At 70.7% G+C, this 52,925-nt stretch carries 50 protein-coding genes and 2 riboswitches; of the genes, 18 read left to right on the forward strand and 32 right to left on the reverse strand.

Annotated features, from left to right (window positions below):
• Window positions 1-131: 131 nt before the first annotated feature.
• Window positions 132-497, reverse strand: coding sequence for an Rv2175c family DNA-binding protein (locus ACIBLA_RS31410; protein ID WP_363244965.1), 366 nt, complete (start codon window positions 495-497; stop codon window positions 132-134).
• 46 nt (window positions 498-543) lie between these two features.
• Window positions 544-1,707 carry an NAD(P)/FAD-dependent oxidoreductase gene (locus ACIBLA_RS31415; protein WP_399200591.1) on the reverse strand — a complete coding sequence of 388 codons (1,164 nt, stop codon included), beginning with the start codon at window positions 1,705-1,707 and terminating at the stop codon, window positions 544-546.
• 163 nt (window positions 1,708-1,870) lie between these two features.
• Window positions 1,871-1,985, forward strand: a riboswitch (TPP riboswitch).
• Between ACIBLA_RS31415 and thiO the strand changes: the two genes are divergently transcribed.
• The 5 genes from thiO (at window position 1,982) to ACIBLA_RS31440 (ending at window position 7,338) form a co-directional block, all read left to right on the forward strand.
• Complete coding sequence (thiO, locus tag ACIBLA_RS31420) at window positions 1,982-3,154, forward strand: glycine oxidase ThiO (RefSeq protein ID WP_363244967.1); 1,173 nt, start codon at window positions 1,982-1,984, stop codon at window positions 3,152-3,154. It overlaps the preceding riboswitch by 4 nt.
• Window positions 3,151-3,399, forward strand: coding sequence for a sulfur carrier protein ThiS (thiS, locus tag ACIBLA_RS31425; protein WP_363244968.1), 249 nt, complete (start codon window positions 3,151-3,153; stop codon window positions 3,397-3,399). Before thiO ends, thiS begins: the two co-directional genes overlap by 4 nt.
• Window positions 3,400-3,404: 5 nt before the next feature.
• Window positions 3,405-4,199 (forward strand): thiazole synthase, encoded by a 795-nt coding sequence (locus tag ACIBLA_RS31430; RefSeq protein ID WP_363244969.1) that lies wholly within the window; start codon window positions 3,405-3,407, stop codon window positions 4,197-4,199.
• A gap of 127 nt (window positions 4,200-4,326) precedes the next feature.
• Complete coding sequence (locus tag ACIBLA_RS31435) at window positions 4,327-6,456, forward strand: PASTA domain-containing protein (protein ID WP_399200574.1); 2,130 nt, start codon at window positions 4,327-4,329, stop codon at window positions 6,454-6,456.
• A 3-nt stretch (window positions 6,457-6,459) separates the two neighbouring features.
• A complete protein-coding gene (locus ACIBLA_RS31440; protein WP_363244971.1) occupies window positions 6,460-7,338 on the forward strand; it encodes a deoxyribonuclease IV in 879 nt (292 codons plus the stop codon).
• Here the strand turns inward: ACIBLA_RS31440 and ACIBLA_RS31445 are convergent.
• Entirely contained in the window at window positions 7,335-7,967 is a 633-nt protein-coding gene (locus tag ACIBLA_RS31445) for a sulfite oxidase-like oxidoreductase (protein WP_363244972.1), read from the reverse strand. The genes ACIBLA_RS31440 and ACIBLA_RS31445 overlap by 4 nt on opposite strands.
• A gap of 163 nt (window positions 7,968-8,130) precedes the next feature.
• On the opposite strand from ACIBLA_RS31445, the gene bfr reads away from it, so the two are divergent.
• Window positions 8,131-8,610 carry a bacterioferritin gene (gene bfr, locus ACIBLA_RS31450; protein WP_363244973.1) on the forward strand — a complete coding sequence of 160 codons (480 nt, stop codon included), beginning with the start codon at window positions 8,131-8,133 and terminating at the stop codon, window positions 8,608-8,610.
• A 22-nt stretch (window positions 8,611-8,632) separates the two neighbouring features.
• Here the strand turns inward: bfr and ACIBLA_RS31455 are convergent, their stop codons facing one another.
• A complete protein-coding gene (locus ACIBLA_RS31455; protein WP_363245014.1) occupies window positions 8,633-8,938 on the reverse strand; it encodes a (2Fe-2S)-binding protein in 306 nt (101 codons plus the stop codon).
• Between the two features lie 156 nt (window positions 8,939-9,094).
• Window positions 9,095-10,450 (reverse strand): class II 3-deoxy-7-phosphoheptulonate synthase, encoded by a 1,356-nt coding sequence (locus ACIBLA_RS31460; RefSeq protein ID WP_363244974.1) that lies wholly within the window; start codon window positions 10,448-10,450, stop codon window positions 9,095-9,097.
• A gap of 108 nt (window positions 10,451-10,558) precedes the next feature.
• Between ACIBLA_RS31460 and ACIBLA_RS31465 the strand changes: the two genes are divergently transcribed.
• Window positions 10,559-10,615 carry a trp operon leader peptide gene (locus tag ACIBLA_RS31465; protein ID WP_363245015.1) on the forward strand — a complete coding sequence of 19 codons (57 nt, stop codon included), beginning with the start codon at window positions 10,559-10,561 and terminating at the stop codon, window positions 10,613-10,615.
• Between the two features lie 128 nt (window positions 10,616-10,743).
• Complete coding sequence (locus tag ACIBLA_RS31470; protein ID WP_399200575.1) at window positions 10,744-12,696, forward strand: anthranilate synthase family protein; 1,953 nt, start codon at window positions 10,744-10,746, stop codon at window positions 12,694-12,696.
• 465 nt (window positions 12,697-13,161) lie between these two features.
• Here the strand turns inward: ACIBLA_RS31470 and ACIBLA_RS31475 are convergent, their stop codons facing one another.
• From ACIBLA_RS31475 to ACIBLA_RS31490, 4 genes are all read right to left on the reverse strand, one after another.
• Window positions 13,162-14,190: a 6-phosphofructokinase gene (locus ACIBLA_RS31475; protein ID WP_363244976.1), complete on the reverse strand. Its 1,029-nt coding sequence runs from the start codon at window positions 14,188-14,190 to the stop codon at window positions 13,162-13,164.
• Between the two features lie 156 nt (window positions 14,191-14,346).
• Entirely contained in the window at window positions 14,347-15,060 is a 714-nt protein-coding gene (locus tag ACIBLA_RS31480) for a response regulator (protein ID WP_399200576.1), read from the reverse strand.
• Window positions 15,057-16,301, reverse strand: coding sequence for a MacS family sensor histidine kinase (gene macS, locus ACIBLA_RS31485; protein ID WP_399200577.1), 1,245 nt, complete (start codon window positions 16,299-16,301; stop codon window positions 15,057-15,059). The genes ACIBLA_RS31480 and macS overlap by 4 nt, the downstream gene beginning before the upstream one ends.
• Window positions 16,302-16,366: 65 nt before the next feature.
• The gene (locus tag ACIBLA_RS31490) at window positions 16,367-17,083 is read right to left on the reverse strand and encodes a lysophospholipid acyltransferase family protein (protein WP_363244978.1); all 717 of its coding nucleotides are present in this window, start codon (window positions 17,081-17,083) and stop codon (window positions 16,367-16,369) included.
• A 145-nt stretch (window positions 17,084-17,228) separates the two neighbouring features.
• Here ACIBLA_RS31490 and ACIBLA_RS31495 point away from each other — a divergent pair, with 145 nt between their 5' ends.
• Both ACIBLA_RS31495 and ACIBLA_RS31500 read left to right on the forward strand, forming a co-directional pair.
• A complete protein-coding gene (locus ACIBLA_RS31495; RefSeq protein WP_363244979.1) occupies window positions 17,229-18,008 on the forward strand; it encodes an alpha/beta fold hydrolase in 780 nt (259 codons plus the stop codon).
• Window positions 17,920-18,693 (forward strand): hypothetical protein, encoded by a 774-nt coding sequence (locus ACIBLA_RS31500; protein ID WP_399200578.1) that lies wholly within the window; start codon window positions 17,920-17,922, stop codon window positions 18,691-18,693. Before ACIBLA_RS31495 ends, ACIBLA_RS31500 begins: the two co-directional genes overlap by 89 nt.
• Window positions 18,694-18,712: 19 nt before the next feature.
• On the opposite strand, the gene ACIBLA_RS31505 is transcribed toward ACIBLA_RS31500, so the two are convergent.
• From ACIBLA_RS31505 to ACIBLA_RS31530, 6 genes are all read right to left on the reverse strand, one after another.
• Window positions 18,713-19,468 (reverse strand): endonuclease/exonuclease/phosphatase family protein, encoded by a 756-nt coding sequence (locus tag ACIBLA_RS31505; RefSeq protein ID WP_363244980.1) that lies wholly within the window; start codon window positions 19,466-19,468, stop codon window positions 18,713-18,715.
• Window positions 19,469-19,585: 117 nt separating this feature from the next.
• A complete protein-coding gene (locus ACIBLA_RS31510; RefSeq protein ID WP_363244981.1) occupies window positions 19,586-20,527 on the reverse strand; it encodes an ROK family glucokinase in 942 nt (313 codons plus the stop codon).
• Window positions 20,528-20,593: 66 nt separating this feature from the next.
• The gene (locus ACIBLA_RS31515) at window positions 20,594-21,070 is read right to left on the reverse strand and encodes a DUF5304 domain-containing protein (RefSeq protein ID WP_363244982.1); all 477 of its coding nucleotides are present in this window, start codon (window positions 21,068-21,070) and stop codon (window positions 20,594-20,596) included.
• An 88-nt stretch (window positions 21,071-21,158) separates the two neighbouring features.
• Window positions 21,159-22,373: an ArsA-related P-loop ATPase gene (locus ACIBLA_RS31520; RefSeq protein WP_363244983.1), complete on the reverse strand. Its 1,215-nt coding sequence runs from the start codon at window positions 22,371-22,373 to the stop codon at window positions 21,159-21,161.
• The gene (locus ACIBLA_RS31525; RefSeq protein ID WP_399200579.1) at window positions 22,373-22,858 is read right to left on the reverse strand and encodes an SRPBCC family protein; all 486 of its coding nucleotides are present in this window, start codon (window positions 22,856-22,858) and stop codon (window positions 22,373-22,375) included. Before ACIBLA_RS31525 ends, ACIBLA_RS31520 begins: the two co-directional genes overlap by 1 nt.
• Window positions 22,859-22,959: 101 nt before the next feature.
• Window positions 22,960-23,817: a metallophosphoesterase gene (locus ACIBLA_RS31530; protein WP_399200580.1), complete on the reverse strand. Its 858-nt coding sequence runs from the start codon at window positions 23,815-23,817 to the stop codon at window positions 22,960-22,962.
• Window positions 23,818-24,049: 232 nt separating this feature from the next.
• On the opposite strand from ACIBLA_RS31530, the gene ACIBLA_RS31535 reads away from it, so the two are divergent.
• Window positions 24,050-25,876, forward strand: a complete 1,827-nt coding sequence (locus ACIBLA_RS31535) for an AMP-dependent synthetase/ligase (RefSeq protein WP_363244986.1) — start codon at window positions 24,050-24,052, stop codon at window positions 25,874-25,876.
• A 138-nt stretch (window positions 25,877-26,014) separates the two neighbouring features.
• Here ACIBLA_RS31535 and ACIBLA_RS31540 read toward each other — a convergent pair whose 3' ends face one another.
• Complete coding sequence (locus ACIBLA_RS31540; RefSeq protein ID WP_363244988.1) at window positions 26,015-27,169, reverse strand: glycosyltransferase family 4 protein; 1,155 nt, start codon at window positions 27,167-27,169, stop codon at window positions 26,015-26,017.
• Between the two features lie 125 nt (window positions 27,170-27,294).
• Between ACIBLA_RS31540 and ACIBLA_RS31545 the strand changes: the two genes are divergently transcribed.
• A complete protein-coding gene (locus ACIBLA_RS31545) occupies window positions 27,295-28,617 on the forward strand; it encodes a glycosyltransferase 87 family protein (RefSeq protein WP_399200583.1) in 1,323 nt (440 codons plus the stop codon).
• 66 nt (window positions 28,618-28,683) lie between these two features.
• Here ACIBLA_RS31545 and ACIBLA_RS31550 read toward each other — a convergent pair whose 3' ends face one another.
• The 5 genes from ACIBLA_RS31550 to ACIBLA_RS31570 form a co-directional block, all read right to left on the reverse strand.
• Window positions 28,684-29,952, reverse strand: a complete 1,269-nt coding sequence (locus tag ACIBLA_RS31550) for a hypothetical protein (RefSeq protein WP_399200584.1) — start codon at window positions 29,950-29,952, stop codon at window positions 28,684-28,686.
• 107 nt (window positions 29,953-30,059) lie between these two features.
• The gene (locus ACIBLA_RS31555) at window positions 30,060-31,088 is read right to left on the reverse strand and encodes an NlpC/P60 family protein (protein WP_363244990.1); all 1,029 of its coding nucleotides are present in this window, start codon (window positions 31,086-31,088) and stop codon (window positions 30,060-30,062) included.
• A gap of 245 nt (window positions 31,089-31,333) precedes the next feature.
• Window positions 31,334-32,359 carry an NlpC/P60 family protein gene (locus ACIBLA_RS31560; RefSeq protein ID WP_399200586.1) on the reverse strand — a complete coding sequence of 342 codons (1,026 nt, stop codon included), beginning with the start codon at window positions 32,357-32,359 and terminating at the stop codon, window positions 31,334-31,336.
• A gap of 338 nt (window positions 32,360-32,697) precedes the next feature.
• The gene (locus tag ACIBLA_RS31565; RefSeq protein ID WP_363244992.1) at window positions 32,698-34,059 is read right to left on the reverse strand and encodes an NYN domain-containing protein; all 1,362 of its coding nucleotides are present in this window, start codon (window positions 34,057-34,059) and stop codon (window positions 32,698-32,700) included.
• A 36-nt stretch (window positions 34,060-34,095) separates the two neighbouring features.
• The gene (locus ACIBLA_RS31570; RefSeq protein ID WP_078077743.1) at window positions 34,096-34,338 is read right to left on the reverse strand and encodes a hypothetical protein; all 243 of its coding nucleotides are present in this window, start codon (window positions 34,336-34,338) and stop codon (window positions 34,096-34,098) included.
• A 143-nt stretch (window positions 34,339-34,481) separates the two neighbouring features.
• Between ACIBLA_RS31570 and ACIBLA_RS31575 the strand changes: the two genes are divergently transcribed.
• On the forward strand, window positions 34,482-35,192 hold the full coding sequence (locus tag ACIBLA_RS31575; RefSeq protein ID WP_363244994.1) for a rhomboid family intramembrane serine protease: 711 nt from the start codon (window positions 34,482-34,484) through the stop codon (window positions 35,190-35,192).
• On the forward strand, window positions 35,189-35,470 hold the full coding sequence (locus tag ACIBLA_RS31580; RefSeq protein WP_363244995.1) for an Lrp/AsnC ligand binding domain-containing protein: 282 nt from the start codon (window positions 35,189-35,191) through the stop codon (window positions 35,468-35,470). The genes ACIBLA_RS31575 and ACIBLA_RS31580 overlap by 4 nt, the downstream gene beginning before the upstream one ends.
• A 42-nt stretch (window positions 35,471-35,512) precedes the next feature.
• Here the strand turns inward: ACIBLA_RS31580 and ACIBLA_RS31585 are convergent, their stop codons facing one another.
• From ACIBLA_RS31585 to ACIBLA_RS31610, 6 genes are all read right to left on the reverse strand, one after another.
• Window positions 35,513-36,880: an aminotransferase class V-fold PLP-dependent enzyme gene (locus tag ACIBLA_RS31585; protein ID WP_399200587.1), complete on the reverse strand. Its 1,368-nt coding sequence runs from the start codon at window positions 36,878-36,880 to the stop codon at window positions 35,513-35,515.
• Window positions 36,881-37,234: 354 nt separating this feature from the next.
• Window positions 37,235-37,352, reverse strand: a riboswitch (SAM riboswitch).
• A gap of 119 nt (window positions 37,353-37,471) precedes the next feature.
• Window positions 37,472-38,539, reverse strand: a complete 1,068-nt coding sequence (gene trpD, locus ACIBLA_RS31590) for an anthranilate phosphoribosyltransferase (RefSeq protein ID WP_363244997.1) — start codon at window positions 38,537-38,539, stop codon at window positions 37,472-37,474.
• 216 nt (window positions 38,540-38,755) lie between these two features.
• A complete protein-coding gene (locus tag ACIBLA_RS31595; protein ID WP_363244998.1) occupies window positions 38,756-40,384 on the reverse strand; it encodes a cytochrome bc complex cytochrome b subunit in 1,629 nt (542 codons plus the stop codon).
• Window positions 40,381-41,433, reverse strand: coding sequence for a Rieske 2Fe-2S domain-containing protein (locus ACIBLA_RS31600; protein WP_363244999.1), 1,053 nt, complete (start codon window positions 41,431-41,433; stop codon window positions 40,381-40,383). The genes ACIBLA_RS31595 and ACIBLA_RS31600 overlap by 4 nt, the downstream gene beginning before the upstream one ends.
• A complete protein-coding gene (locus ACIBLA_RS31605; protein WP_363245001.1) occupies window positions 41,430-42,239 on the reverse strand; it encodes a c-type cytochrome in 810 nt (269 codons plus the stop codon). Before ACIBLA_RS31605 ends, ACIBLA_RS31600 begins: the two co-directional genes overlap by 4 nt.
• Before the next feature lie 75 nt (window positions 42,240-42,314).
• Window positions 42,315-42,935 carry a heme-copper oxidase subunit III gene (locus ACIBLA_RS31610; RefSeq protein WP_031231895.1) on the reverse strand — a complete coding sequence of 207 codons (621 nt, stop codon included), beginning with the start codon at window positions 42,933-42,935 and terminating at the stop codon, window positions 42,315-42,317.
• Between the two features lie 229 nt (window positions 42,936-43,164).
• Between ACIBLA_RS31610 and ACIBLA_RS31615 the strand changes: the two genes are divergently transcribed.
• The gene (locus ACIBLA_RS31615) at window positions 43,165-43,566 is read left to right on the forward strand and encodes a hypothetical protein (RefSeq protein ID WP_363245002.1); all 402 of its coding nucleotides are present in this window, start codon (window positions 43,165-43,167) and stop codon (window positions 43,564-43,566) included.
• A 39-nt stretch (window positions 43,567-43,605) separates the two neighbouring features.
• Here ACIBLA_RS31615 and ACIBLA_RS31620 read toward each other — a convergent pair whose 3' ends face one another.
• The 4 genes from ACIBLA_RS31620 to coxB all read right to left on the reverse strand — a co-directional run bounded on the left by ACIBLA_RS31620 (window position 43,606) and on the right by coxB (window position 48,080).
• Window positions 43,606-44,859, reverse strand: a complete 1,254-nt coding sequence (locus tag ACIBLA_RS31620; protein WP_363245003.1) for an Ig-like domain-containing protein — start codon at window positions 44,857-44,859, stop codon at window positions 43,606-43,608.
• 127 nt (window positions 44,860-44,986) lie between these two features.
• Window positions 44,987-45,385: a cytochrome c oxidase subunit 4 gene (locus ACIBLA_RS31625; protein ID WP_363245004.1), complete on the reverse strand. Its 399-nt coding sequence runs from the start codon at window positions 45,383-45,385 to the stop codon at window positions 44,987-44,989.
• Entirely contained in the window at window positions 45,382-47,121 is a 1,740-nt protein-coding gene (ctaD, locus tag ACIBLA_RS31630) for a cytochrome c oxidase subunit I (protein WP_363245005.1), read from the reverse strand. Before ctaD ends, ACIBLA_RS31625 begins: the two co-directional genes overlap by 4 nt.
• On the reverse strand, window positions 47,118-48,080 hold the full coding sequence (gene coxB / locus ACIBLA_RS31635; RefSeq protein WP_363245006.1) for a cytochrome c oxidase subunit II: 963 nt from the start codon (window positions 48,078-48,080) through the stop codon (window positions 47,118-47,120). Before coxB ends, ctaD begins: the two co-directional genes overlap by 4 nt.
• Before the next feature lie 251 nt (window positions 48,081-48,331).
• Between coxB and ACIBLA_RS31640 the strand changes: the two genes are divergently transcribed.
• Window positions 48,332-49,723: a cysteine desulfurase/sulfurtransferase TusA family protein gene (locus tag ACIBLA_RS31640; RefSeq protein ID WP_399200588.1), complete on the forward strand. Its 1,392-nt coding sequence runs from the start codon at window positions 48,332-48,334 to the stop codon at window positions 49,721-49,723.
• A gap of 90 nt (window positions 49,724-49,813) precedes the next feature.
• Here the strand turns inward: ACIBLA_RS31640 and ACIBLA_RS31645 are convergent, their stop codons facing one another.
• Entirely contained in the window at window positions 49,814-50,788 is a 975-nt protein-coding gene (locus tag ACIBLA_RS31645; protein WP_363245009.1) for a carbohydrate kinase family protein, read from the reverse strand.
• A 131-nt stretch (window positions 50,789-50,919) separates the two neighbouring features.
• On the opposite strand from ACIBLA_RS31645, the gene ACIBLA_RS31650 reads away from it, so the two are divergent.
• Together ACIBLA_RS31650 and ACIBLA_RS31655 are read left to right on the forward strand one after the other, a co-directional pair.
• Window positions 50,920-51,132, forward strand: a complete 213-nt coding sequence (locus ACIBLA_RS31650) for a hypothetical protein (protein WP_363245010.1) — start codon at window positions 50,920-50,922, stop codon at window positions 51,130-51,132.
• An 87-nt stretch (window positions 51,133-51,219) separates the two neighbouring features.
• Window positions 51,220-52,779, forward strand: coding sequence for a hypothetical protein (locus ACIBLA_RS31655; RefSeq protein ID WP_399200589.1), 1,560 nt, complete (start codon window positions 51,220-51,222; stop codon window positions 52,777-52,779).
• Window positions 52,780-52,925 lie beyond the last annotated feature (146 nt).

Here is a 52,925-nt window from a genome sequence, read left to right on the forward strand (position 1 = left end):
CGTGTTGGGGTGGGGCGGGGGGGGGGGGGGGGGGGGGGGGGGGGCCCCGCGCCGCGGGGGGGGGGGGGGGGGGGGGGGGGGGGGGGGGGGCGCGGCCCCCCCCCCCCCCCCCACGGCCGGTGGTGGTGTCGTCAGACGGCGAGCGCCTGCGCGCGGCGCTTCACCTCCGTGCCGCGATTCTCGCTGAGGGCCTGCGCGGGCGTGCCCGGCAGGGACGGGTCGGGAGTGAAGAGCCACTCAAGCATCTCTTCGTCGGTGAAGCTGTCGTCCCTCAGGAGCGTCAAGGTCCCGGCGAGGCCCTTGACGACCTTGGTGCCGTCGATGAAGGCTGCCGGCACCTGAAGCGCGCGGTTCTCACCTCGGCGTACGGCGATCAGCTGGCCTTCCTTCACCAGTTGGCGCACACGCGTCACCTCGATATCGAGCATTTCGGCGATATCGGGCAGGTGAAGCCAGGCAGGGACGAGAGCATCGATCTTTGCGTCAATCTCAGTCACAGGACAAGCCTGCCATCCCGGACTGACAGTCGGAAGCCGAGCCGGGTCAGAGCGCCGTCAGTTTCAGGGGTACGGCGGGGTCGGCGGCACGCTCCGTGTCGATCCGCGTGCCCGCCGCGACGAGCTTGCGGCCCTGCGCCAGATCACGCGGCCTGCCGACGGCGAGCAGCGCCACCAGCGCCCCGTCACGCAGCCACAGCACCGACCATGCGGCGCTCGACGGGTCACCGCGCCACAGCAGGGTGTCGGCCCGCGCGTGGTGCCCCGCGTACTGCACGAAGCGGCCGAACTGCTCGGACCAGAAGTACGGCACCGGGTCGTACGGCTCGTGCGACTCGCCCACGATGTCGGCGGCGACCGTGCGCGGCCCCTGGAGCGCGTTGTCCCAGTGGTGCACCATCAGCCGCTCGCCGTAGCGGGCCGAGGGGAACGAGGCGCAGTCCCCGACCGCGTACACGCAGGGGTGTGATGTGCGCAGCCGGTCGTCGGCCGTGACGGCGCCCTCGGGTCCTGTCTCGATGCCGGAGCCCGCCAGCCAGGCCGTGGCCGGTCTGGCGCCGATGCCCACGACCACCGCGTCCGCCGCCAGCTCACGGCCGTCCGCGAGGACCACCCTGCCGGGCTCGACGGTCGCCACGCGCGCGTGGGTGAGGAGTTCGGCGCCACTCTCCGCGTACCAGTGCGCCATCGGAGTGGCGACCTCGGCGGGCAGGGCACCGGCGAGCGGACGGCCCGCTGCCTCGACGACGGTCACCGCGCAGTCGGCCTCCCTGGCCGCGGTGGTGAACTCGGCGCCGATCCAGCCCGCGCCGACCACGACGACGTGCCGCTTGCGGTCCAGGACGGGGCGCAGCCGCGCGGCGTCGTCCAGGGTGCGCAGCAGATGGACGCCGGGGACGCCTTCCGCGCCCGGCAGCGTGATCGGTTCGGCGCCGGTGGCGAGGACCAGCACGTCGTACGGAACCGGCCCCGACTCCGTGTCCAGTTCCTGGTCCCCGGTGCGTACGCCGGTCACGTCGAGGCCCAGCCGCAGTTCCACGGAGAGCGCTTCGAAGTCCACGTCGAAGGCCGAACTCTCCGCCGTCCCCAGGAGGACGGCCTTGGAGAGCGGGGGCCGGTCGTAGGGCTGGTGCCTCTCGGCGCCGATGAGGATGACCGGGCCCTCGTAGCCCAGTTCGCGCAGTGCCACGGCGGTCTGCACGCCCGCCATACCCGCGCCGACGATGACGGTGCGCCGCTCGTCCGTCTGCTTCCGCTGCTCGTTCACCCGATCACCTTAAGGACCCGGCAGGGCGACGACTCCCTTACAGGGCGCGGGGACAGGGGGTTACGCTGACCTCTGAAGCACTTATCGGCAGTAGCGAACAAGAGACTTCACACCTCGCGGGAGCCCGGACGCACCGGGCTGAGAGGGAGGCTGACGCGGCCTCCGACCGTACGAACCTGATCCGGGTCATGCCGGCGAAGGGAGGAGCTGGACGCCCATGCGGTCATCTCATACAGACGTCTTGGTCGTCGGGGGCGGGATCATCGGTCTCGTCACCGCCTGGCGCGCGGCGCAGCGCGGACTCGCCGTCACCGTCGTCGATCCCGAGCCGGGCGGCGGCGCCGCCCAGGTCGCCGCCGGGATGCTCGCCGCCGTCAGCGAACTCGACCACGGCGAACAGACCCTGCTGGGGCTGAACATCGCCTCCGCGCGGCTCTACCCCGACTTCGTCGCCGAGTTGGAGTCGGCCACCGGCCAGGACACCGGCTACCGCGCCTGCGGCACGCTCGCCGTCGCTCTGGACACCGACGACCGCGCGCGACTGCGTGAACTCCACGCCCTCCAAGGGAGGTCGGGTCTGGAGTCCGAATGGCTCACCGGCCGTGAGTGCCGGCGACTGGAGCCGATGCTCGCTCCGGGAGTACGCGGCGGGCTGCGCGTCGACGGCGACCACCAGATCGACCCGCGCAGGCTCGCCGCCGCCCTCGTGACGGCCTGCGAGCGGGCGGGGGTGGTCTTCCACCGGGCCTGGGCCGAGCGCCTGCGGGTGGTCCGGGACCGGGCCGCCGGGGTCATCGTCGCCGACGGCACGGAACTCGCCGCGGACCAGGTCGTCATCGCCGGCGGCAGCCTCAGCGGGCAGCTCTCGGGCGTGCCGGACGACGTGCTGCCGCCGGTACGCCCCGTCAAGGGCCAGGTCCTGCGGCTGACGGTGCCGCGCCCGTACGCCCCGTTCCTGTCCCGGACGCTGCGCGCCGAGGTCCGCGGCAGCCATGTCTATCTGGTGCCGCGCGAGAACGGCGAGCTGGTCGTGGGCGCTACGAGCGAGGAGCTGGGCTGGGACACGACGGTGACGGCGGGCGGGGTGTACGAGCTGCTGCGCGACGCCCACGAACTCCTCCCCGGCATCACCGAACTCCCGCTCACCGAGACCCGCGCCGGGCTCCGTCCGGCCTCGCCGGACAACGCCCCGCTGCTCGGGCCGACCGCCCTGCCCGGCCTTCATCTGGCGACGGGGCACCACCGCAACGGGGTGCTCCTGACGCCCGTCACCGGCCGGGTGATGGCGACCGTGCTCACGACGGGTGAACTCCCCGACGACGCACTCCCCTTCACGCCCGGCCGCTTCTCGTCCGCCGTCGTCTCCGTAGGTCAGGAGCAGCACGCATGACCGACACCGTGCATTCGTCCGTGAACGAGTCCGCGAAGGGACCCGTGACCGTCTCCGTGAACGGAGAGGCCCGCGTCCTCGCCGGCCGCGTCACCCTTGACGTCCTCGTCGCGACCCTCACCCCCGCCCCGTCAGGCGTCGCCGCCGCCCTCAACGAGACCGTCGTCCCGCGCGGGCGCTGGTCGGCCACCACCCTGGCCGACGGCGACCGCGTCGAAGTCCTCACCGCCGTCCAAGGAGGCTGAGCCCGATGTCCGACGACCGGCTCGTGATCGGCGACACCGTCCTCAACTCCCGGCTCATCATGGGTACGGGCGGCGCGCCCAGCCTCGGCGTACTGGAAAGGGCCCTGACCGCGTCGGGCACCGAACTCACCACCGTCGCCATGCGCCGGCTGGACCCCACCGTGCAGGGCTCGGTCCTGTCCGTGCTCGACCGGCTGGGCATCCGGGTCCTGCCGAACACGGCGGGCTGTTTCACCGCGGGCGAGGCCGTCCTCACCGCCCGCCTCGCCCGCGAGGCCCTGGGCACCGACTGGATCAAACTCGAAGTGGTCGCGGACGAACGGACGTTGCTGCCCGACCCGATCGAACTGCTCGACGCCGCCGAGACGTTGGTGGACGACGGCTTCACCGTCCTGCCGTACACGAACGACGACCCGGTGCTCGCCAGAAAGCTTCAGGACGTCGGCTGCGCGGCGATCATGCCGCTCGGTTCCCCGATCGGGTCCGGTCTGGGCATCCGTAACCCGCACAACTTCCAGCTGATCACCGACCACGCGCGCGTGCCGGTCATCCTGGACGCGGGCGCCGGTACGGCGTCGGACGCCGCGCTCGCCATGGAGCTGGGCTGCGCTGCGGTCATGCTGGCGTCGGCGGTCACGCGCGCCCAGGAGCCCGTCCTGATGGCCGAGGCGATGCGGCACGCGGTCGAGGCGGGCCGGCTGGCCCACCGCGCGGGCCGCATCCCGCGCCGGCACTTCGCGGACGCCTCGTCTCCTACGGAGGGCCTGGCGAAGCTGGACCCGGAACGGCCGGCTTTCTGACGGCGGGGGAGGGCCGACGGCCGATTGCCGCGATGCGGTGTGCGTGCTGTCACAAGACGGCTCCATTGGCGCGTCGGAGCTGACCGGGGGCTGCGGGACTGTCGGTGGCGGCTCGTAGACTCAACGGGTGGATACGACGCTCAAGGACCCTCTGGTCGGGCACGTGCTCGACGGCCGTTACCGCGTCGACGCGCGCATCGCCGTCGGCGGCATGGCCACGGTCTACCGCGCTGTCGACACCCGGCTCGACCGGGTCCTGGCCCTGAAGGTGATGCACCCGGCCCTGGCGACCGACGCCGTCTTCGTGGAGCGCTTCATCCGCGAGGCCAAGTCCGTGGCGCGCCTCGCGCATCCGAACGTGGTGGGGGTCTTCGACCAGGGCGCCGAGGGCGCGTACGTCTACCTGGCGATGGAGTACGTCGAGGGGTGCACGCTGCGGGACGTCCTGCGCGAGCGCGGCGCTCTCCAGCCGCGCGCCGCCCTCGACATCCTGGAGCCGATGCTGGCGGCGCTGGGCGCCGCCCACCGGGCCGGCTTCATCCACCGCGACATCAAGCCGGAGAACGTGCTGATAGGGGACGACGGCCGGGTGAAGGTCGCCGACTTCGGTCTCGTACGGGCCGTCGGCTCCGTCACCAACACCACGGGGACGATCCTCGGCACGGTCTCGTATCTCGCACCGGAGCAGATCGAGTACGGCACCTCCGACACCCGCGTCGACGTGTACGCCTGCGGTGTGGTCCTGCACGAGATGCTGACCGGCACCAAGCCGCACGGCGGCGACACCCCCGCGCAGGTGCTCTACCTCCATCTGAACGAGGACGTGCCCCCGCCGTCCGCCGCGGTGCCCGGCATGGCGATCGAGCTGGACGAGCTGGTCGCGGCGGCCACCGCCCGCAATCCGGAGATCCGTCCCGAGGACGCCGTGGCGCTCCTCGCGCTGACCCGCCGGACGCGCGCGGCGCTCGACGACGCGCAGCTGGACGCGGTGCCGCCGCAGGCCACGACCGACGGTGCGGGAGGCGGCACGGGAGCCGGTGCGGGCGTCGGGCTCGCGTCCGAGCCGTCCCAGGACAGCCACGACGGCGCCACCGGCGGCGGGACCGGACCGCGCTCCCCGGACGCTTCCCTGTCAGCGCACGAGGGCTCCGTGGCCGCGCACGACGGCTCCGACGACCGTACGAGCGTGATCCCGCGCCTCGTCCGCCCCCACGCGGCCTCCGACGGATCCGATACGCCCGACCCGTCGGCCGCCTCCTCGGGAGACGACGGCGTCCGCCGCACCAGCCGCCTCACGATGCCGCCGCCAGGACCGGCCGCTCCACCCGCTCAGCCGCCCGAGCGGCGCCTGGGCGGGCGCGGGGGCTCCGGACCCCGTAGGGGCGTGCTGGCGATCGTGGTGGCCGCTCTGCTGGTGTTCGGTGTGGGTGTCGGCGTCTGGTACATCAACTCCGGGCAGTTCACCCGTGTCCCGTCCCTCCTCGGGCAGACCGAGCAGGCAGCGAAGAAGCGCCTCGGCGACGCCGGCCTGGACGCGAAGGTCCAGGAGGACTTCAGCGAGACGTTCGAGCGCGGCACGGTCATGCGTACCGACCCCGAGCCGCGCTCACGGATACGGGGCAACGGTTCGGTGACCCTCGTCATCTCACGCGGCCCGGAGATCGTGCGGGTCCCCGACCTGACCGGCAAGTCACTGGCCGACGCCAAGGACGCGCTGAAGAAGGTGGGGCTGGCGCCGGGCGTCGTCGCCCGGTCCTTCGACGAGGAGACCGACCAGGGCGACATCATCCGCTCCCAGCCGAAGGCGGGTACGGAGCTGCGGCCCGACGCGGGAGTGGCGCTGGTCGTCAGCAAGGGCAGGCCGGTCCATATGCCCGACGTGACCGGCCAGTCCGAGGAGGAGGCGACCGCCTCACTCGAAGACGCCGGACTCGATGTGAAGATCGCGGCCGAGCGGGTCAACTCCCCTGAGGACGCCGGGTCGGTGGCCGGGCAGTCCGCGAAGGAGGGCGCCAAGCTCGCCCGCGGCGACACCGTCACGCTGACCATCTCCAAGGGCCCACGGATGATCGCCGTCCCGGATGTCACGGGGAAGTCGATAAACGCCGCCAGGACCGAGCTGACCGAGGCGGGCTTCGAGGTGGAGGTCGACCGGAGCTTCCCGTTCCTGGACGACACGGTGTCGAAGCAGTCCGTCGACGGCGGCGAGAAGGCCGCCGAGGGCAGCACCATCACCATCACGACCAAGGGAATCTGAGGCTTGACGCTCCCCGACCGCCCGCGCAATCCCGTCGGCGGCCATGTTCCGGTGGCGGGCGGCCTCGCCCGCGTGGGGCTGGCCTGGGCGCGTGACATCGGCGCCGAGACCGTCCAGGTCTTCGTCGCCAATCCACGCGGCTGGGCGACACCGGCCGGAAATCCGGCGCAGGACGAGCGGTTCCGAACGGAGTGCGCCGCCGAGGGGCTGTCGGCGTACATCCACGCGCCGTATCTGATCAACTTCGGCTCCCACACGCCGGAGACGGCCGAGAGGTCCGTGGACTCGCTCCGGCACAGCCTCCGGCGGGGCCGGGAGATCGGCGCGCCGGGGGTCGTCGTGCACACCGGTTCGGCGACCGGCGGGCGGTCGCGCGAGGTCGCGCTGGCGCAGGTACGGGAGCGGATGCTGCCGCTCCTCGACGAATTGACGCACGACGACGACCCGTATCTGCTGCTGGAGTCGACCGCCGGGCAGGGCTCCTCGCTCTGCTCGCTCGCCGAGGACTTCGGACCGTACTTCGAGGCGCTCGACTCGCACCCCAGGCTCGGTGTCTGCCTCGACACATGCCACATCTTCGCGGCGGGCCATGATCTGGCGGCACCCGGCGGGACGCACCGGACCCTGGACGAGCTGGTGAAGACGGTGGGGCCGGGGAGGCTGAGGCTGATCCACGCCAACGACTCGAAGGACGTGTCGGGCGCCCGTAAGGACCGGCATGTGAATGTCGGCGCGGGCCATATCGGCGAGGCGCCGTTCCGGGCGCTGTTCTCGCATCCGGCGACCGAGGGCGTGCCGCTGGTGATCGAGACCCCCGGCGGCAAAGAGGGGCACGCGGCGGACGTGGCCCTCCTGAAGAAGCTGCGCGAGGAAGCTCCCTAGAGTTCGGGTCCCTCGCCGGGGCCTTCCTGGTATGAGTAACGCTGCTCGCGCCAGGGGTCGCCGACGTTGTGATAGCCGCGTTCCTCCCAGAAGCCGCGGCGGTCGGCGGTCATGTATTCCACGCCCCGGACCCATTTCGGGCCCTTCCACGCGTACAGATGCGGAAGGACGAGCCGCAGTGGAAATCCGTGCTCGGCGGTGAGGAGTTCGCCGCCTTTGTGCGTGGCGAAGATGGACCGTTCCGATGTGAAGTCGTCGAGACGGACATTGGCGCTGTAGCCGTACTCGGCCCAGACCATGACATGAGTCACGCTCGGCGCCGGCGGAGCCAGTTCCAGGAGCGTACGGGCGAGCACTCCGCCCCATTCGGCCCCGAGCATGCTGAATTTTGTCACGCAATGCAGATCGGCGACGACTGTCGAGAACGGCAGCGCCGAGAACTCCTCGTGATTCCAGCACCGCTTGTCTCCGTCGGCCGTCGCACCGAAGACCCGGAACTCCCAGCGGTCCGGCTTGAACTTGGGCACCGGGCCGTAATGGGTGACCGGCCAGCCCCGCTGCAGCCGCTGCCCCGGTGGGAGCCCGGACTGCGCCGACTCCCGCTCTTCCCGGCTTTCCGGCTGCCCCATGCCTTCCATGGTGACAGACGGCGAAGGGTGGTCATGACCAGGTACGGTCCGATTCGGGCAACTACTACTAAGTGGGTCCTTACTGGACGGCTTTCTGGCACGGTGCGAGGATGCGCGCATCCTGGCCAGTCCCCGTGTCCCCCGTGTGGAAGGAGCCTCTGCGATGCAGGGCGACCCCGAGGTCATCGAGTTCCTCAATGAGCAGCTGACCGCCGAATTGACCGCGATCAACCAGTACTTCCTGCATGCCAAAATGCAGGAGAACTTCGGCTGGACGAAGCTTGCGAAGTACACACGGTCCGAATCGTTCGACGAAATGAAGCACGCGGAGACCCTGACCGACCGGATTCTCTTCCTGGAAGGCCTGCCGAATTATCAGCGGCTTTTCCATGTACGGGTCGGCCAGACGGTCACCGAGATGTTCCAGGCCGACCGGCAGATCGAGGCGGAGGCGATCGACCGGCTGCGGCGCGGGGTCGAGGTGATGCGCGCCAAGGGCGACATCACATCGGCGAAGATCTTCGAGTCGATCCTCAAGGACGAGGAGCACCACATCGACTATCTCGACACGCAGCTGGAACTGGTCGAGAAGCTCGGCGAGGCGCTGTACATCGCCCAGGTGATCGAGCAGCCGGACAGCTGACGAGCCCCGGCACGCCGACGCGTCAGGCGGCTTCCAGGCCCGCCCGGGAGGCCACCGCCCGCACGAGGGCCGGCTGAGCCGCCGGTGGCTCAGCGATCGCCGTCTCCACGGCCGCCGCGGTCGGCACTGCCTCGGTCGCCGGCAGCTCGCGGCGCGGACAGCCGCCACGGCCGAGGATCGACTGGATGCTGCGTACGCACGAACCGCAGTCCGTGCCGGCCTTCGAAGCCGACGCCATCTGGCGGGGAGTGCAGGCGCCGGCCTCCGCGTGTTCCCTGACCTGCTTCTCGGTGATGCCGAAGCATGAGCAGACGTACACGCGGTTCACCTCCCGGCGGGATCGTATGGCTGGCACCCTCCGTCTTCCACGGTGAGGCAAACCTAACCTTACCTTCCCTCCGGGGCGCACGACAGTCCCCCCTACGCAGGTGGGGCGCGGATCACATCGCGATCCGCGCCCCACCGTGCGTACTGCCGTGACGAGCTACTGCGCCCGGTACATCTCCGCGACCAGGAAAGCCAGATCGAGCGACTGGCTGCGGTTGAGCCGGGGGTCGCAGGCCGTCTCGTACCGCTGGTGCAGGTCGTCGACAAAGATCTCGTCGCCGCCACCCACGCACTCGGTGACGTCCTCGCCGGTCAGCTCGACATGGATGCCGCCCGGATGCGTACCGAGGGCCTTGTGGACCTCGAAGAAGCCCTTGACCTCGTCGAGCACGTCGTCGAACCGGCGGGTCTTGTGGCCGGACGCCGCCTCGAAGGTGTTGCCGTGCATCGGGTCGGTCACCCACGCCACCGTCGCGCCGGACGCGGTGACCTTCTCGACCAGTTCGGGGAGCTTGTCCCTGACCTTGTCGGCGCCCATCCGGACGATGAAGGTCAGCCGGCCGGGCTCGCGGTCGGGGTCGAGCCGGTCGACGTAGCTGAGCGCGTCGTCGACCGTCGTCGTCGGGCCGAGCTTGATCCCGATCGGGTTGGCGATCTTCGAGGCGAACTCGATGTGCGCGCCGTCCATTTGACGGGTGCGCTCGCCGATCCAGACCATGTGCCCGGAGACGTCGTACAGCTTGCCGGAGCGCGAGTCGACGCGGGTCAGCGCCGACTCGTAGTCGAGGAGCAGCGCCTCGTGCGAGGAGAAGAACTCGACCGTACGGAACTCCGCCGGGTCGGTGCCCGCCGCCTTCATGAAGTTCAGCGCGTTGTCGATCTCGCGGGCGAGCCGTTCGTAACGCTGGCCGGACGGGGACGACTTCACGAAGTCCTGGTTCCAGGCGTGCACCTGGCGCAGGTCCGCGTAGCCGCCGGTGGTGAAGGCGCGCACCAGATTGAGCGTCGCGGCGGACGCGTGGTACATACGCTTCAGGCGCTCGGGGTCCGGGACTCTGGCGGCCTCGGTGAAGGCGAAGCCGTTGACGGAGTCGCCGCGGTAGGTGGGCAGCGTCACACCGTCACGCGTCTCGGTGGGCTTGGAACGCGGCTTCGAGTACTGGCCGGCGATCCTGCCCACCTTCACCACCGGCACCGACGCCGCGTAGGTGAGGACCGCGCCCATCTGGAGCAGGGTCTTGAGCTTGCTGCGGATCTGCTCGGCGGACACACCGTCGAAGGCCTCGGCGCAGTCGCCGCCCTGGAGCAGGAACGCCTCGCCCTTGGCGACGGCGCCCATCCTGGCGCGCAGTTGGTCGCACTCGCCCGCGAAGACGAGCGGCGGATAGCTTTCGAGCTCCGCGACGGCGGCGCGCAGGGCCTCGGCATCGGGATACTCGGGCTGCTGCGCCGCGGGGAGGTCTCGCCAGGTCGCCTGCACGGCGGGTGCTCGGGTGTCAGCGTTCACGGTCACGCGGACAACATTACGGGGTCCCGGGGGCCGGACACGCCGTCTCTCAGTGGTTGAGACGCGCGTCCACGATCGTTTTACGGGCGGGCGATGTCGGTTAGGCTCCGCGGCATGTTCGCGCAGCTGAACCAGGCTTGGTGGTGGACCGCACATCCGGCGGTCCGCTGATTCACGCGCGCAACACCGAATCGCAAGGCCGCCCGAGGGGCGGCCTTCCGTGTTTCCCGGCCTGTCGGCCGACACGGACCGGGAATCGGGGCCGTTCCTCCCTCTCCTCCGGAAGGAACACACTCCACATGCAGCACACGCAGCACACCGAGACCAGCCGACTCCTGGCGAGACTCCTCGACGACGGTTGCCCGCCGTTCGCCCTGCTGCGCCGCCGGACGCCGGGGCGGGACCACCACACCGTGGAACTGCTCATCGGCGAGGTACGGGAAGCGGCCCGGCTGGCCGACGTCCCGGCCGACGACGAGCGCCCCTCACTCGCCCTGGTGCCGTTCCGGCAGATCCGCGAGCGCGGCTTCGAGGCGCACGACGACGGGACCCCGCTGGCTGTGCTGGTCGCCGACGAGGTGTACGAGCTGCCGCTCGCCGACGTCCTGGCGCATCTCCCCGTGCACCGGGTCCATGTCGAGGACGGCGCGTTCGACGTCGACGACGAGCGGTACGCGGAGATCGTCCGGCGTGTCGTCGAGAACGAGATCGGCCGCGGCGAGGGCGCCAACTTCGTCATCCGGCGGACCTTCGAGGGCCGGATCCCCGGCTTCGGGCGCGCCGACGCGCTCGCGCTCTTCCGGCGGCTGCTGGCCGGCGAGCGGGGCGCGTACTGGACGTACGTCGTGCACGCGGCCGGGCGGACGCTGGTCGGCGCCAGCCCCGAGGTGCATGTGCGGATGAGCGGCGGCACCGTCGTGATGAATCCCATCAGCGGCACGTTCCGCTATCCGCCCGAGGGGCCCACCACCGAGGCCCTGCTCGAATTCCTCGGCGACCGCAAGGAGACGGACGAGCTGTCCATGGTCGTCGATGAGGAACTGAAGATGATGTGCACCGTCGGCGACATGGGCGGGGTGGTGATCGGCCCCCGGCTCAAGGAGATGGCCCATCTCGCGCACACGGAGTACGAGTTGCGCGGGCGCAGCTCGCTCGACGTACGCGACGTGCTGCGGGAGACGATGTTCGCGGCGACGGTCACCGGCTCGCCGGTGCAGAACGCGTGCCGCGTCATCGCGCGGTACGAGCCGCTGGGGCGGGACGGTGTCGGGCGCGGCTACTACGCGGGCGCGCTGGCCCTCGTCGGACGGGACGCGGGCGGCGCGCAGACCCTCGACTCCCCCATCCTGATCCGGACGGCCGACATCGACGCCGAGGGCGGGCTGCGGGTGCCGGTCGGGGCGACGCTCGTACGGCACTCCGACCCGGCGGGCGAGGTCGCGGAGACCCACGCCAAAGCGGCGGGCGTCCTGGCGGCGCTGGGCGTGCACGCGGGGCGGCCCGGCGGCGCCTCCGTACGGAAGGCGCTCGCCGACGACCCGCGGGTGCGGGCCGCGCTGGACTCGCGGCGGGCCCAACTGGCGCCGTTCTGGCTGAAGATGCAGGAGCGGTCGGCGTCGCTGACGGGGCACGCGCTGGTCATCGACTGCGAGGACACCTTCACGGCGATGCTCGCGCACCTGTTGCGGTCCGCCGGCCTGGACGTGACCGTACGCCGCTACGACGAACCCGGCCTCGGTAAGGAGGCGGTGCTCGCGCACCGGGGCCCCGTGGTGCTCGGTCCGGGGCCGGGGGATCCGTCGGACACCGGTGATCCCCGGATGCGTACGCTGCGCGCGCTGACCGCAGCGCTGCTGCGCGAGCACCGGGACGGGCTGCTGGGTGTGTGCCTCGGCAACGAGCTGATCGCGGCGGAGCTGGGGCTCAGGACGGCGCGCAAGCGGCTGCCGTACCAGGGCGCGCAGACCCGTATCGAACTCTTCGGCAGGACGGAGACGGTGGGCTTCTACAACAGCTTCACCGCACGCTGCGACGACGCCGGGGCGGCGTCGCTGGCGGCGCGCGGCATCGAGGTGAGCCGGGACAAGGCGGGAGAGGTGCACGGGCTTCGGGGACCGGGCTTCGCCGGGGTGCAGTTCCACCCGGAGTCCGTACTGACGCTGCGCGGCCCGGAACTGCTCACGGACCTCCTCGCCGGCGCGATGCGGGGCAGGGGGGTGGGGCGTCGGCGCGAGGGCATGTCGGAGAAGTAGCGCCCCCCTAAAGGGGGTGGGGGCGGTTGGTTACGGGGCGGCGGAGCGGCACTGTGTACCGTCCGGGGCCTCAGAGATCCGGCGGGCGGTTGTCGTCAGGCGCCGGGTGGGCTGAAAGGCCCGTCCGGCGCCTGAAGACAGAACACGTGCCCGTCCTGGCGCCCACGGCCGGCCGATCAGCGGGTGGCCGGGTCGTGTCCGCGAAGTCGCGTCCGGCTCACGACGTGGATGCACGCGTAGCCCTTCGGGCACGGCAGGGGCCCTCTGCGTCGTCGGTGCTCTCGAAGCGTCCGAGTGCGACCGGGACACCCCCAACGCACCAACGTGTCATCAGCCGCTGCCACGGCGGGCGTGAGCCCCGCGCTCCGGGCGGACGACGCCGCTTCGCGACACGCCCTGCGCCGCCCGCCCCAGAGCCCCGCCCCGCTCACGGCTGCCCGGGGCGCGCCCCGCCGCGACGGACGGTCAGCCGAAGAAGACGCCGACCTCTTTATAAAGCTCCGGCTGGACCGTCTTGAGTTCCGCTATCGCCTGCGAGATCGGGACGCGCACGATGTCCGTGCCGCGCAGGGCCACCATCTTGCCGAAATCGCCGTCCCTCACGGCGTCGATCGCGTGCAGCCCGAATCGCGTGGCCAGCCAGCGGTCGAAGGCGCTCGGTGTGCCGCCGCGCTGGACATGGCCGAGGACCGTCGTCCGCGCCTCCTTCCCCGTGCGCTTCTCGATCTCCTTCGCAAGCCATTCGCCGACGCCCGACAGCCGGACATGGCCGAAGGAGTCCAGCGTCCCGTCCTTGAGAATCACCTCGCCGTCCTTGGGCATCGCTCCCTCGGCGATGACGACGATCGGCGCGTACGAGGCCTTGAAACGCGACGTCACCCAGGCGCAGACCTGGTCGATGTCGAAGCGCTGCTCCGGGATGAGGATGACGTTCGCGCCGCCCGCGAGACCCGAGTGCAGGGCGATCCAGCCCGCGTGGCGCCCCATCACCTCGCAGACGAGGACGCGCATGTGCGACTCGGCGGTGGTGTGGAGGCGGTCGATCGCCTCCGTCGCGATGCCGACCGCCGTGTCGAATCCGAAGGTGTAGTCCGTCGCGGAAAGGTCGTTGTCAATGGTCTTGGGCACGCCCACACAGGGCACGCCGTGCTCGTCGGAGAGCTGGGCCGCCACGCCCAGAGTGTCCTCGCCGCCGATGACTATGAGCGCGTCGACCTCGCTGCTCGCGAGGTTCTCCTTGATCCGGCGGATCCCGTCGGCCGCCTTGAGCGGATTGGTGCGCGAGGATCCGAGGATGGTGCCGCCGCGGGGCAGGATGCCCCGCACGGTGGGGATGTCGAGCGGTACGGTGTCGCCTTCCAGCGGCCCGCGCCAGCCGTCCCGGAAGCCGGTGAACTCGTACCCGTACTCCTGGACGCCTTTGCGCACGATGCCTCGAATGACCGCATTGAGCCCTGGGCAGTCGCCGCCCCCGGTCAATACTCCGACCCGCATGGAAACACTTCCCTTCGCCGTCGGTGACGCACCTGAGCCACGCCTGAGTGACACAGGTCACCCCGGCATGGTGCGCAGGATCATTTCCGTTGCACCAGAGGGCGGCGGGAGGTGGTTGTCGAAGGGCCGCGCGGCGCCGGCGCGGCGGCGGCCGGGTCACACGTCGTCGAGGCCGCGCTCGATCGCGTACCGCACCAGTTCAACGCGGTTGTGGAGCTGGAGCTTGCCGAGGGTGTTCTGTACGTGGTTCTGCACCGTGCGGTGCGAGATGACCAGACGCTCGGCGATCTGCTTGTACGAGAGCCCCTTCGCGACCAGCCGCAGCACCTCGGTCTCCCGCTCGGTCAGCTGCGGCGCCTTCGGCTCGTCGGACGCCGCGGGGGCGGGCTCGGAGGCGAGCCTGCGGTATTCGCCGAGGACCAGGCCCGCGAGTCCGGGTGTGAAGACCGGGTCGCCGACGGCGGTACGCCGTACGGCGTCGGTCAGTTCGGCCGTACTGGCCGACTTCAGCAGATAGCCCGTGGCACCGGACTTCACCGCTTCGAGTACGTCGGCGTGCTCGCCGCTCGCCGAGAGGACCAGGACCCGCAGGCCGGGCTGGGAGCCGACGAGTTCCTTGCAGACCTGGACGCCGGGCATGCCGGGCAGATTGAGGTCGAGAACGATCACGTCGGGGGTGGTGGCCGTCGCGCGGCGCACCGCCTGGGGGCCGTCTCCGGCCGTCGCCACGACGTCGAAGCCAGCCTCGGTCAGGTCGCGGGCGACGGCGTCGCGCCACATGGGGTGGTCGTCCACGACCATCACACGCGTCGCGCCGCCCGCCCCCTCGGCGTCGCTGTCCCGCCGTTTCGTGTCCGTCTGCTCGCTCATCTCTCCGCCTTCCCCCGTGGAACCTTCAACTCGACTTCCGTGCCCTGGCCGGGAACCGAGATCAGCTCGGCCGTCCCGCCCAACTCCCGCAGCCGCCCCCGGATCGACAGCGTGACACCGAGGCGCCCCTCCCCCTCGGCCTGCGCGAGCCGGCCCTCCGGGATGCCGGGGCCGTCGTCCCTGACCGTCACGATCACCTCGTCCGGCGAGTCCTCGACCAGGATCCAGGACCGCGCGCCGTCACCGGCGTGCTTGCGGACATTGTCCAGGGCGGCGTTCACCGCCGAGGTCAGCTCCCTGGCAGCCGCGGGCCGCAGCAGGACGGGGGCGCCCGGCTCGGCGAGCGTCACGGCGGAGCCGGAGAGCGGCGCCAGCAGCGTACGCAGATCCCACAACTCGGCCCCGTCGGCGGCGTTCTCGGCCCCGCCGCCGCCCGGCCCGCCCGCGGGCTCGGTGTCGTCGACCGTACGCACGACCGCCCCCAGCGTGACGTCCTCGGAGACGCGCGTGGTCGGCACGAGACCGCTGGAGACCAGCGTCCGCAGGGCGATCTCCTGCTCCCCGGCCATCCGGCCCAGCTCCGCGGCCTCGCCGCCGAGGGCCGTACCGCGCCGCTGCACCATCGCGAGGACCTGGAGCACGCTGTCGTGGATGTCGCGCGCCAGCCGCTCGCGTTCGCGGGTCGCCGCCTCGATCTCCAGGGCGCGCGCCAGGGTGCGTTCGGAAGCGCGGGCGACCTCCACGATGTAGCCGATCGCGATGGAGGCCACCCACACCAGCAGCACGTTGTGCAGGGTGTCCCGGCTGGGGGTGCCGCGCCCGACCAGATTGGCGACGGCGACCAGCGAGGAGGCGAAGGCCGCCCAGCGCCAGCCGCCCTTGACGGCGAAGGCGAGGACGGCGCCGGCCGTCCATATGGTCGGCAGGGTCGGGCCGTCCACGTACCGCGCCTGCACGTCGACCACCGGGGTGAGCAGGACGCCGACGAGAGCGATGGTGAGGTCGACGCCGAGGAAGCGCTTGGTGCAGCTGACGGCGTTGGCCACCTTGGGCAGCGTCACGACCGTCCAGACGACGAGGAGGGCGAGGTACGCGGCGGCGAGCCAGGGACGCTCGAACTTGTCGCGCCCGAAGGCCGCGATCAGGGTGGCATAGACCATGGTGAGCAGGCGGTACGCGGTGAGCGCCCGCCACAGGGGCTGCTCGACCGACATGCGTACGACCCGTTCACGTCCGGCCATGTGTCCCCCGTCCCCGATTCATCGATGCGTTGCCGCTGCTGTCCTCAGTCGCCGGACGGGCTGGATCAGCCCGCGTTCCCGGTCTTCCCCGCCTTCGCCTCGTCGGCGATCTTGCGCTTGGCCGCCGTCGCGTAGATGTCGACGTACTCCTGGCCGGAGAGCTTCATGATCTCGTACATGACCTCGTCGGTCAGTGAACGCAGGATGAAGCGGTCGCCCTCCATGCCTTGATACCGGCTGAAGTCCAGCGGCTTGCCGATCCTGATCCCCGGCCGCATCAGCTTGGGCATCACTGTGCCCGGCGGCTGGATCTTCTCCGTGTCGATCATGGCGACCGGGATCACGGGCGCGCCGGTGGCGAGCGCCACGCGCGCGAGGCCACCGGGCTTGCCCCGGTAGAGCCTGCCGTCGGGCGACCGGGTGCCCTCGGGGTAGATGCCGAAGAGTTCACCGCGCTCCAGTACCGCTATGCCGCTCTTGATGGCCGCCTCGCCCGCCCCCCGCGCGCCGGAGCGGTCGACCGGGAGCTGGCCGACGCCCTTGAAGAACGCGGCCGTGAGCCGCCCTTTCACACCCGGCGACGTGAAGTACTCCGCCTTGGCGATGAAGGTGACCTTCCGGGTCAGGACCGCGGGGAGGAAGAACGAGTCCGAGAACGAGAGATGGTTGCTCGCGAGGATCGCCGGCCCCTCGTCGGGAATGTTCTCGATGCCCTCCACCCACGGCCGGAACGCAAGCTTCAGCGAGCCTCCGATGGAGAACTTCATCGCGCCGTAGATCAACTCGGGTGCCTCCTGTGTGCTGTCGACCGACCTTAACCCGCGGGGCGTGCGCCGGTTCCGTCCTGGGGCGCCGACGGCTCTGGTCGGTGTCGGTCCGGTCGCGTACGGTGAAGTACCACTTCGAGACTCACGAACAGGAGACCCTGTGCCGGTCCTTCCTGGAGCCGAGCCGTACCGCCACGAGGGCGGAGATGTCGGCGTCCTCCTCTGCCACGGATTCACCGGTTCCCCGCAGTCGCTGCGCCCCTGGGCCGAATATCTGGCCGCCCGCGGCCTCACGGTGTCGCTGCCGCTCCTGCCGGGGCACGGCACGCGCTGGGAGGACATGCAGATCACCGGCTGGCAGGACTGGTACGCGGAGGTGGACCGGGCGCTGCGGGAGCTGGGCGAGCGGTGCGAGCGGGTCTTCGTCTTCGGTCTCTCCATGGGCGGGACGCTGGCGCTGCGGCTCGCCGCCAAGCACGGGCACGCGGTCAGCGGCGTCGCCGTCGTCAACCCGGCGAACAAGGTGCACGGCCTTTCGGCGTACGCCCTGCCGCTCGCCCGGCACCTCGTCCGGACGACGAAGGGCCTGCGCAGCGACATCGCGCTGCCGCGCAGCGAGGAGGTCGGTTACGACCGGGTCCCGCTGCACGCCGCGCACTCGCTGCGGAATTTCTTCCGGCTGGTGGACGGGGAGCTGCCTCAGGTCACCCAGCCGCTGCTGCTGATGCGCAGCCCCCGTGACCATGTCGTGCCCCCGGCCGACTCGGCACGGATCCTCGGCCGGGTCTCGTCGACCGACATCCGGGAGGTCATCCTGGAACACAGCTACCACGTGGCGACGTTGGACAACGATGCGGAGCTCATTTTCGAGGAGAGTCACACGTTCGTCGACCGACTCGCTCCGAGCGTCGGGAAGAAGGGGAGCACAACCGGTGGCTGAGCATGACGCGGACCGCGAGCCGCAGCCGATCGACGAGGACGCCGCGTGGGCGGCGATCGTCGCGGGTTACGGCGAGGAGCCGGCCGATCCGCCGGGTGCCAAGCCCTTCAAGTCGGTCGAGGACCTGGCGCTCCTGGAGAGCGACCGGAACAGCACCGAGCCCGCGCCGCCCAAGGACAAGGGGTCGGGGACCACAAAGGCGGACCTCGGGCCGGTGAACGGACCGGAGGCCGGGTCGGCGGCCGGGCCGGACGCCGACCGGGACCCCGCCGCCACGGACCCCGGCACGGACGCGACGCCGGACGCCAAGCCCGACAAGCCGTCGCTCGGCGGCTCGCTGGGCAGCTCGGTCGTCTTCGCGCCCGGCGTCGGCGGCGGGGGCCCGCGCGACTACTCGGTGGCGGAGCCGAAGGACGACGACCTCGACGACACCGACGAGGGCCATTTCGTACCACCCGAGCCGCCACCGCTGCCGGAGGCCGACGTCACGGCCAAGTTCGCCTGGCTCGCGGTGATCGGCGGCCCGGTGCTCATGCTCCTCGCCGTACTGTTGCAGTGGGAGATGACCTGGTGGCTGACGACCGTCTGTATCGGCGGTTTCCTGGGCGGTTTCGTCACGCTGGTGGCACGGATGCAGCATGACGACGACGAGGAGGACGATCCGGGCCGCGGCGCGGTGGTCTGACGCGCCGGACCGTGGGGGATCAGGACGACGTCGACGCGGGCACGCGCAGGGCGGCCAGCACCGGAAGGTGGTCGGTGGCCGCCCGCAGATCGCTCTCCACGATGCCCGGCAGCCCCAACGGCACTCCGCAGCCCAGGACTTCGACACCCTCGGTCGCGAAGACCGCGTCGATGCGCTGACGCGGATCGCTGGGCGTCGACGTGTACTCGCTCCCCCACGGCTTGACCGCCCAGCCGTCCTGAAGCTCCTTGGCGATCCGCCGGAACGAGCGCCCCTGCGGCCGGTCGTTGAGATCACCCGCCACGATCGCGTGCGGCACCTCCATCGCCCTCACCCGGTCGAGCACCATCCCCGCCTGGGCGAGGCGTTCGTCGGCCCGCAGGCTGAGATGACAGCTGAGCAGCCCGATGCGGGCACCACCGATCCGTACGACGGCCGTGGCGAAGCCGCGCCGGTGCAGTCCCGGTGTGAGCGGAAGCAGTACGTCCTCCGTACGCTCCACGGTGGCGCGCAGCGAGCACAGCAGCAGCGGGCCGGCGGCCGTTCCGCCGCCGCTGAGGACGACGAGATCGGTCCGGGCGGCCAGCCACGCGGCGCGCTTGCGCCAGCGGAAGAAGCGGGGCGCCTCCTGGACGAAGACCAGGTCGGGCTCACAGGCCCCGATCACCCGCGCCAGCGCGTCGCAATCGTCGCGCATGGAGCGGATGTTGTAGCTGAGTACGCGGATCACGGCCGAACCGTCGGGCTCGGTACGGGAGTCGGGCAGCGAAATCATGGAGACGGGTCCACCCTGTCCACTCACCGGAGTCGTCACCGGTCCACGATAGGCCAACGCCCGCCGCTCCCTCGGGGGGCGCGGCGGGCGTGATCGATCCGGATTCCGGCGACCGGATCAGCCCTGACGGGCCAGGTCCGCGGCGCCCACCAGCCCTGCCTTGCCGCCCAGTTGGGCGGCGAGGACCTGGGCGTGCGGACGCCATTCGCCACCGATCAGCCAGCGGCGGAAGGACTTTCGGATCGGTTCGAGGACCAACTCGCCCTCGTCCGACACACCCCCGCCGACGATGAACGCCGACGGGTCGAACAGCGACGCCAGGTCGGCCAGGCCCGCCCCGGCCCAACGGGCCAGCTCCCGGAAGGAGTCGACGGCCACCGGGTCGCCCTCACGGGCCGCGGCGCTGATGTGTTTGCCCTCGATGCCCTCGGGGGTGCCGTCGCCGAGACGCAGCAGGATCTCCGCGTTCTCGGGGGTGGCGTTGGCACGTTGCTTCGCGTACCTGACGAGGGCGCGCCCCGACGCGTACTGCTCCCAGCAGCCCTGACTGCCGCAGCCGCACAGCAACCCGTCGGGCACGACCCGGATATGGCCGAATTCCGCCGCCACACCGAAGCGTCCGCGGCGCAGTTTGTTGCCGATGATGATGCCGCCGCCGAGCCCGGTGCCGAGCGTGATGCAGATGACGTCGTCGTGGCCCTGTCCGGCCCCGAACTTGTACTCGCCCCAGGCCGCCGCGTTCGCGTCGTTCTCCACGACGACCTGCATCCCGACCCGCTGCTCGACCTTGTCCTTGAGCGGTTCGTGACGCCAGTCGATGTTCGGCGCGAACAGGACGGTGGCGCGCTTGTCGTCCACGTAGCCGGCGGCGCCGATGCCGACCGCCTCGATCTCGTGACCCTTGCCGGCGCCGGACACCGCCGCACAGATGGCGTCGATGATCCCTTCGGCGGTCGGCGGGGTGGGCACCTGGTGCGTATCGAGAATCGCGCCCTCTTCGTCGACGACGCCCGCCGCGATCTTCGTGCCGCCGATGTCGACGCCGATGGTGAGTCCCATGTGTCCCTCAGTTTTCGGTCGAGCCCCGCTGGGCCCAACCGTACCCGAGGGCGGGCACCCCGCTGGTCAGTCGAGGTCGATGTGGGTACCGGGGGTGGGACCCTCATCGCGGGGATCCGAAGGGTCGTTGGCCTTTTCGTCCGCCTTCTTCAGGCTGATGTCGGGGGCCTCGGACGTTCCTCGGGTCCAGCGGCGCTCGTCGCCCTCGACCGCGGAGCGGTAGGCGGCGAGCAGTTCGTTTCCGGCCGCCGCGAGGTGGTCGAAGATGTCGGGGTTACGGTCGATGACCGGCTCGACCGCGGACTTGGCCTGATTGATGAACTGCTGGACGGCGCCCTGTGCGGCCATGCCGAGCAGCGGACTCTGGAACGAGGACACCTTGTCGGCGACGGCGTCGACGAACCGGCGCAGCTCCTCGGAGGCCGAGCCGGGCGGTGTCCCGTGGACGGCGCGGCGACGGGCCTTCTCGGCGGCCAGGTCCTCGGCGCAGGCCGTGGCCCAGGCGTCCGGGTCGGCGGCGGGACGCTCGGTGGCATCGCTCATGGGTTACTCCCGCGTCGGGCAAGGCGCCTCGTCCGGGGCGGAGCCGAGGCTGTGTACCTTCGACGGTACCTGAACCCCGCTCGGACATTCAGGGAGTGCGCGGCCAGAGCCCCGGCTCCGGCGTGAATCGGACCTTCAGGACACCGTCCGTGAGCGCGGCGCCGGAGACCGTGCAGCGTCGCAGGGCGGCCGGGAGGGGCACGATGCGGTGGAACGGGCCGACGGTCAGGAGCAGTTCGTCGCCGCGGCGCACCAGGCCGACGTCCGCCTTGACAGCGCCGGGCAGTGGCAGGGCCCACACCAGCAGGCCGTCCTCCTCGCGCCGGTCCTCGACCCACCACGCCTCACGGGACGACTCGGGCTCCGCGCCCGTCCCGTCGGAGAGGTCCGGGCCCAGATCGGTGAGATCGTCCGGTCCACGCGGATCGCGGCCCAGGTGGCGCACCGCGCGCAGCGGCCACGCGGAGCCGTACTCCTCGCTCCACTCGTCCAGGCACTTCTGCTGCTGGGCGGCGAGGGTCGCCAGCCAGGCGTCGGACGAGTCCGTCGGCAGCACCTTGTTCGGTACGAGGGCGTCGACGCGCAGCCCGTACAGGCTGAGCCCGTTCCGGGCCACGCGCAGGGCGTCCCCGGCGGCCGGGCCGGGCTCGGCGACGAGCCGTACGGTCGTGGTACCGGCCTCGATCAGCGCCTGGACGGCGGCCAGTTCCTCGTCCCTGCGGGCGGCGGCGCCGTACAGCCAGCCCGCGGGCATCGGTACGCCGGCGAGCTGCGCCATCATCGGGCGCAGCGCACGCGCGGCCTGCCGCTCCGCGGGCAGGAGGCGGCGCAGGAGGCGGCGCAGCCGCTCGGGCAGGGCGAGCACGGACAGCGCGTCGCGCAGCGGCGGCAGGTCGACGACGAGCAGGTCCCAGTCACCGGCCGAGGCCCGGCGCAGCGCCTGGAGCAGGGCGAACTGTTCACTGCCGGGCAGCTCGGTCAGCTCTTCGCCGTCGAGGGGCCGGGCGCCGAGCATGTCGAGTGCGGTGGCGGCGCGGTCCTGGAGGGCGAGGAATTCGGTGCGGAAGTAGTCGGCGGGGTCGACGCGGGCGGCCCAGAGGCCGGGTGCCACCTCGGCCGGTTCGACGGCGACGGCGGCGGCCCCCGTACCGAGGGCGACACCGGGTCCCGCCGGGTCGGCGGAGAGCAGCAGCGTGCGGCTGCCGCGCCGGGCGGCGGCCAGGGCGGTCGCCGCCGCGACGGTGCTGCGGCCCGCGCCGCCGGGGCCGGTGACCAGGACCGTACGCGGCGTCTTGCCCGTCATCAGGCGGTGGGCGTCTCGGCCGCTCCGGCGGATCCGGCAGAGCCGGGGGCGCTCTCGACGCGCTTCTTCAGACCGGCCAGGGCGCGGTCGATGATGACCTTCTCGGCCTTGCGCTTGATCATGCCGAGCATCGGGATCTTGACGTCGACGGTCAGCCGGTAGGTGACCTCGGTGCGCGCGCCGCCGTCCGTCGGCGCGAGGTGGTACGAGCCGTCGAGCGCCCGCAGCATCTGGGACTTGACCAGCGTCCAGCTGACCTCGTCACCGCCGGTCCAGGTGTACTCGAGGGTGTGGTCGTCCTTGATCGCGCCGGCGTCCAGCACCAGCCTGACCTGCTCGGCACGGCCCTCGGCGTCGGTGGCGAGCACCTCGGCCTCCTTCACCTCGCCGGTCCACTCGGGATAGCGGGCGAAGTCGGCGATCACGCCCATCACGTCGGCGGGTGCCGCCTCGATCGTGATGCTCGACTTGGTGTGTTCCGCCATCGACGTGCTCCTTCAGATGGTGTCTCCCCGGTGGTGCGGGGCGACGGCCACGCATTCCCGGTACCGGCCGTGCAGCGTGCAGGCTATCGCGTGCGCGCCGGTCACCATTCCATGGCCCAGGGCTGTCCGGTGGACGCGAAGTGTCCGACGTTCACGCACTCCGTCGAGCCGACGCGCATCCGGCGGGCGAGCGGCTGGTGGACATGACCGAAGAGCGCGTACCTCGGTCTGGTACGGCGAATGGCGTCCAGCAGCGCACGGCTGCCGCGTTCGAAACGGCGGGCGACGGTGTCGTACGTCAACTCGGGGACCTCGGGCGGGATGTGGGTGCAGAGGACGTCGACCTCGCCGAGCCGCTCGACCTTCGCCGCGTACTCCTCGTCGGAGATCTCGTGCGGGGTGCGCATCGGGGTGCGCAGGCCACCGCCGACGAAGCCGAAGACGCGCCCGCCGATCTCGACCCGCTCGCCGTCGAGGACGGTCGTGCCCGGTCCGGCGTACTCGGGCCAGAGGGCGGGGATGTCGACGTTGCCGTAGGTGGCGTACGTCGGGGTGGGGAGGGCGGTGAACAGTTCGGCGTACTGGCGCCGTACCGCGGATTCGATGGCGGTGTCGCGATCTGTCTCAAGACCGGCCCAGAGGTCGCGGCCCAGGTCACGGGCCTCGTCGAAGCGGCGGGCGGTGCGCAGCTCGACGATGCGGTCGGCGTTCTCCTTGCCGAAGAGGTCGGGGAAGATGCCGCGTGAGTGGTCGGCGTAGTCGAGGAAGAGGACGAGGTCGCCGAGGCAGATCAGGGCGTCGGCGCCGTCGCCGGCGGTGGCGAGGTCGCGGGCGTTGCCGTGCACGTCGCTGACGACGTGGACGCGTGTCCGTGTGCGGCTTTTCCCGCTGCTCTCCGTCGCGTTCCCGCTGTTCCGGCCGTTTCCGCCGTTCTCCGTGTCGTTCCCGCCACCACGCATGCCGCTCACCCTAGATCGCCGCCCTCCTCCTGTGTAGAGGGGTCCGGACCTGCGGTTACTCACACGTCCGCACCGCTGTGGACTACTCTGCGCGAAGGACCGTCAGAAAACGTGTGACGCAGGGAACATCTGGCCGGGGCCCCTATCCGGAACCGTGTACCGGTGGGTAACGTCCGGGCAGTCCTGTCGTGCCTCACCCCCGAGAGCACCTGCCCGACGAGGAGCAGCAGTCTTGCCCGAGTTCAGCCTTCCGGCCCTGTACGAGGTCCCCTCGGACGGCAATCTGACGGATCTCATCGGCCGCAACGCCGCTCAGCATCCCGATGTCGCGGTCGTGAGCCGCAAGGTCGCCGGAGTGTGGACGGACGTCACGGCCGCCCAGTTCCTCGCCGAGGTACGGGCGGTGGCCAAGGGGCTGATCGCGTCCGGCATCCGTCCTGGTGAGCGGATCGCTCTGATGTCGCGGACCCGGTACGAGTGGGTGCTGCTCGACTTCGCGATCTGGAGCGCGGGCGCCGTCACCGTACCGGTGTACGAGACCAGCTCCACCGAGCAGGTGCAGTGGATCCTCGGCGACTCGGGCACCACCGCGATGATCGTGGAGACCGGCGCGCTCGCCGCCGAGGTGAGGTCCGTGTCGGAGGGGCTGCCGCAGCTGCGCCACATCTGGCAGATCGACGGGAGCGGCGACGGCGACACGGGCGACGGCAAGGGCTGCGTGGCGGAACTGACCGCCGCGGGCGCGGACATCACGGAGGCGGAGGTCGACGGGCGCAGCGCGACGGCGAAGGCCGACGATCCGGCGACGATCGTCTACACCTCGGGCACCACCGGCCGCCCCAAGGGCTGTGTGCTGACGCACCGCGCGTTCTTCGCGGAGTGCGGCAACGTAGTGGAGCGCCTGCGACCCCTGTTCCGTACGGGCGAGTGTTCGGTCCTGCTGTTCCTGCCCGCCGCGCATGTCTTCGGGCGGCTGGTCGAGGTGGCCTCGGTGATGGCGCCGATCAAACTCGGCTGCGTACCGGACATCAAGAATCTGACCGAGGAACTGGCCACGTTCCGGCCGACGTTGATCCTCGGTGTACCGCGCGTCTTCGAGAAGGTCTACAACTCGGCGCGTGCCAAGGCGCAGGCGGACGGCAAGGGGAAGATCTTCGACCGCGCGGCGCGGACGGCGATCGAGTACAGCCACGCGCTGGACAGCGAGCGGGGTCCGTCGCTCGGGCTCAAGGTCCGGCACAAGGTCTTCGACGTCCTCGTGTACAGCAAGCTGCGCGCGGTCCTCGGCGGCCGGGGCGAGTACGCGATCTCCGGCGGCGCCCCGCTGGGCGAACGGCTCGGGCACTTCTTCCGCGGCATCGGTTTCACGGTGCTGGAGGGGTACGGCCTGACGGAGACGTGCGCGGCGACGGCGTTCAACCCGTGGGACCGGCAGAAGATCGGTACGGTCGGGCAGCCGCTGCCGGGTTCGGTGGTCCGCATAGCGGACGACGGCGAGGTGCTGCTGCACGGCGAGCACCTGTTCACGGGCTACTGGAACAACGAGGCGGCGACGGCGGAGGCGCTGGCCGACGGCTGGTTCCACACCGGCGACATCGGCACCCTCGACGAGGACGGGTATCTCGCGATCACCGGCCGCAAGAAGGAGATCCTGGTGACGGCGGGCGGCAAGAACGTCGCGCCCGCCGTGCTGGAGGACCGCATCCGCGCGCACGCGCTGGTGGCGGAGTGCATGGTGGTCGGCGACGGGCGTCCGTTCGTGGGCGCGCTGGTGACGATCGACGAGGAGTTCCTGGCCCGCTGGGCGAAGGAGCACGGCAAGCCGCCGGGCTCGACGGCGGCGTCACTGCGCGCCGACCCGGACCTGCTGGCGGCGGTCCAGCAGGCGGTGGACGACGGCAACGCGGCGGTCTCGAAGGCGGAGTCGGTGCGCAAGTTCCGCGTCCTGGAAGCCCAGTTCACGGAGGAGGCGGGCCACATCACGCCGTCGCTGAAACTGAAGCGCGGCGTGGTGGCGAAGGACTTCGCGGACGAGATCGAGTCCCTGTACCGCTCCTGAGCGGGCGCGCGGGGGCTGGGGCCGGGCGGGGCCGACCGGGTCCGGACAAGACCTGCCGCCCGCCAGCAGGCCGGCAGACCCGGCTCGGAGCAGCGCGGGCAGGGGCGGACCCGTGCCCCGAGCCGGGAGGGGCTCCCGCTACAGCAGTGCGCGGAGGCGGTTCGCCAGGAGGTCCCAGCGCCAGCGGTCCTCGACCCACTCGCGGCCCCGCGCGCCCATCCGGTGGCGGAGGTCCGGGTCGTTCAGGAGTGTCACGATGCGGTCCGCCGATTCCTGTGCCGCGAGTGCTGCGGGGCCGCCACGCACCACCCAGCCCGTCTCGCCGTCCAGCACCGCGTCCGGCGCGCCGCCGGAGTCGCCCGCGACCACCGGGAGCCCCGTCGCGGAGGCCTCCAGATAGACGATGCCCAGGCCCTCCACGTCGAGGCCGCCGCGCCGGGTGCGGCAGGGCATCGCGAAGACGTCGCCCGCGCCGTAGTGGGCGGGCAGTTCGGACCAGGGCACGGGGCCGGTGAAGCGTACGGAGTCGGCGACACCGGTCTCGGCGGCCAGCTTTCGCAGCTCCTTGGCGTACGGTCCGCCGCCGACGATCAGCAGCACGGCGTCCGGGACCCGCGCCAGGATCGCCGGCATGGCGAGGATCAGCGTGTCCTGCCCCTTGCGCGGCACCAGCCGGGAGACGCAGACGACGACGGGCCGCTCCGCGAGCCCGAGCCGCTCGCGGACCGCGTCACCGCCCGACTCGGGGTGGAACGTCTTCTCGTCGACGCCGGGCGGCAGTTGGACCATGCGGCCGGCGGCGTCGGGCGTGAGGGCGGCGGCGATGCGCGAGCGCGTGTACTCGCCGAGGTAGGTGATCGTGTCCGTACCCTCGCCGATACGGCGCAGCAGTTGCCGGGACGCGGGCAGCTGCGCCCAGCCCGCCTCGTGGCCGTGCGAGGTGGCGACGATCCGCCGGGCGCCGGCCCGGCGCAGCGCCGGGCCCATCAGCCCGAGCGGGGCCGCGGCGCCGAACCACACGGACTCGCAGCCGTGTTCCCGCAGCAGTCCCACCGCCCGCCGGGTCACTCGCGGCGTCGGCAGCAGCATCGTCGTACGGTCGCGCACGACCGTGAAGGGCTGCTCGGCGTCGAAGGCCGCCGTCGCCTCCGCGCCCTCGGCGCCGCGCTTCCAGGTGGAGGCGTAGACGACGATCCGGTCGGGGTCCAGCCGCAGCGCCATGTTGTGCAGGAACGCCTGGATGCCGCCGGGCCGGGGCGGGAAGTCGTTGGTCACGATCAAGGTCTTGTGCATCGCCGCCGACAGTACCGAACGGCCCTGCCTCACCGTTCCCACGCCCGTCCCCCCGCATGATGGCTCCCGCCAGCACATTTGTACATTTCAGTCAAAACGGGCAGGTAGTCATGACGGTCGAGGACATGGCACACGTCGGAGCGACCGCGCGGGTCGCCGAGGTCGAGAGGAGCCGCGTGCCCGGCGCCCTCGGTCCGATCTCGGTGTGGCTCCTCACCAGGACCGTCCTGATGCTCTGCGTCCTCAGGATCATCGTCACGCCCGGCTCCGACGTCACGCCGGACGTCTCCGTCACCTACCGGGGCTGGTACGAGGTCCTGCGCTCCGGCACGTTCCCCGTGGGCGACGTCACCTGGCAGTACCCGCCCGGCGCCGCGTTCGCGATCCTCTCCCCCGCCCTGCTGCCCTTCCTCGGCTACGCCACCGCGTTCTTCACCCTGTGCCTGCTCTGCGACACGCTGGTCTTCGGCCTGCTGCTGCACACGGGGCGGCGACCGGGGCACTCGACGCGCGGTGTGTGGGTGTGGGTGACGGGGGTCGCGGTGCTCGGGCCCACCGTGTACGCGCGTTACGACCTGATGGTCACCGCCGTGGCCGTCTGTGCCCTCCTCGCGGGCACCCGCAGGCCCCAACTGCTCGGCGCGCTCGCGGGGTTCGGCGCCCTGCTGAAGGTGTGGCCGGTGCTGCTGCTGATCGGTACGCCGCGCGGCCGGGCCACCCGGCTGTCCTGGTCCGCTGCTGCCGCGACGGCGCTCGCGCTGCTCGCCATGGTCTCCGCGGTGCTGCCCGGCGCGCTGGACTTCCTCACCGCGCAGCGCGACCGGGGCACCGAGGTCGAGTCGCTGGGCGCGCTGGTCTTCCATGTGGCCCGGCATCTGGGCTGGGACGGCGCCGTGATGTTCTCCTACGGCTCGGTGGAGTTCCGGGGGCCGTACGTCCCGCTCGTCAGCGCGCTCGCCCTCGTCCTCAGCCTGGCCTCCTTCGGCTGGCTGCTCGTCTGGCGGCTGAAGGCCTCGACGTTCGGCGCGAGCACCCTGTGCGACGCGGCGTTTGTCGCCGTCCTGCTGTTCACCGTCACCAGCCGGGTGATCAGCCCGCAGTACATGATCTGGCTGGTCGGCCTGGCCGCCGTCTGCCTGCTCCTGCGGTCGAGCCCGATGACACTGCCCGCGGTACTGGTGGTGGCCGCCTGCGCGGTCACGGTGCTCGAATTCCCTCTGTTCTTCTCGCACGTGACGGCCAGCGACTGGCAGGGCGTGACCCTGCTCGTCGTACGCAACGGGCTGCTCGTCGCCGCGGCGCTGACCGCGTGCGGCCGGCTGTGGCGCACGACGGTGCCCGGCCCGCGCCCGCGCCCGCGCGCACAGCGGCAGGAGGCGGCGGAGACGGCCGGGAGCGGGGACGCGGGCGCGGGCAAGGAGGAGGAGTACCGGCTGCTGGGCTCCTGACGGCCTGCGCAGGGGCCGTGCGGCGTTCGTACGGGGCCGTGCGAGGTCTCTGGCGCCCCCGTCCCCTCAGCGCAGCCGCTCGCGCACGTAGTCCCGCCACAGCGCGCCGAACTCGTCCGGCGTCACCGACAGCACCTCGTTCATCGCGTCCTCCACGGCCCCCTCGCGCCGCTCGTGCTCCCCCACCGCCCGGTAGAAGTCCGTCAGCTTCCGCTCGCCCCAGCGCTCCGCGATCAGCTCGCACGCCAGGCGCCCGCCCTCGTACGCGCGCGCCAGTTCGTCCGCCTCCGCGTCGAAGGCGAAGTCACCGTCCTCGGGGAGCGCGGCGGGCATCTCGCCCCGGCGCAGCGACCGTTCGAGTTCCGGCGCCGCCTGCCCGCCCGCGCGGTCGGCGTCCCGATAGGCGACCCAGTCGGAGAAGCCCTCCGACAGCCACATCGGGGTGGCCCCGGAGGTGTCCGCCCGCGTCGCCACGTGGGTGGTCTCGTGGGTGAGGATCACCCGGCGCCCGAAGTCGCCGAGGACGCCGTACGCGTCGGGGTTGACGATCACCCGGTCCGCCGGCGAGGAGCCCTCCCGCCGGGTCTCGGCGGTCGTGACGGCGGCGATGCCCCGGTAGCTCCCCACCGACGCCCCCAGCAGACCGGCCATCGACTCCACCGACTCGGGCACCAGCACCACGACCCGGCCCGACCAGCTGCCCGGCCACGCCTCGTCGACGGCGGGCACCGCCCGGTCGGCGGCGGCGGCGATCTCGCGCAGCCGGGCGTTGTCCTGACCGACGCCGAGGATCAGGCTGCGCCTGCCGTGGACGACGTCGACGGCACCCTGCTGCCAGAGCAGCTGCGCGTCGCCCTCGCCGGGCCGGTCGGCGCTCACGTACCAGTGCCCGTCCCGTTCGGTCAGCTCCAGCGTGCGCGCCGAGATGACGGGCGCCGTGTCGTAACCCGCCATCCTGTAGCGCAGCTCGGCCCGCGCCGTCGCGCGTGTGCCGGAGCGGTCGACGTCCCGCAGCGTGTACTCCCAGGACCGCACGGGCACGTCGGTGAGATTGCGGTACGTCCGCCGTTCGGCGGCCAGCAGTTCACCGGCCGCGGGGTCGACGGCGGCCAGATAGCCGCCCTCGTCGCGGTCGATCAGGGCGTCGGCCCGGCGGTCCAGGGTCCGCTGGATGGCGCCGGTGGCGGCGTCGGTCCCGGTGGGCGCGGAACAGCCCGAGGCGACCAGCAGACACCCGAGCAGCGCGACCGCCGCACGGCGGCGCACCCCGTGGCGGCGGGTCGTACGGATGCGACCCGCCGCAGGTCTCCGAGTCGTCCGTCCCTGACCTGTCACCCTGCCGATCGTACGGGGCGCCGCGAGAACGAATTCCGACGAGCGCGCGCGACGGGGCTCGGGCGCTCGGGACGGGCCGGGGCTGGGGACGTCCCGTCCGGCCCGGCTCAGACGCGGGTGACCGACGAGACCGGCATCATGCCGACCGGGTCGTAGCGGACCGAGGCGCCGGGGTACGGCGCGTGCACCACCTGGCCGTTGCCCATGTACATCCCGATGTGGCTGGCGTCGTCGCGGTAGGCGACCAGATCGCCGGGTCTCGCCTGGGAGAGCGGCACCTGCTGTCCCGCGTACCGCTGCGCCTGCGACGTACGCGGCAGGGAGACCCCGGCCTGCGCGTACGCCCACTGGGTCAGGCCCGAACAGTCGAACCCCGAGGGACCGTTGGCGCCCCACACGTAGGGCATGCCGACGACGCCGCGGGCCGCGCGGGCCGCCGCCGCGGCGCGCGCGGAGGCGGGCGCCTCCCCGTCGGCCGACAGCGGGCCGCCGTCACGTCCGGAGCGCGAGGCCCGGTCGGTGTCCCGCTCCTCGTCGGGCAGCGAGTTCAACAGCCGCCGCGCCGCGGCGAGCTTGCCCTCGACGGTGCGCTTGTGGCGGGCGACGGCGGCCCGGCTGCGCTCCAGTGCGGCGAGGTCCCTGGTGGCGTCGGCGCGCTGCCGCCCCAGCTTGCGCTGGGCCTGCCCGAGTTCGCGCAGGGCCACGGCCTGGCGGTCGCTCAGCCGGTCGAGCGCCTCGGCCCTGCCGAGATAGCTGTCCGGGTCGGAGGAGAGCAGCAGCGCGAGCGACGGGTCGAGCCCGCCGGAGCGGTACTGGGCACCGGCGATCGAACCGAGCGCACCCCGCATCCGGTTGACCCGCTCCTGGCCCCTGGCCACGCTGTCCTGCACCCGGTCCACCCGCGCGCGCAGCACACCGGCCCGCTCGTCCGCCTCGTTGAACCGCTCGGTGGCCTTCTCGGCCTCCTCGTACAGCCGGTCGACGGCCGACCGGGTCGCCTCGGTCATGTCGCGCGGGTCCGCGCCCGCCGGAGCGGTCCCGAGGGCAGCCGCTGCCGTGACGGCGGCGGCGGACAGGACCGTGACCCGCGTGGTCCGGCTGTGGCCGGGGTGTGAGGAACGACGATGGGACACCACAGGAAGCCGCACTTCCTTCCGCTGGACGCGACCGCGCAGCCCCTGCCGCCCGACGGGCGGAAACATGGCCGGGAGCTGCGGCGCAGCAGACAGTAACCGTGCGGACACAAAGTGACCAAAGGCCGCGCCGGGCACAGACAGTGATGCCCCGCCGGAGACCACAGGTCACCGGCGGGGCGTGCGTCAGCGGGAGTAACCGGAGTTCGCCCGAACGGGCGGTCGCGGTCGTGTCAGGTGCGGTCGTGTCAGACCCGGACGCCGAACTGGAAGCTGCCGGCCCACTCCATGGATTCGTACCGCACCACGGTGCCCGGCTTCGGCGCGTGGATCACCTGGCCGTTGCCCACGTACAGCGCGACGTGGCTCAGCCCGCTGAAGAACACCAGGTCGCCGGGGGCGAGTTCGCCGCGGCCTATCTTCACGCCGTCGTTGACCTGGGTGTACGTGGTCCTGGTGAGGGTCACGCCCGCCTGGGCGTAGGCCCACTGCGTCAGCCCGGAGCAGTCGTAGGAGTTGGGGCCCTCGGCACCGGAGATGTACGGCTTGCCCAGCTGCGTCTTGGCGGCGGCCAGCGCGGCGGCGGCGCGGCCCGAAGAGGCCGTCTCGTTGCCGAGGTTGACGCGCTCGTTGCCACGGGCGGCGCGCTCCGCGTCCTCCTGCTGTATCTGCGCCCGCTCCTCGGCGGTCAGCGTGTTGAGGAGTTTGTTCGCGGCGTTGAGCTTGGTCTGGACGGCCTTCTTCTTCTTCGCCAGCTCCGTACGCGTGTCGGCGAGGTCCTTCAGCTTGAGGGTCGCCTCCTGCCGCTGCTGCGCGAGGATCCGCTGCTTGGCCTGGATCTTCTCCAGCGCGCTGACCTGCTTGCCGCCCATCTGGTCCAGCACGGAGGCCTTGTCCAGATAGTCGTCCGGGTCGGCGGAGAGGAACAGCTGGAGAGCCGGGTCGATCCCGCCGGAGCGGTACTGGGCACTGGCCATCGAACCGAGGCCGGTACGCAGCTCGTTGAGCTCCTCCTGGCCGCGCGCGACCTTGTCCTGGATCGCCTCGACCTGCTTTTCGAGCTTCTTTTCCTTCTCCTGCGCGCCGCTGTGCTTCTCCGTCGCGGCTTCGGCCTCGTGGTAGAGCTTGTCGACCTTCTCCTTGACGTCTTCCTTCGACGGCTTCGGAGCGGCCTGCGCCGCCTGGGACGTCAGGGCGACGGCCGCGGCTGCGGTCGCGGAGAGCACGGTCACGCGGGCGCGGCTCGGCTGCTTGGGACGACGGTGGGACGCCACGAAGGCGAGCTCCTTCTTCCTCAAACCGCCTACCGGGTACAGGGAGCGGATCCCCGGCTCCATGAGGCTCAGCTTTCCCGGCGAGGCCGGGAATCCGGTCCGACCGGACTGAACTACACGAATTCGGCGGTTCCTTCGCCGCCACCCCGGATGGGTGATCAACCGCGCGAAGGTTCGAGGCCTGACCCTAGTGACCTTCTCGTGATCAGTTCAAATCCTGAAGGGAAAAAATTTGGGCGTGGAGTGGTTTCTTCACATACATCGCACAGACAGTGACGAACAATTGACGCTGTGATGTGACATGAGGTGACCAAATGCCGCATTGGCCACAGGAGTTACTAGACGCGCGAAAGCCGCTTCAGCAGCAAGGCGGACGCGACGGGTCTCGCGCCGGCCCGCGCCACCCCGTCGGCGACCTCACGGTCGGTGGAGACGACCACCACCGGACGCCCCGGCGGCTCCGCACGGACCAGTTGACGGATCAACTCGTCAGCCGTCACACCCGGTTTAGAGAACAGCACCCGCACCCCGCGCGGCGGCGCGAGCAGCACGGGGGCGGCCAGTTCGGCGCCGTCGAAGACACATGTCATCTCGGCGCCGGACTGCGCCGCGAGCATCGCGAGCCCGCCGAGCAGCCGCAGCCGCTGCTTCTCCAACGGCATCGTGGGATAGCCGGTCTTGGTGACGTTGTAGCCGTCCACGACCAGATGCGCCTGCGGCAGCGCCAGCAACTGGTCCAGAAGCGCCGGGTCCATGTCGGACAGCGCACGGGCCGCGACGTCCTTGGGAGACATTCGGCCGGGCTCCACGGCGTCGACCAGATCGGCGGGGCGCGCGGCGACCGGCGGCAGCGCCAGCTCACGCCGCAGCCCCTGCGCCGACTCCAGCACGGTGTCCAGCAGCAGCCGCAGCCGCATGTCCTCCACCGAGCGCCCCTCGCGCGCGGCGCGGCGCCCGGCCTCCACCGCCGACTCCGCCTCCGCGAGCCGGGCCTTGAGCCGCCGCGACTCGCTCTCCGCGGCCGACAACTGGGCCGCGGCCTCCGCGCGGGCCGTCTCGGTCTCGGCAGCCGTACGGCGCAGGGCGGCCTCGCCGCGCTTCACATCACTCAGGGCGCTGCGCAGTTTGCGGTGCGTGGCCTCGGCCTCCCGGCGGGCGGCGTCCAGCTCCGTACGCAGCCGCTCCGTCTCGCTCCTGGTCGAGGCGCGGGCCTGCGCCAGCTCCTCGCGCAGCCGCTCCAGCTCGCGGCGGTTCTCCTCGTCGACGCGCTCGGCGTCGGCGCGCTGGACCTCCTCGCCCGCGGCGGCCACCAGCTTCACCCAGCCGACCGGGCGCAGGACATAGGCCGCCGCCGCCACGTCGACGGGGTCGGCGGCCGGGGGCGGTGACCCCGACTCGACGGCGGCGGACAGCTCGGGGTCCGCCTGGGCGAACCGCTCGCCGATCCGCTGCCGGAACACCGGGTCGCTCTCCAGGGCCGCCGCCATCGCGTTGCCCGCGAACCGGGCCCGCCGGGTCGGTGTGAAGCGCGCGTACTGTCGTAGCTGGGCGGGCAGTTCGTTGACGGTCAGACCGCCGAAGGCGTCCGAGACCAGCGCCACGACCCGGCGGCGCACTCCCTCGGGCAGCGGCCTGTCGAGCGCCTCGGCGTCGCCGCCGGCCGCCCCGGCCGGCTCAGCGCCACTTGCGGGCTGCTCCACGATCCGTCACCCCACTACGCCTTTCGGGCGACTCCCTCAGGAGCCGGCGCCCGGCCTGTCAACCAGTTCGATCTGATCCACCGCGTTGCACCAGCGGCAGCGGACGGACTCGATGGTCTCACTGACCACGTCGCGCTCCTCGACCTTCGACTCCCCGGCCAGGTCCAGATGGACGTACTCCACCACCTTGGACGAGCGCGTCACGTCGAACCGGGTGAGATTGCCGCACAGCGTGCAGCGCCACCGGGTGGCGTCGGTCGGCAGGGGAACCGTCGTCATCGTGCCGTCGCTTTCGTCGAGTCTCGTCGAGCCCTGATGTCCTGAAGTCGCACGCGCGCGCCGTAACCCTACGGCCTCCCGCCCACCCCGTGTCGCGGCGAGGCGGTCTGTACCTGTCTGTCCGCGTACGGGATGATCCGTGGATGATCAATTGGCGCGCGGCGGCCGGAGCGCCGGTGGTGACCTACGGTCTGATCGGTCTGTGCGCTCTGGCCTTCCTGACCGGTCCGCTCTCGGGGTTCAACCCCGCGTACGGAACGGGCGACACGCTGCTTTCCGCGCAGAGCGCGTACTTCGAACGCTGGGGGGTGATCCCCGACCAGCTGACGCGCGGCGACTCCCACGCTCTGCTCACCCCTCTCACCGCGCTGTTCATCCACGGCAGCTGGCTCCATCTGCTGGGCAACCTGCTCTTCCTCTATGTCTTCGGGGCGATGGCCGAGGAACGGATGGGGCGGGTGCGGTTCACCCTCTTCTATCTCGTCTGCGGCTATCTCGCCCTGCTCGCCTTCGCCGTGGCGAACGCGGACTCGGGCCAGACCCTGGTGGGGGCGTCGGGCGCGATCTCGGGTGTGCTCGGCGCCTTCCTCTGTCTCTTTCCCCGCGCGCGCGTCACCAGCCTTTTTCCGTTCCTTTTCTTCCTGCCACTGCGCTTCCCCGCCTGGATCGTCCTGATCTTCTGGTTCGTCCTGCAGTGGCTGGCGGCCCGCGACGCCGAGCCGGGCCCCGGCGTCGCGTATCTGGCGCATCTGGTGGGCTTCGCCCTCGGCTTCGTCGCCGCCTGGGGGCTGTTCCGGCGTACGGCTAGAGTGAAGCCCCGTTCAGCGGCCACCGAGGGAGAACGTCAACCGTGATCACCGCGATCGTGCTCATCAAGACCAGCGTCGACCGGATCCCCGAGATCGCCGAGTCGATCGCGGCGCTGGAGAACGTCAGCGAGGTCTTCTCCGTCACCGGCACCTACGACCTGATCGCCATGGTGCGGGTCGCCAAGCACGACGACCTGGCGGACGTCATCCCCGGCAGCATCAGCAAGATCCCCGGCGTCGAGGCGACGGACACGCACGTGGCGTTCCGTACGTACTCCCAGCACGACCTGGAAGCCGCCTTCGCGATCGGCCTCGACGCCTAGGGCCTGTCTTGTGGATCAGGCCCTAGGGTCTGTCGCCCGCTTTCAGCCGCGGTCCGGGACGCAACGGCCGTCCTCGGTGCGGTAGTTCCAGCGCGCCCCGTCCCGGACGAGTTCCTTGACCGCGCCGGTGAACCGCTCCACGTGCTCGTCCGGCGTGCCCGCGCCGAAGCTGACCCGGATCGCGTTGAGCGACTTCTCACCGGGACCGGCGTCGGGCGCGCCGCACTCCCCCGGATCCCCGGCGTCGCCGCCGAGGAGGGTCCGCACCAGCGGGTGGGCGCAGAAGAGTCCGTCCCGTACGCCGATGCCGTACTCCGCGGAGAGCGCGGCGGCGAAGTGCGAGCTGTTCCAGCCGTCCACGACGAAGGAGATGACGCCCACGCGGGGGGCGTCGTCGCCGAACAGCGACAGCACCCGCACCTCGGGCACCTCCGCCAGCCCCTCGCGCACCCGCGCCACCAGTTCCCGCTCCCGCTCGACGAGCCGGTCGAAGCCCGCGTCGGTGAGCGCCCGGCAGGCGGAGGCGATCGCGTACACCCCGATGACGTTCGGCGAACCGGCCTCGTGCCGGGCCTCGGTGGTGTGCCACTCGACGTCCACACCGCCGTCGCCCCGGCGCGCGACCTTGCGGCTGGCGCCACCACCGGCGAGATACGGCTCCGACTCCCGCAGCCAGTCGGCGCGACCCGCGAGCACACCGGAGCCGAACGGCGCGTAGAGCTTGTGCCCGGAGAAGGCCACCCAGTCCACGTCCAGCTCCGCGATGTCCACGGGGTGGTGCGGGGCGAGTTGCGCGGCGTCGAGCACGACGCGGGCGCCGTGGGCGTGCGCGGCGGCGGCCAGTTCGCGTACCGGCCACAGCTCGCCCGTGACGTTGGACGCGCCGGTCACGCACACCAGGGCGGGCCCCTTCGGGTCGCGTCCGGCGAGGGCGCGCTCCAGCGTGGCGACGGCCTCGGCGGGGGTGCGCGGCGCGTTCAGGTAGCTGACGCGGGCGTCGCGCCAGGGCAGCAGCGACGCGTGGTGCTCGGTCTCGAAGACGTAGACCTCGCAGCCGGGGGGCAGCGCGGCGGCCAGCAGGTTGAGCGAGTCGGTGGTGGACCGGGTGAAGACGACCTGGTCGTCCTCGCGACAGCCGAGGAATCCGGCGACGGTACGGCGGCTGTTCTCGAAGAGGTCGGTGGAGAGCTGCGAGAGATACCCGGCGCCGCGGTGGACGCTGCCGTAGTACGGGGCGTAGGCGGCGACGTCGTCCCAGACCCGCTGGAGGGCGGGGGCGCTGGCCGCGTAGTCCAGGGCGGCGTAGGTGACTTCGCCGCCGGTGACGAGGGGGACGGTGACATCGCGTCCGAGGACGGGCAGCGGCTGGTCGGTGGTGGTGTGCGTGAGGGCGTCGGTGGGTGCGGACATGGCGGTATCTCCCGGCAGGACGAGGCGGAAACGGCATCAGGACCCGGCAGCCGGGCGCGTCGTCGTGACGGCGAGAGCCGTGACGGCGCGGGACGCTGCGGGGGTGTCGCTCACTGACGAGGGCCGGCCCTGTGCCCCGGCGCGGTGAGTGCCGGGAACGGGCTCGGGGTCGGTCCGCGAAGGGATGTCGTCCGCCCATGGGGCGCGGCTGACGGCGGCTGGTGCGTGCCAGACGTCGTGAGCCGGACAGGACTTCACGGACCCGCCCGTGGCCCTATCGCATTCGCTTGCTCACGAGACTGCTCCCTTGAGGACCAGGACCCCAGGGATGACGACATCCGAACGATGTCCAGGGGTCCGCGCTTGCCGCAGACCTCGCTGCCTACGGCCTGGTCTTCACCCGGGGCACCCCGCCACGGACGGAGGGTTGCCGGACAGCGGGCCGGGGCCGTAGTCGCTGTCACTCATGACCTGGGGGGAGATTACCCCACCGCTGCGCGACGGCCCAGCGGCCGTCCGCGATACGGGACGCGCCACCCGGCCGCCGGGCGTGGCCGAGCACCGGCCCCCCCCTGAGCCGCCGGACAGGGCCTACGCGTTGCTCGCGGTCACCCAGCGCTCCAGCGTCCGCCTCGCCGCGCCCGAGTCCACCGCCTTCGCCGCCCGTTCGACTCCCGCCGCGAGCTGGTCGTTCAACGTGCCGTCGGCCGGCTCCAGCGCCACCAGTGCCGCCGCCGCGTTCAGCAGCACCGCGTCCCGTACGGGGCCGGTCTCGCCGGCCAGCAGCCGGCGCGCGACGTCCGCGTTGTACGACGCGTCCGCGCCGCGCAGGGCCTCGACCGGGACCAGCTCCAGGCCGATGTCCCTGGGGTCGAAGGTCTGCTCCGTGACCCGGCCGTCCCGAACCACCCATACGTGTGAAGTGGCCGTCGTGGTCAGCTCGTCCAGGCCGTCGTCGCCGCGGAAGACCAGCGAGGAGTTGCCCCGCTCGGCGAGCACACCGGCCACGATCGGCGCCATCCGGATGTCCGCCACGCCGACCGCCTGGGCACGGACCCGCGCCGGGTTGGTGAGCGGCCCCAGGATGTTGAACGTTGTCTGCGCGCCCAGCTCCTTGCGGGCCTTGGCCGCGTACCGCAGCGCCGGGTGGAACTTCACCGCGAAACAGAAGGTGATGCCCGCCTCCTCGGCGACCTCCACGACCCGCCGCGGCGTCAGTTCCAGATTGACGCCCAGCTTCTCCAGCACGTCGGACGCGCCGCTCGCCGACGACGACGCGCGGCTGCCGTGCTTGACGACCTTGCCGCCCGCCCCGGCCACCACGATCGCGGCCATCGTGGAGATGTTGACGGTCTTGGCGAGGTCGCCGCCGGTGCCGACGACGTCGACGGTGGCGCCGGGCACCTCGATGGTGTTGGCGTGCTCGTACATGGCGCGTACGAGACCCGTGACCTCGTCCACGGTCTCGCCCTTGGCGCGCAGCGCGACGGCGAAGCCCGCGATCTGCACGTCGGTGGCCTCGGCGCTCATGATGCGGTTCATGGCCCAGGCGGTGTCGCCGGCGTCGAGGTCCTGGCCGCGCAGCAGCGAGTTCAGTACACCCGGCCAGGAACGCGCCGCCAGGGTGTCGCCTCCGGCCGGTGTGACAGCGCTGCTCATGCTCGCTCCAGGAAGTCTGTGGACGGGTGCACGGCCGTCTGGCCCGTGCTGCCGGGCGTCAGCCTATCGGCGTCGGCCGCGTTCCCGGACCCGCCGCCCGAACTGCGGACAGCCGGATTGCCCGAGCCGTACACAAACGGAGCCCTGAACACACGAAGACCCCGGCCCGGTCCCCTCGAAGGGACCGGGCCGGGGCCCGACGCGTACGGCGGACGATCAGTGGTGGCCGTGGCCGCTCGTGATCTCCTTGTACTCCTCGGCCGTCGGCTTGGGGATCTGGCTTCCCTCGCCGTAGTAGCCCTTGCTCAGCTTGACCCGCAGCTTCTCCACCGGCGAGGTCTTGCGCACGACACCGTTCTCGTCGACCGTCGGGCCGATCTCGGCCGGCTTGTACTGCTCGTGCGCGGTGAGCGAGTGCAGCGCCGACTGGTCGAGCGGCTCGTGGACCTCGATGAACTCACCGTGCGGCAGCCGCTTGATGAGACCGGACTCCCGCCCGTGCAGCACCTTCTCGGCATCGCGGCGCTGAAGTCCCAGACAGATCCGCTTGGTGACGACGAACGCGACGACCGGCCCGACGAAGAACGCGATCCTGATGAACCAGGTGATCGTGTTGATCGACAGATGGAAGTGGGTGGCCCAGATGTCGTTTCCGCCGCCGATGAGCAGGATGAAGTACAGGGTCAGCCATGCCACACCGAACGCGGTCCGGGTCGGGACGTTGCGCGGGCGGTCCAGGATGTGGTGCTCGCGCTTGTCGCCGGTGACCCAGGACTCGATGAACGGGTAGACCGCGAGGACCACCAGGACCAGCGGGAAGATCATCAGCGGGATGAACACGCCCAGCACGAGCGTATGACCCCAGAAGTTGATCTCCCAGCCAGGCATCACTCGGATCAGGCCCTCGGAGAAGCCCAGATACCAGTCCGGCTGCGCTCCGGTGGAGACCAGGTCCGGACGGTACGGGCCGATGGCCCACACCGGGTTGATCGTGGCGATGGCCGAGATGATCGTGATGACGCCGAAGACCAGGAAGAAGAACCCGCCGGCCTTCGCCATGTAGATCGGCAGGAACGGCGCGCCGACCACGTTGTTGTTGGTCTTGCCGGGACCCGCGAACTGCGTGTGCTTGTGGTAGAAGACCAGGATCAGATGCGCCACCACGAGCCCGACCAGGATGCCCGGCAGCAGCAGGATGTGGATCGAGTAGAACCGCGCCACGATGTCGTGGCCGGGGAACTCCCCGCCGAACAGGAACATCGAGATGTACGTGCCCACGATCGGCGTGGCCAGGATCGCGCCCTGTGCGAAGCGGACACCGGTGCCGGACAGCAGGTCGTCCGGGAGCGAGTAGCCGGTGAGTCCGGTGAACAGCGACAGGAAGAACAGCAGGAAGCCGAACACCCAGTTGATCTCACGGGGCTTGCGGAACGCGCCCGTGAAGAAGACGCGCATCATGTGCACGAACATCGCGGCCACGAAGATGAGCGCGGCCCAGTGGTGGATCTGCCGGATCAGCAGACCGCCGCGTACGTCGAAGCTGATGTCCAGCGTCGAGGCGTACGCCTCGGTCATCCGGACACCCTGCATCGGTACGTAACTGCCCTCGTACACGACCTCGTTCATGCTCGGGTGGAAGAACAGCGTCAGATACACACCCGTGAGGATGATGACGACGAAGCTCCACAGGGCGATCTCGCCCAGCATGAACGACCAGTGGTCCGGAAAGACCTTCCGCACCATGCCCTTGGCGATGCCGTAGACCCCGAGGCGGCCGTCGGCCCAGTCGGCGACCCGCTCGCCCGCGGGTGCCTTGCGGTTCTTTTCTTCAGTCGCAGTACTCATCCGCGCTCCCAGAAGGACGGACCGACGGGCTCGTCGAAATCGCCGAGCGCGTAGAGGTAACCCTCACCGTTCACACCGATCCGCAGCTGCGGAAGAGCGTGACCGGCGGGGCCGAAGATGACGCGGGCGCCGTCGGCGAGGTCGAAGGTGGACTGGTGGCACGGGCAGAGCACGTGGTGCGTCTGCTGCTCATACAGGCTGATGGGACAGCCGACATGGGTGCAGATCTTGGAGTAAGCGACGATGCCCTCGTGCGACCACTCAAGTTCGCGCTTGTCCTTGATTTCATCGGGCTGAATACGAACGATCATGAGAGCTGCCTTGGCAATCTCATTGTTGAAGTTCTCGTTGTGTTCGTCCAGCCCCTCGGGCTGGGCGAAGGTCAGCGAGCCCACCGTGACGTCCTCGGGACGCAGCGGTTCGTTCGTGTTCTGGTTGATGAGCATCAAGCCCTTCTTCCAGAACGTCTTGCGCAGCTTGTCCTCCGGCAGCGGACCGAGGTCACGCAGCAGGACGATGCCGGAGAGCGGCACCATGGCCAGCGCGCCGAACATCGTGTTGCGGATCAGCTTGCGGCGCCCGAAGCCGGACTCCGCCGAGCCGAGCAGGAAGTCCTGCTTCGCCTTCGCGGCGACCTCGGGGGTGGCCTCGATCGGGTGCCGCTCCTGGATGATCTCCACATCGCTCATCAGGGTGCGCGACCAGTGGATCGCGCCCGCGCCGATGGCGAACAGGGCGACTCCGAGCGTCAGTCCCAGCGAGAAGTTGAGCGCGCTCACATGACCGAACGGCCAGATGTACACGATCTTGTCGACGGGGAAGGCGACGAACGAGGCGATGAAGGCGATCGTGGCCAGCATCGACAGCGTGAACAGGAGGGCCACCGTGCGCTCGGAGCGCTTGGCCGCCCGCTCGTCGATGTCCTGGATACGCGGCCGGTGGGCCGGCATTCCGGGGTTGGCGAACGGGTCGTCCGTCCGCTCGACCTCGGCATGCGCCGGTTCCTGCGCAGTTGGCAGGTTCTCGTCTGGAATCCGGTTGCTACTCATGACCTCTTGGCCTTAGCGGTGTGCGCCGCGACCCAGACGGCGATTGCGATCAGTGCGCTCAGGCCGATGGCCCAGGAGAACAGACCCTCACTGACGGGCCCGATGCCACCGAGCTTGAAGCCGCCGGGGCTGGCCGACTCGCTGCTGTTCACGTCCTCGATGTACTTGATGATGTCCTGCTTCTGCTGCTCGGGCATCGTCGAGTCGGGGAACGAGGGCATGTTCTGCGGACCGGTGAGCATCGCCTCGTACAGGTGCTTGGGAGTGACTCCCTCAAGCCCCGGAGCGTACTTGCCGTCTGTGAGGGCGCCGCCCTCACCGCCGAAGTTGTGGCACTGGGCGCAGTTGGAGCGGAACAGTTCGCCGCCCTTGGCCGAGTCCGCGCCTTCCGGGTTGACCTGCTCGGTGGTCGGGATGGACGGACCGGGGCCGAGCGAGGCGACGTACGCCGCGAGTTGGTCGATCTCCTTCTGGTCGTAGATGACCTTTTTCTTGGGTACCTGCGGGCCGGGCTGCTGCGCGGGCATCCGGCCGGTGCCGACCTGGAAGTCCACGGCGGCGGCGCCGACGCCGGTCAGCGACGGACCGTCGGACGTACCCTGACCGCCGACGCCGTGGCAGCTCGCGCAGCCCACGGCGTACAGCTTCTTGCCCTCGTCGATGGCGAGGGACTGGGCGGTGTCGTCTGCCTGTGCCTTGCCCGCGGGCGCGAACGCGGCGTACAGCCCCCCGGTGGCCGCCAGCGCGAGGAGTAGGACGACGACCGCCGCCAACGGATGGCGTCGTCGTGCGGAGAGCTTTTTCACGGATTACCCCGGTGTCAGGATCTTCTGCGTCGGTGCTTCTGGACTGTGCGCGAATACGTCGGGCGCTGTGGCCCGCTACTTGATCAGGTAGATCGTGGCGAAGAGGCCGATCCAGACGACATCGACAAAGTGCCAGTAATAGGACACGACGATGGCGGCGGTTGCCTGTTCGTGGGTGAACCTCTTGGCCGCGTACGTTCTGCCGAGAACCAGCAGGAAGGCGATGAGACCGCCTGTCACGTGCAGACCATGGAAGCCGGTGGTCAGATAGAACGCGGAGCCGTACGCGTCGGACGAGAGCGAGAGGCCCTCGTGCTTGACGAGCTCCGTGTACTCGAAGATCTGACCGCCGATGAAGACCGCACCCATCACGAACGTGATCACGAACCACGAACGGAGCTTCTTCACGTCGCCCCGCTCGGCGGCGAAGACGCCGAGCTGACAGGTGAGTGAGGAGAGCACCAGGATCGTGGTGTTCACCGCGGAGAACGGGATGTTCAGCGAATCGGCCTTCTCCGACCAGAACGCATCCCCTGTCACCGACCGCAGGGTGAAGTACATCGCGAAGAGGGCCGCGAAGAACATCAGCTCGGAGCTCAACCAGATGATCGTTCCGACACTGGTGAGGTTCGGCCGATTGACCGTCGGGTGCGCGTGCCCGGTTTCTACTGTCGTTGCTGTCGCCACGACCGACATTATGTCGGTCGCTTATCCCGCCCTCACTCCCGGGGTCCCATTCGGAGTGTCAGTGGCATCGGACAGCAGGCGCGCCGGGACCGAACCGCCCGTCGCGGCGCGGCCGGGACCCGTGCTGACATGCTGTCCGACGGAGTAGCATCCGGCGCAGCGGGTCTCGGCGCTGAAGCCTTGAAAGCCCTGAAGCCCTCGCAGACGCGGATGTCACGACGGATGTCACGGAGGAACAATGCAGCCGACCGCCACGGTCCTGGTCTACAGCGACAACGCGAACACCCGCGAGCAGGTGCGGACGGCCGCGGGACGCAGGCCGGCCGCCGATCTGCCGCCGGTCGAGTACGTGGAGTGCGCGACGATGCCCGCCGTACTCAAGGTGCTCGACCAGGGCGGCGTCGACGCCTGTGTCTTCGACGGAGAGGCCACCCCCATCGGCGGGATGGGCCTGTGCCGGCAGATCAAGGACGAGATCTTCAACTCCCCGCCCGTACTGCTGCTGATGGGCCGCCCGCAGGACGCCTGGCTGGCCACCTGGAGCCGCGCCGAGGCCGCTGTGACGCTGCCGGTGGACCCGGTCGACTTCCCTGAGGCGCTGGCCGCCCTGCTGCGCACCAGGCTGGCCGTGGAGGCCTGACGGCGCTCCACGGCCACACCCGGTCCGGTCCCGGCCGCGTCAGACCTGCGGTCGGAGCCGGGCGGCTTCCACCGGGCCGACGCCTTCGTTGTTCCCGCCGGTCAGGGCGCTGCCCTGGCGCCACTTGGGCCAGTCCAGGTTCCAGTCGCCGAATCCGTTGCCGAACGGGTCCATGTCCTCGCCACCGCTGTTGACGACCTTGACTATGTCGCCCTCGCGGACGGTGCCGAAGAACCACTCGGCGTTGTCGGTGGACATGCCGACACAGCCGTGGCTGACGTTCGCCGATCCCTGTGAGCCGACGGACCACGGGGCGGCGTGCACGTACTCGCCGCTCCAGGTGACCCGCGTCGCCCAGTAGACGGGCAGGTCGTACGACTCGCTGCTGCCGGCCGCGATGCCGACGCTGGTGCCGCGCATCCGTACGAACTGCTGCTTCTCCAGGATGACCTTGGTGCCGTTACGGGTCGAGAAGCCGGGCTTGCCGGTGGTCACCGGGATCGTTTTGATCTCCTCGCCGTTGCGCAGCACCGTCATGTGGTGCGTGCCGGCGTCGGCGACGGCCTCCAGACGGTCGCCGGTGGTGATTTTGAGGGCCTTCACCGGGCCGCCGTACAGCTTGTCGCCGACCTTTATGCCGTCGAGGGTGCTGCTGACGTCGATGGAGGCGTTGGCCGGCCAGTACTCCTTGGGCCGGAAATGCAGGGTCTTGTCGTCGACCCAGTACCAGGAGCCCTCCGCGGCGGGGCTGGAGCGGACCTTGAGTCCACGCTCGACGACGGCCCTGGCCTCCTTCTCCTTGACCGGAGCGCTGAGCTCCGCGGTGATGGGCTGGCCGACCCCGTACTTGCCCGCCTTGGGGCCGAATTTGACGCTCAGGTTCCGCTTCACCGTGGAGGTCTCGAAGTCGAGCGTACGGCTGCCGGGGGCGCCGTCCTCGTCCTCCATGGAGACCTTGACCCTGTAGCGGGCTCCGGCGGCCAGCGGCGCCGTGGAGTGCCAGCGGGCGCCGTCGGCGGCCAGTTCGCCCGCCAGGTGGTGGCCGGCGGCATCGGTGACGGTCACGTCGGTGATCCGTGCGTCGCCGTCCTTGGCGACGACTTCCAGGGGCTTGTCGGGGTTCGCCTTGGTGTCGCCCTTGGGTGCGTTGAGGGATACCTGGTCGGCTGCGTCGTAGGGCTTGCCGGAGAGCGGGTGGCCGTCTCCGTCGCCACAGCCGGTCGCTACCACCCCGAGGGACAGGACCAGCAGCGTGCAGCCGAGAACGGTGCGAAAGCGCGGCGTGTGGTTCATAAGCACACGTTATGAAGAACACGCGGTTACGGCGCGCCGTAAGACTGCAAACGAGTGACCCGGATCCTCCTCAGGGATGAGGGAATCCGGGCCCTTGCCTCGGTCGCGGCGGTCCGCCGCCGCACTGCTACTGGTTCTGGTTCTCACCCGTGTAGTACTCGAAGACCCAGCCCCACAGGCCGACGAAGAGGATCGGGAAGGAGAAGAACAGCAGCCACCAGCCGATGGCGACGGAGAGGAACGCGAGCGCGCCTCCGACGGCCAGCGAGAGCGGCTGCCAGCTGTGCGGGGAGAAGAACCCCACGTCGCCGGCCTCGTCCGCGACGTCGGCCTGCTTGTTGTCCTGGGCCATCGCGTCGACCCGCCGGGCCGTGAAGGCCAGGTAGAAGCCGATCATGAGGCTCAGACCGAACGCCAGGAACAGCGCGGTCGTACCGACGGGCTCCTTCGACCACACGCCGTAGACGGCGGCGACCACGAGGATGAAGAGGCTCAGCCACAGGAACATCCAGCCTTGGACCTTCACTTGCCGACCTCCTTGCCACCGATCAGAGCGGCGTCCTTCTGTCCGTCGTTCTCAAGGTGTTCGAGCGCCGCGATCTCCGGGTGGTGCAGGTCGAACGCCGGGGATTCGGAGCGGATCCGCGGCAGCGTGAGGAAGTTGTGCCGCGGCGGCGGGCAGGAGGTCGCCCATTCGAGTGAGCGGCCGTAGCCCCACGGGTCGTCCACCTCGACCTTCTTCCCGTACTTGGCGGTCTTCCAGACGTTGTAGAAGAACGGCAGGACCGACAGGCCCAGCAGGAACGAGCTGATCGTGGAGATGGTGTTCAGCGCCGTGAATCCGTCGGCGGCGAGATAGTCCGCGTAACGCCGTGGCATACCTTCCGCGCCCAGCCAGTGCTGTACGAGGAACGTGCCGTGGAAGCCGATGAACAGCGTCCAGAACGTGATCTTGCCGAGCCGTTCGTCCAGCATCTTGCCGGTCATCTTCGGCCACCAGAAATGGAAGCCGGCGAACATCGCGAACACCACCGTGCCGAAGACGACGTAGTGGAAGTGCGCGACCACGAAGTACGAGTCGGAGACATGGAAGTCCATCGGCGGCGAGGCCAGGATGACGCCCGTCAGACCACCGAAGGTGAAGGTGACCAGGAAGCCGATGGTCCAGAGCATCGGTGTCTCGAAGGACAGCGAGCCTTTCCACATCGTGCCGATCCAGTTGAAGAACTTCACACCGGTCGGGACCGCGATCAGGAATGTCATGAAGGAGAAGAACGGTAGGAGCACCCCGCCCGTCACATACATGTGGTGCGCCCACACCGTCACCGACAGACCGGCGATGGCGATCGTCGCGGCGACCAGACCGATGTAGCCGAACATCGGCTTGCGGCTGAACACCGGGATGATCTCGGAGACGATTCCGAAGAACGGCAAGGCGATGATGTACACCTCTGGATGCCCGAAGAACCAGAAGAGGTGCTGCCACAGCAACGCGCCGCCGGTGGCGGCGTCGAAGATGTGCGCACCGAACTTCCGGTCGGCCTCCAGCGCGAGGAGCGCGGCGGCCAGCACCGGGAAGGCGAGCAGGACCAGCACACCGGTCAGCAGCACGTTCCAGCAGAAGATCGGCATCCGGAACATCGTCATGCCGGGTGCGCGCATGCAGATGATCGTGGTGATGAAGTTGACCGAGCCGAGGATCGTGCCGAAGCCGGAGAGGGCCAGACCCATGATCCACAGGTCGGCGCCGATGCCCGGTGAACGGACCGCGTCCGAGAGCGGGGAGTACGCGAACCAGCCGAAGTCCGCTGCGCCCTGCGGGGTGATGAAGCCGGCCACCGCGATGAGCGAGCCGAACAGGTAGAGCCAGTAGGCGAACATGTTCAGCCGCGGGAACGCCACATCGGGCGCGCCGATCTGCAGCGGCATGATCCAGTTCGCGAAACCGGCGAACAGCGGCGTCGCGAACATCAGCAGCATGATCGTGCCGTGCATCGTGAACGCCTGGTTGAACTGCTCGTTCGACATGATCTGCGTGCCGGGACGGGCCAGCTCGGCGCGCATGAAGAGCGCGAGCACACCGCCGATGCAGAAGAAGACGAACGACGTGACCAGGTAGAGCGTGCCGATCGTCTTGTGATCGGTGGTGGTCAGCCACTTGATGACGACAGAGCCGGGCTGCTTGCGCCGTACCGGCAGCTCGTTCTCGTACGAGTCGTCAGCTGCTGCGGCGGCACCCTTGGGTTCGTTGAGGATGCTCACAGTTGTTTCTTCTCCGCATTCCTGGCCGGGTCCGTCAGCGCGATGCCCGACGGGATATAGCCTTCCTGCCCCTTCTCGGCCAGCTCCTTCAAGTGCTGCTGGTAGCGCTCCGGGGAGACCACCTTGACGTTGAAGAGCATCCGGGAGTGGTCGACGCCGCACAGCTCGGCGCACTTGCCCATGAAGGTGCCCTCCTGGTTGGGAGTCACCTCGAAGGCGTTGGTGTGACCGGGGATGACGTCCTGCTTCATCAGGAACGGCACGACCCAGAAGGAGTGGATGACGTCACGGGAGGTCAGGATGAACCGGACCTTCTCTCCCTTCGGCAGCCACAGGGTCGGACCCGGGTTGCCGTTCTGGGGATTCCGCGTGCCCGGAATTCCGGCGTCGTAGACGCCTTCGGAGCCGGCCGGGAAGTCATCCTGGAACTTCTGGGGGATGTCGCTGAGTTCCTTGGGAATCTCAGCGCCGGTGGTGGAGTCGCCGTCCACGTTCTCGACGTAGTTGAAGCCCCAGCTCCACTGGTAGCCGACCACGTTGATGGTGTGGGCGGGCTTGTCCTCCAGGGAGAGGAGCTTCGACTCGTCACGCGCGGTGAAGTAGAAGAGCACCGACACGATGATGAGCGGAACGACCGTGTACAGGGCCTCGATGGGCATGTTGTAACGGGTCTGTGGTGGTACCTCCACCTTGGTGCGGCTGCGCCGGTGGAAGATGACACTCCACAGGATCAGCCCCCACACCAGGATGCCCGTGATGAGCGCTGCCGCCCACGAGCCCTGCCAGAGGGAGAGGATTCTGGGGGCCTCCTCGGTCACCGGTGTGGGCATTCCAAGGCGGGGGAAATCCTTGTATGTGCAACCGGTGGCGGTCGCGAGGATCAGGCCCGCAGTCAGCACCTGCGGCAGCTTCCGCCGCATCGGGCGCCGCGACGAGCGGTCGGAGCCGTTGGGACTCACGTAGCGCCTTCCCGAGAGTCTCGCCCGCACAGCCGGCTGCGGCCGTCACGGTCGGTCGCCGGCCCTGACACGGGCAGGGGTTTGGATGTTTATGCGGACCAAACCCTACTGGACGCAATTTGGGGTCGCGCATGGAGGGTACCCAACGCGCCGTCCGGCACCTCGAAGGGGTGGAATGCCTGGCTCCGGGGCACTTCTGACACCCCTCCAGGCGCGGCTTCCCCCATCCGCCCTTGGATTAGCGTGGCGGCGTGGCCTACTTCGACTCCGCGTCCTCCGCCCCGCTGCACCCCGTCGCCCACCAGGCCCTGCGAGCCGCCCTGGACGAGGGGTGGGCCGATCCGGCCAGGCTCTACCGGGAGGGGCGACGGGCCAGGCTGCTGCTGGACGCCGCGCGCGAGAGCGCGGCGGAGGCCGTGGGCTGCCGCCCCGACGAGCTGGTCTTCACCCCTTCGGGGACGTACGCGGTGCATACGGGAATGGCGGGAGCGCTCGCGGGCCGTCGTCGGGTCGGTGGCCATGTGGTGGTCTCGGCGGTCGAGCACTCGTCGGTGCTTCATGCCGCACACACGCGGGTCACCGACGGGGCGGAGGCGGCCGTGACGGAAGTACCGGTGGACCGTACGGGGGCGGTGTCCCCGGACACGTACGCGGCGGCCCTGCGCGGCGACACGGCGCTGGCCTGCCTCCAGTCGGCCAACCACGAGGTCGGCACCGTACAGCCGGTCGCCGCCGTCGCCGAGGCGTGCCGGGCGGCCGGGGTGCCGCTGCTGGTGGACGCGGCGCAGTCGCTCGGGTGGGGGCCGGTGGAGGGGGCGTGGTCGCTGCTGACCGCGAGCGCGCACAAGTGGGGCGGGCCGGCCGGGGTGGGGCTGCTCGCCGTGCGCAAGGGGGTCCGGTTCGCGCCCCAAGGGCCGCTGGACGAGCGGGAGTCGGGGCGCGTGCCCGGTTTCGAGAATCTGCCGGCGATCGTCGCCGCCGCCGCGTCGCTGCGTGCGGTACGGGCCGAGGCCGAGGAGGAGGCGGCCCGACTGCGGGTGCTGGTGGACCGGATCCGGGCACGGGTGCCGGAAGTGGTGCCGGATGTCGAGGTGGTGGGTGATCCGGTGCGCCGGCTTCCCCATCTCGTCACCTTCTCCTGTCTCTATGTCGACGGGGAGACACTGCTGCACGAGCTGGACCGGGCGGACTTCTCCGTGTCGTCGGGCTCCTCGTGCACGAGCAGCACGCTGACGCCGAGCCATGTGCTGCGGGCGATGGGGGTGCTCTCGGAGGGCAACGTCCGGGTGTCGCTTCCCTCGGGTACGGCCGCGGCGGAGGTGGAGCGGTTCCTTGAGGTGCTGCCGGGGGTGGTGGCGGGCGTACGGGAGAGGCTGGGCGCGCCCGGAGGGTCCGGGGGCGGCGGCAGGGCGCCGGACACGGACGTGACGGGGTCGCTCGTCGTGGACGCGCTCGGCAAGCTGTGCCCGATCCCGGTGATCGAGCTGGCGAAGGTGATCGGGGACGTACCGGTGGGGGGCACGGTGACCGTCCTGTCCGACGACGAGGCCGCCCGTCTGGACATCCCGGCCTGGTGCGAGATGCGCGGCCACGAGTACGGCGGCCGGGACGGCACCGCGTTCCTGGTGCGGCGCCTCGCCTGAGCGTCGGCGCACACACGCGCGAGGGCGTGTGCCGTACACCCCGGGCAACACACCCCGGGCAACGGTGCACGGCACACGCCCCGGCGGCTGCTACTTCAGATGCGCGTGGACCTCGTTGGCCGCCTCGTCGCCGTACGCCTTGGTGAAGCGGTCCATGAAGTTGTTCCTGCGCAGCGTGTACTCCTGGGTGCCCACCGTCTCGATGACCAGGGTCGCGACCATGCAGCCGACCTGTGCGGCCCGCTCCAGGCTCACACCCCACACGAGTCCGGACAGGAAGCCGGAGCGGAAGGCGTCGCCGACGCCCGTCGGGTCCAGCTTGGCCGTCTCCTCCGCGCAGCCGACCTCGATCGGGTCCTCGCCGGCGCGCTCGATCCGGACGCCGCGCGATCCGAGCGTGGTGACCCGGTGGCCGACCCGGTCCAGGATCTCGGCGTCGCTCCAGCCGGTCTTGGACTCGATGAGGCCCTTCTCGTACTCGTTGGAGAACAGGTACGTCGCGCCGTCGAGCAGCAGCCTGATCTCCTCGCCGTCCATCCGCGCGATCTGCTGCGAGAAGTCGGCGGCGAACGGGATGGACCTGGTGCGGCACTCCTCGGTGTGGCGGAGCATCGCCTCCGGGTCGTCGGCGCCGATCAGGACCAGGTCGAGGCCGCCGACCCGGTCGGCCACCGACTTCAGTTCGATCTGCCGGGCCTCGCTCATGGCGCCGGTGTAGAAGGAGCCGATCTGGTTGTGGTCGGCGTCCGTCGTACAGACGAAGCGCGCGGTGTGCAGCACCTCGGAGACCCGGACGGACGCGGTGTCGACGCCATGGCGGTCGAGCCAGGCGCGGTACTCGGCGAAGTCGGGGCCGACGGCGCCGACCAGGATCGGCGCGGTGCCGAGCTGGCCCATGCCGAAGCAGATGTTGGCGCCGACACCGCCCCTGCGTACATCGAGGTTGTCGACGAGGAAGGAAAGCGAGACCGTGTGCAGCTGGTCCCCGACCAACTGGTCGGCGAAACGACCGGGGAAGGTCATGAGGTGGTCAGTGGCGATGGAGCCGGTGACTGCGATTCTCACGGCGTGACTGCTCCTGTGGAGGAGAACGGTGGACAGCTCACGCTACCGTTTCGGCGTCGGGAGCCTCCAAACGGCAGAACTACCCGATAGTAGGGCTTTTCTCCTGACGACTCCGTGCCTACGGTGCGTATATGAGGAACCACGGAGTCCACCGCGAGCGCGCCGTACGCGAGTCCGAGACCAGCCTGGCCGAACTGCGCGGAGACTGCGCACGGATGGCGCCGCACTGGGTGCGGCCCGCGACCGCCGCTCCCGCCCCCGTCCCTCCGTCGCTGATCCACGGCGTCACGGTCCCGCCGGCCTCCGCCCGGCTGATCGACGCCATGTCCGAATACGGCGACTGAACGGACTGGGGGAACCGAGCGCTCCTGCCGCCCGTCTCACCGGTGTCCCGGCCCCGGCGGGGCCGGTCCAGGCCGAAGGAGCAGACGGTGACCAGTACCGAACGACCCCAGGACAGCGGCGGTGAACGCGACGGCGTGCGCTCCGGGTTGCGGCGTTCCCCGCTCGCGATCGTGTCGGTGGCGGCGGCCGTGCTGCTCGCCGGAGGCGGCGGCGCCTACTTCGCCACGGCCTCGTCGGACGGTGGTGGTGGCGGTGGTGACAAGTCGGCCGCGCGCGGCGGCGATCTGGACCCGCCGCCGCTGACGCTCGGTGAGGAGGCGGGCGCCGGGAAGCCGGGGACAGGCCCCGGTCTCGGCATCGCGCCGGGTGAGCCGAGCCCGTACGGCATCGAGTACCGCGCGACCGGTTCTCTGCCGAAGGGGCCGGATTCGGCCGCCGTACACCTTCCCAGGGGTTCCGTGGCGGCGGCCGACGTGGCGCGCCTGGCCAAGGCCCTGGGTGTGGACGGTACGCCGGAACTCTCCGGTACGGCCTGGAAGGTCGGCGCCCAGAAGGACGGTTCGGGCCCGCTGCTCAGCGTCGACAAGCAGGCGCCCGGCAACTGGACGTTCGGCCGCTACGGTTCCGCGCCCGGCGGTGACAACTGCCTGAAGGGCAAGGAGTGTCCGAGCGGCGGCGGGGGCGGCGCGGGCGGCGACACGGGCGCCGGGAACCCCGTCGTACCGGAGAGCGGGGCGGGCCCGGTGAGCGAGCAGGCCGCGAAGAAGGCCGCCGCGCCCGTGCTGAAGGCGCTGGGCCAGCAGGACGCCGCGCTCGACGCGGGCCAACTGATGGGCGCCGTACGGGTGGTGAACGCCGCGCCGGTGATCGGCGGGCTGCCGACGTACCGCTGGTCGACCGGCATCCAGATCGGCTCGGACGGCCAAGTGGTGGCCGGTAACGGGAAGTTGAAGGCCCCCGCGAAGGGGGCCGAGTATCCGGTGGTGGGCGCGGCCGAGGCGCTGAAGCTGCTGAACGAGGCGTCGGGCGGCGCTCCGGGGACGAGCGGGATCGGCGGCTGCGCGTCGGCGGTGCCGCACAAGGACGAGCGGGAGCCCGCCGCCCCGTGCGAGCCCGGCGGCAAGGGCGCCGAGCCTGCGAAGCCGACGCCGGTGCCGGTGGGCAAGGCGGTCTTCGGACTCGCGGCACAGCAGGTGGACGGGCGGGCCGCGCTCGTACCGTCGTGGTGGTTCGGGGTGACGGGCGCCGGGGACGGGCCGGCGTCGACCGTCGCCCGGACGGCGGTGCTTCCCGAGTATCTGACGCGGGGCGGCCCCGCCGAGCCGGCCCCCGGAGGGGAAGCGCCTGGCACCCCTCAGGCCCCCGACGCCCCTCAGGACGGGCAGGGGTCACCGATCGAGACGTACACCGCCGACGGCAGCACCTTGAGCGTGCGCTTCACCGGCGGCGTGTGCGGCGAGTACTCACTGCGGGCGGACGAGAGCGGGTCCGCGGTGAAGGTGAAGGTGGTGGACTCCGCCCCCGAAGGGGTTGTGTGCATCGCGATGGCCAAGAGCTTCACCGAGAAGGTGACGCTGGACCGGCCGCTCGGGGACCGGAAGGTCCTGGACGCGGTCACGGGCGACGCCGTGCCCCTGCGGAAGTAGCCGAGGAGAGACGGTGAAAGGCGGTGGCCCCCCCCGGGGGGGGGCCCCCCCCGTGACCCGGGGGGAACGCGCGCCGGGCCCCCGGGAACGCGAGGGGGACCCCCCCCCCCCAGGGCCCGCGGCGGGGGGGGTGGGGCACCGGGAAC

Origin of the sequence: Streptomyces sp. NPDC050433, from assembly GCF_044458565.1 — a bacterium.
Lineage (GTDB): Bacteria > Actinomycetota > Actinomycetes > Streptomycetales > Streptomycetaceae > Streptomyces.

Excerpts from the sequence above, each read along its gene's own strand:
- ACIBLA_RS31415 (WP_399200591.1), bottom strand. The coding sequence starts at position 1,707 with ATGGCGGGCGTGCAGACCGCCGTGGCACTGCGCGAACTGGGCTACGAG.
- thiO (WP_363244967.1), top strand. The coding sequence starts at position 1,982 with ATGCGGTCATCTCATACAGACGTCTTGGTCGTCGGGGGCGGGATCATC.
- thiS (WP_363244968.1), top strand. The coding sequence starts at position 3,151 with ATGACCGACACCGTGCATTCGTCCGTGAACGAGTCCGCGAAGGGACCC.
- ACIBLA_RS31430 (WP_363244969.1), top strand. The coding sequence starts at position 3,405 with ATGTCCGACGACCGGCTCGTGATCGGCGACACCGTCCTCAACTCCCGG.
- ACIBLA_RS31445 (WP_363244972.1), bottom strand. The coding sequence starts at position 7,967 with ATGGGGCAGCCGGAAAGCCGGGAAGAGCGGGAGTCGGCGCAGTCCGGG.
- bfr (WP_363244973.1), top strand. The coding sequence starts at position 8,131 with ATGCAGGGCGACCCCGAGGTCATCGAGTTCCTCAATGAGCAGCTGACC.
- ACIBLA_RS31470 (WP_399200575.1), top strand. The coding sequence starts at position 10,744 with ATGCAGCACACGCAGCACACCGAGACCAGCCGACTCCTGGCGAGACTC.
- ACIBLA_RS31475 (WP_363244976.1), bottom strand. The coding sequence starts at position 14,190 with ATGCGGGTCGGAGTATTGACCGGGGGCGGCGACTGCCCAGGGCTCAAT.
- ACIBLA_RS31480 (WP_399200576.1), bottom strand. The coding sequence starts at position 15,060 with ATGAGCGAGCAGACGGACACGAAACGGCGGGACAGCGACGCCGAGGGG.
- macS (WP_399200577.1), bottom strand. The coding sequence starts at position 16,301 with ATGGCCGGACGTGAACGGGTCGTACGCATGTCGGTCGAGCAGCCCCTG.
- ACIBLA_RS31500 (WP_399200578.1), top strand. The coding sequence starts at position 17,920 with ATGCGGAGCTCATTTTCGAGGAGAGTCACACGTTCGTCGACCGACTCG.
- ACIBLA_RS31505 (WP_363244980.1), bottom strand. The coding sequence starts at position 19,468 with ATGATTTCGCTGCCCGACTCCCGTACCGAGCCCGACGGTTCGGCCGTG.
- ACIBLA_RS31510 (WP_363244981.1), bottom strand. The coding sequence starts at position 20,527 with ATGGGACTCACCATCGGCGTCGACATCGGCGGCACGAAGATCGCGGCG.
- ACIBLA_RS31515 (WP_363244982.1), bottom strand. The coding sequence starts at position 21,070 with ATGAGCGATGCCACCGAGCGTCCCGCCGCCGACCCGGACGCCTGGGCC.
- ACIBLA_RS31520 (WP_363244983.1), bottom strand. The coding sequence starts at position 22,373 with ATGACGGGCAAGACGCCGCGTACGGTCCTGGTCACCGGCCCCGGCGGC.
- ACIBLA_RS31525 (WP_399200579.1), bottom strand. The coding sequence starts at position 22,858 with ATGGCGGAACACACCAAGTCGAGCATCACGATCGAGGCGGCACCCGCC.
- ACIBLA_RS31530 (WP_399200580.1), bottom strand. The coding sequence starts at position 23,817 with ATGCGTGGTGGCGGGAACGACACGGAGAACGGCGGAAACGGCCGGAAC.
- ACIBLA_RS31540 (WP_363244988.1), bottom strand. The coding sequence starts at position 27,169 with ATGCACAAGACCTTGATCGTGACCAACGACTTCCCGCCCCGGCCCGGC.
- ACIBLA_RS31545 (WP_399200583.1), top strand. The coding sequence starts at position 27,295 with ATGGCACACGTCGGAGCGACCGCGCGGGTCGCCGAGGTCGAGAGGAGC.
- ACIBLA_RS31570 (WP_078077743.1), bottom strand. The coding sequence starts at position 34,338 with ATGACGACGGTTCCCCTGCCGACCGACGCCACCCGGTGGCGCTGCACG.
- ACIBLA_RS31575 (WP_363244994.1), top strand. The coding sequence starts at position 34,482 with ATGATCAATTGGCGCGCGGCGGCCGGAGCGCCGGTGGTGACCTACGGT.
- ACIBLA_RS31585 (WP_399200587.1), bottom strand. The coding sequence starts at position 36,880 with ATGTCCGCACCCACCGACGCCCTCACGCACACCACCACCGACCAGCCG.
- trpD (WP_363244997.1), bottom strand. The coding sequence starts at position 38,539 with ATGAGCAGCGCTGTCACACCGGCCGGAGGCGACACCCTGGCGGCGCGT.
- ACIBLA_RS31595 (WP_363244998.1), bottom strand. The coding sequence starts at position 40,384 with ATGAGTACTGCGACTGAAGAAAAGAACCGCAAGGCACCCGCGGGCGAG.
- ACIBLA_RS31600 (WP_363244999.1), bottom strand. The coding sequence starts at position 41,433 with ATGAGTAGCAACCGGATTCCAGACGAGAACCTGCCAACTGCGCAGGAA.
- ACIBLA_RS31610 (WP_031231895.1), bottom strand. The coding sequence starts at position 42,935 with ATGTCGGTCGTGGCGACAGCAACGACAGTAGAAACCGGGCACGCGCAC.
- ACIBLA_RS31615 (WP_363245002.1), top strand. The coding sequence starts at position 43,165 with ATGCAGCCGACCGCCACGGTCCTGGTCTACAGCGACAACGCGAACACC.
- ACIBLA_RS31620 (WP_363245003.1), bottom strand. The coding sequence starts at position 44,859 with ATGAACCACACGCCGCGCTTTCGCACCGTTCTCGGCTGCACGCTGCTG.
- ACIBLA_RS31650 (WP_363245010.1), top strand. The coding sequence starts at position 50,920 with ATGAGGAACCACGGAGTCCACCGCGAGCGCGCCGTACGCGAGTCCGAG.